This is a genomic window from Marinilabiliales bacterium (assembly GCA_007695015.1).
In the GTDB taxonomy this organism is placed as follows: domain Bacteria; phylum Bacteroidota; class Bacteroidia; order Bacteroidales; family PUMT01; genus PXAP01.
This window is the reverse complement of sequence record REEN01000072.1, coordinates 1-57,671: the sequence shown is the minus strand read 5'-3', so window position 1 is coordinate 57,671 and position 57,671 is coordinate 1. Positions and strand designations below refer to the sequence as shown.

At 46.8% G+C, this 57,671-nt stretch carries 39 protein-coding genes and 1 pseudogene (1 of these 40 running past the window's edge); 19 read left to right on the top strand and 21 right to left on the bottom strand.

The features are described from left to right. Window positions 1-205: the 5' end (the start) of a formate--tetrahydrofolate ligase gene (locus EA408_10820; GenBank protein TVR70697.1), read on the bottom strand. 1,466 nt of this gene lie to the left of the window's left edge; 205 of the gene's 1,671 nt are visible here — the first part of the coding sequence; its start codon is at window positions 203-205; its stop codon lies beyond the left edge, outside the window. Between the two features lie 55 nt (window positions 206-260). Next, window positions 261-1,316, bottom strand: coding sequence for a hypothetical protein (locus EA408_10815; protein ID TVR70696.1), 1,056 nt, complete (start codon window positions 1,314-1,316; stop codon window positions 261-263). A 195-nt stretch (window positions 1,317-1,511) separates the two neighbouring features. On the opposite strand from EA408_10815, the gene EA408_10810 reads away from it, so the two are divergent. The 7 genes from EA408_10810 (at window position 1,512) to EA408_10780 (ending at window position 10,806) form a co-directional block, all read left to right on the top strand. Continuing rightward, the gene (locus EA408_10810) at window positions 1,512-2,165 is read left to right on the top strand and encodes a PorT family protein (protein ID TVR70695.1); all 654 of its coding nucleotides are present in this window, start codon (window positions 1,512-1,514) and stop codon (window positions 2,163-2,165) included. Between the two features lie 42 nt (window positions 2,166-2,207). Continuing rightward, window positions 2,208-3,863 (top strand): NAD+ synthase, encoded by a 1,656-nt coding sequence (locus EA408_10805; protein TVR70694.1) that lies wholly within the window; start codon window positions 2,208-2,210, stop codon window positions 3,861-3,863. Between the two features lie 33 nt (window positions 3,864-3,896). Further along, on the top strand, window positions 3,897-5,816 hold the full coding sequence (locus EA408_10800; protein TVR70693.1) for a long-chain fatty acid--CoA ligase: 1,920 nt from the start codon (window positions 3,897-3,899) through the stop codon (window positions 5,814-5,816). Window positions 5,817-5,960: 144 nt separating this feature from the next. Then, window positions 5,961-6,812: a PASTA domain-containing protein gene (locus EA408_10795; protein TVR70692.1), complete on the top strand. Its 852-nt coding sequence runs from the start codon at window positions 5,961-5,963 to the stop codon at window positions 6,810-6,812. Then, complete coding sequence (locus EA408_10790) at window positions 6,787-8,637, top strand: T9SS C-terminal target domain-containing protein (GenBank protein ID TVR70691.1); 1,851 nt, start codon at window positions 6,787-6,789, stop codon at window positions 8,635-8,637. Before EA408_10795 ends, EA408_10790 begins: the two co-directional genes overlap by 26 nt. Window positions 8,638-8,642: 5 nt before the next feature. After that, a complete protein-coding gene (locus tag EA408_10785) occupies window positions 8,643-9,683 on the top strand; it encodes an RluA family pseudouridine synthase (protein TVR70690.1) in 1,041 nt (346 codons plus the stop codon). A gap of 130 nt (window positions 9,684-9,813) precedes the next feature. Further along, the gene (locus tag EA408_10780) at window positions 9,814-10,806 is read left to right on the top strand and encodes a D-alanine--D-alanine ligase (protein ID TVR70689.1); all 993 of its coding nucleotides are present in this window, start codon (window positions 9,814-9,816) and stop codon (window positions 10,804-10,806) included. Window positions 10,807-10,980: 174 nt separating this feature from the next. On the opposite strand, the gene EA408_10775 is transcribed toward EA408_10780, so the two are convergent. The 9 genes and pseudogenes from EA408_10775 to EA408_10735 form a co-directional block, all read right to left on the bottom strand. After that, on the bottom strand, window positions 10,981-13,530 hold the full coding sequence (locus EA408_10775; protein ID TVR70688.1) for a TonB-dependent receptor: 2,550 nt from the start codon (window positions 13,528-13,530) through the stop codon (window positions 10,981-10,983). Window positions 13,531-13,777: 247 nt separating this feature from the next. Continuing rightward, window positions 13,778-16,012, bottom strand: coding sequence for a TonB-dependent receptor (locus EA408_10770; protein ID TVR70687.1), 2,235 nt, complete (start codon window positions 16,010-16,012; stop codon window positions 13,778-13,780). Window positions 16,013-16,139: 127 nt separating this feature from the next. Then, window positions 16,140-16,487 carry a hypothetical protein gene (locus EA408_10765; protein TVR70686.1) on the bottom strand — a complete coding sequence of 116 codons (348 nt, stop codon included), beginning with the start codon at window positions 16,485-16,487 and terminating at the stop codon, window positions 16,140-16,142. Window positions 16,488-16,736: 249 nt separating this feature from the next. Beyond that, window positions 16,737-18,965: a TonB-dependent receptor gene (locus tag EA408_10760; GenBank protein TVR70685.1), complete on the bottom strand. Its 2,229-nt coding sequence runs from the start codon at window positions 18,963-18,965 to the stop codon at window positions 16,737-16,739. A gap of 159 nt (window positions 18,966-19,124) precedes the next feature. Continuing rightward, window positions 19,125-19,478 carry a hypothetical protein gene (locus EA408_10755; protein ID TVR70684.1) on the bottom strand — a complete coding sequence of 118 codons (354 nt, stop codon included), beginning with the start codon at window positions 19,476-19,478 and terminating at the stop codon, window positions 19,125-19,127. 289 nt (window positions 19,479-19,767) lie between these two features. Continuing rightward, a complete protein-coding gene (locus EA408_10750; protein ID TVR70683.1) occupies window positions 19,768-21,633 on the bottom strand; it encodes a hypothetical protein in 1,866 nt (621 codons plus the stop codon). Window positions 21,634-21,662: 29 nt separating this feature from the next. Then, window positions 21,663-22,586, bottom strand: a complete 924-nt coding sequence (nadA, locus tag EA408_10745; GenBank protein ID TVR70709.1) for a quinolinate synthase NadA — start codon at window positions 22,584-22,586, stop codon at window positions 21,663-21,665. A gap of 1,177 nt (window positions 22,587-23,763) precedes the next feature. Further along, a pseudogene (locus EA408_10740) lies at window positions 23,764-24,942 on the bottom strand (class A beta-lactamase-related serine hydrolase). Between the two features lie 62 nt (window positions 24,943-25,004). After that, window positions 25,005-27,437, bottom strand: a complete 2,433-nt coding sequence (locus EA408_10735) for an ABC transporter permease (GenBank protein TVR70682.1) — start codon at window positions 27,435-27,437, stop codon at window positions 25,005-25,007. A 357-nt stretch (window positions 27,438-27,794) separates the two neighbouring features. Between EA408_10735 and EA408_10730 the strand changes: the two genes are divergently transcribed. After that, a complete protein-coding gene (locus EA408_10730; protein ID TVR70681.1) occupies window positions 27,795-30,692 on the top strand; it encodes a hypothetical protein in 2,898 nt (965 codons plus the stop codon). Window positions 30,693-30,837: 145 nt separating this feature from the next. Here EA408_10730 and EA408_10725 read toward each other — a convergent pair whose 3' ends face one another. Next, on the bottom strand, window positions 30,838-31,035 hold the full coding sequence (locus EA408_10725) for a hypothetical protein (protein TVR70680.1): 198 nt from the start codon (window positions 31,033-31,035) through the stop codon (window positions 30,838-30,840). Between the two features lie 274 nt (window positions 31,036-31,309). On the opposite strand from EA408_10725, the gene EA408_10720 reads away from it, so the two are divergent. From EA408_10720 to EA408_10700, 5 genes are all read left to right on the top strand, one after another. Next, window positions 31,310-33,688 (top strand): TonB-dependent receptor, encoded by a 2,379-nt coding sequence (locus EA408_10720; GenBank protein ID TVR70679.1) that lies wholly within the window; start codon window positions 31,310-31,312, stop codon window positions 33,686-33,688. A 28-nt stretch (window positions 33,689-33,716) separates the two neighbouring features. Next, window positions 33,717-34,178 carry a hypothetical protein gene (locus EA408_10715; protein ID TVR70678.1) on the top strand — a complete coding sequence of 154 codons (462 nt, stop codon included), beginning with the start codon at window positions 33,717-33,719 and terminating at the stop codon, window positions 34,176-34,178. Continuing rightward, the gene (locus EA408_10710) at window positions 34,175-35,158 is read left to right on the top strand and encodes a CPBP family intramembrane metalloprotease (protein TVR70677.1); all 984 of its coding nucleotides are present in this window, start codon (window positions 34,175-34,177) and stop codon (window positions 35,156-35,158) included. The genes EA408_10715 and EA408_10710 overlap by 4 nt, the downstream gene beginning before the upstream one ends. A gap of 305 nt (window positions 35,159-35,463) precedes the next feature. After that, window positions 35,464-37,878, top strand: a complete 2,415-nt coding sequence (locus tag EA408_10705) for an ABC transporter permease (protein TVR70676.1) — start codon at window positions 35,464-35,466, stop codon at window positions 37,876-37,878. Between the two features lie 69 nt (window positions 37,879-37,947). Next, window positions 37,948-40,362: an ABC transporter permease gene (locus EA408_10700; protein TVR70675.1), complete on the top strand. Its 2,415-nt coding sequence runs from the start codon at window positions 37,948-37,950 to the stop codon at window positions 40,360-40,362. Between the two features lie 205 nt (window positions 40,363-40,567). On the opposite strand, the gene EA408_10695 is transcribed toward EA408_10700, so the two are convergent. The 7 genes from EA408_10695 to EA408_10665 form a co-directional block, all read right to left on the bottom strand. Beyond that, complete coding sequence (locus EA408_10695) at window positions 40,568-43,030, bottom strand: PAS domain S-box protein (GenBank protein ID TVR70674.1); 2,463 nt, start codon at window positions 43,028-43,030, stop codon at window positions 40,568-40,570. 19 nt (window positions 43,031-43,049) lie between these two features. Further along, window positions 43,050-43,796 (bottom strand): metallophosphatase family protein, encoded by a 747-nt coding sequence (locus EA408_10690; GenBank protein TVR70673.1) that lies wholly within the window; start codon window positions 43,794-43,796, stop codon window positions 43,050-43,052. A 15-nt stretch (window positions 43,797-43,811) separates the two neighbouring features. Further along, the gene (locus EA408_10685) at window positions 43,812-45,032 is read right to left on the bottom strand and encodes a hypothetical protein (GenBank protein TVR70672.1); all 1,221 of its coding nucleotides are present in this window, start codon (window positions 45,030-45,032) and stop codon (window positions 43,812-43,814) included. 81 nt (window positions 45,033-45,113) lie between these two features. Beyond that, complete coding sequence (locus EA408_10680) at window positions 45,114-45,869, bottom strand: hypothetical protein (protein ID TVR70671.1); 756 nt, start codon at window positions 45,867-45,869, stop codon at window positions 45,114-45,116. A gap of 5 nt (window positions 45,870-45,874) precedes the next feature. Continuing rightward, window positions 45,875-47,545, bottom strand: coding sequence for a cation acetate symporter (locus EA408_10675; protein TVR70670.1), 1,671 nt, complete (start codon window positions 47,543-47,545; stop codon window positions 45,875-45,877). A 35-nt stretch (window positions 47,546-47,580) separates the two neighbouring features. Further along, window positions 47,581-48,333 carry a DUF4212 domain-containing protein gene (locus EA408_10670; GenBank protein ID TVR70669.1) on the bottom strand — a complete coding sequence of 251 codons (753 nt, stop codon included), beginning with the start codon at window positions 48,331-48,333 and terminating at the stop codon, window positions 47,581-47,583. Window positions 48,334-48,727: 394 nt separating this feature from the next. Continuing rightward, window positions 48,728-49,561: an alpha/beta hydrolase gene (locus EA408_10665; protein ID TVR70668.1), complete on the bottom strand. Its 834-nt coding sequence runs from the start codon at window positions 49,559-49,561 to the stop codon at window positions 48,728-48,730. 163 nt (window positions 49,562-49,724) lie between these two features. Here EA408_10665 and EA408_10660 point away from each other — a divergent pair, with 163 nt between their 5' ends. From EA408_10660 to EA408_10640, 5 genes are all read left to right on the top strand, one after another. Continuing rightward, window positions 49,725-50,423: a methyltransferase domain-containing protein gene (locus EA408_10660; GenBank protein ID TVR70667.1), complete on the top strand. Its 699-nt coding sequence runs from the start codon at window positions 49,725-49,727 to the stop codon at window positions 50,421-50,423. 59 nt (window positions 50,424-50,482) lie between these two features. Beyond that, the gene (locus EA408_10655) at window positions 50,483-51,511 is read left to right on the top strand and encodes a hypothetical protein (GenBank protein TVR70666.1); all 1,029 of its coding nucleotides are present in this window, start codon (window positions 50,483-50,485) and stop codon (window positions 51,509-51,511) included. Window positions 51,512-51,690: 179 nt separating this feature from the next. Further along, a complete protein-coding gene (locus tag EA408_10650; GenBank protein ID TVR70665.1) occupies window positions 51,691-52,635 on the top strand; it encodes a hypothetical protein in 945 nt (314 codons plus the stop codon). Window positions 52,636-52,654: 19 nt separating this feature from the next. Next, window positions 52,655-53,749: an alpha/beta hydrolase gene (locus EA408_10645; protein ID TVR70664.1), complete on the top strand. Its 1,095-nt coding sequence runs from the start codon at window positions 52,655-52,657 to the stop codon at window positions 53,747-53,749. Window positions 53,750-53,771: 22 nt separating this feature from the next. Further along, window positions 53,772-54,782, top strand: coding sequence for a ChbG/HpnK family deacetylase (locus EA408_10640; GenBank protein ID TVR70663.1), 1,011 nt, complete (start codon window positions 53,772-53,774; stop codon window positions 54,780-54,782). Window positions 54,783-55,305: 523 nt separating this feature from the next. On the opposite strand, the gene EA408_10635 is transcribed toward EA408_10640, so the two are convergent. Together EA408_10635 and EA408_10630 are read right to left on the bottom strand one after the other, a co-directional pair. Then, window positions 55,306-55,959, bottom strand: coding sequence for a GNAT family N-acetyltransferase (locus tag EA408_10635; GenBank protein TVR70662.1), 654 nt, complete (start codon window positions 55,957-55,959; stop codon window positions 55,306-55,308). Between the two features lie 7 nt (window positions 55,960-55,966). Continuing rightward, window positions 55,967-56,515, bottom strand: coding sequence for a hypothetical protein (locus EA408_10630; GenBank protein TVR70661.1), 549 nt, complete (start codon window positions 56,513-56,515; stop codon window positions 55,967-55,969). A 330-nt stretch (window positions 56,516-56,845) separates the two neighbouring features. Here EA408_10630 and EA408_10625 point away from each other — a divergent pair. Continuing rightward, a partial coding sequence (locus EA408_10625) for a hypothetical protein (GenBank protein ID TVR70660.1) occupies window positions 56,846-57,671 on the top strand: 826 nt, incomplete at its 3' end.

Below are 57,671 nucleotides of genomic sequence, written 5' to 3'. Positions count from 1 at the left end.
CTTCACCGGCAGGAGTGGGCGATATTGCGCTTACCAGGATCAGGGTACTTTTATCAACCTTTTCCCTGTCGATATATTTAAGTGGTATCTTGGCCTTGTACTTTCCATAAAGCTCAAGATCATTTTCATCAATGCCCATTCCGGCAGCAATCTCAGAAATGTGCTTCATACTGATGCTTCGGGCTATTTCAATATCTGACCTCATAATGACTGTTTTTTTGTTAATACCGGTAACACCGGGCGATCATCACGGTAAGCCTTTAAGGCCGGTACCTTGCCTGGTTTAGTATTCTCTGGTAATCGGTATCTTCCATCAGCTCTGAAAGTGTTACATCCCGGTTGCGGCTCATGTAGGAGGAAACGATCTGCCAGCCAAGCCAGAGAGCTGCCCGGCCGGGAGATTCACTTGTAAACTCCCTTGTAAAGGGAGCAGGATTGACAAACCGGCTGATTGTCCTCACATCGGTAGAGAAGAGTAATTTGTTTTCAACCAGGTAGGTCCACATGAGATCTTCATTCCTCCTGCACCACTGAAGCTGCTGTTCGGTAAAACCTGTTTTCAGTGTATCATGCTGACCGGGAAGAACAGCATCAAGAAAGTAAAGCATCTTCCCGTGATGAATAATATGGCTGAGCAGGTTATCCTCACTTTCATCAAACTCAAATTCCATCATCGCCCATGCCATCATACAATCCGATGCGATCTTTCCGGGGTGCATGACCTGCCTCTGATACAACGGCAGCTGCAACTGTGAGTAAAAAACATGACCGGATCCGAGATATTTGTCCAGGCCTATGCCTATGATTCCTTCAGAGGTAATAACGGACTGGTTGAATCCCGAAATGTAGGTGTATATATCGGGAACCCGGTAGCCGGGGAAATAGTACATGAAGTAACTGAAAGCCAGTTCAAGCTCATCTTCAAGCCACGCGAGATCCGGAAATACCTCATCAACCCCTGTTTTGACCCGGTAAATGTCAAAATCTGTGAGGAACCTCCTGAGATGTCCGGGGAAAGCAGGTGATGCTGGATTGCCTATACGGATAATAAGATTGAAGTAAATATCGAAAAAATCTCCGTACCTGTCTTCTAAAACAGCAATCTGCTGTGGAATGCTGTCAATGTCCAATTCAAACAGGTCATTATCGAAGCGCATTATTCCAATCCCTGCCTCAATACCGCTTATATCGGGTGCCGGCACCCTGTCTGAACATGCCATCAGAAAACCTGATGTTACAAGCACCTGGAAAACAATAAAAAAGCACAGGCTGCGTGCCCCCCTGTTGGATTTATGTATGCCTCCTGTCGTATGCATTATTCTGCTTACAGATTTTGGCGATCCCGCCGTTTATAAAATATTATGGCTTACCAAACGATTTTTTTGGTTAATTTTGTCTGGTACCTGCTATAAAATAATAAATACTGATCAGACTGTAAAGATAAAATTTTGGTTTCTATTTGGCATCAACTGTTCAGGGTATAAGTCCGATAAACATTAAAATTAAACCATATGAGAGGCTTCGTCATTACATTAATCCTTCTCTGCATTGTATTAACCTCAACGGCACAGGGAGTTCGTTTTTCAATCTTTGCCGATCCCCAGATTGCATGGCTTGCCCCCGAAACGCGTAATGCCGAATTTGCAGGTATAAGGGGAGGCTTTGATACCGGGTTTGAGATGGATAACTTCTTCAGCAGTAATTATGCTTTCTCAACAGGCCTCTCAATCAACAGCACAGGAGGAAAATTGAAATTTGACGAACCTCTGGCCTTCCACTTTGAGGGTTCAACCGACACCATCCCCCCCGGCAGTGAGGTAATCTACAAGCTGCAGTACATCAATCTGCCCCTGGGCCTGAAGTTTACAACAAGGGAGATAGGCTATACCACGATATTTGCCAGGATCGGTATGGGCGGGCACTTCAATGTCAGGTCCAGGGCAGATATTGCCGCATCAGGCATCAATAATGAAAGTTTTGCCGATGGGATCAACATGTTCAACTTCTCATATCATTTCGCTGCCGGAATACACTATTCACTGGGTGGTGAGTCGGCTGTAGTCGCCGGGTTTGAATACCGGCACAGGTTTATTGATATCGCCTCGGACGACCAGTATAAGGCCCTCCTGAACTCGGTTTCACTGAGGATCGGATTGCTTTTCTGAATTTGACGTTAAAAATATCAGGACAATAAAATATACAAAGAAATGAAGATCGCCCTGGCACAGATAAACCCTCACGTAGGGAACATAAATGAAAACCTGACAAGGATCGTCTTCTGCATAAAAAAGGCACAGCAATTCCATGCTGATCTTGTAATATTCCCGGAAATGACCGTTTGCGGGTATCCCCCTCACGACATGCTTGATTACCTTGACTTTGTGGACAGGTGCCAGGATGCTGTTGGAAGGATCGCCAGAATATGCACCGACATTGCGGTAATTGTCGGCTCGCCTTCACATAATCCCGGCCGGGAAGGAAAAAGACTTTACAATTCAGCCTTTTTTCTTTATGAGGGAAAAATCAAAAGCATTCACCATAAGACCCTCCTCCCCGATTATGATGTATTTGATGAATACCGGTATTTCGAGCCCAACGACAAATTCAATATTGTCGAATACAAGGGAAGCAGGATAGCCATTACCATATGTGAGGATCTGTGGTATGACCAGAGCTTTGATAACGGCCAGAAGAATACAAGGTTGTACAAGGTGCAGCCAATGGAGAAACTGATAGGCCAGAAACCGGATTTTATAGTCAATATCTCAGCATCTCCATTTGCGTGGACGAAGATCAGGGATAAAAAGGAGATATTTACCAAAACATCAAAAAAATATAGCCTGCCCCTGTTCATGGTAAACCAGGTAGGTGCCAACACTGACCTGATATTTGAGGGTGGCTCTCTTGTAGTGAACCAGAATGGTGAACTGTTTGACAGGGTATCCTGGTTTGAGGAGGACTTTCAGATCTATGACCTGGATGAAGTCAGGAACACTCCCCCGCATGTGACAGATCATAAACAGACCGGGATCATGGAGATGCTGTTCCGTGCACTGGTACTGGGAATAAGGGATTATTTCAATAAAACAGGAAATTCACAAGCCCTGATAGGTCTGTCGGGGGGACTAGACTCGGCTGTTACAGCGGTGCTTACAGCCGAAGCACTAGGTTATGAAAATGTTCATGCCGTTTTTATGCCTTCACAATACACTGCGTCCGAATCATGGGAAGATGCCAGAAAACTGGCTGATAATATCAGTATTTCATACAGTGAAATTGACATTGAACCGCTTGCCAAAATGTACAGCAAGTCCCTTGAGCCATTGTTCGGCGATCTTTCCGAAGATGTTACCGAAGAAAATATCCAGGCCAGGATAAGAGGGACCCTGCTTATGGCAATATCCAACAAGCTCGGCTTCCTGATGCTGAACACATCAAACAAAAGTGAGGCATCCGTAGGCTATACCACCCTTTACGGCGACATGAACGGGGCGCTTTCCGTACTGGGTGACGTTTACAAAACCCGGGTCCGGGAACTGGCTGCATATATCAACAGAAATGAGGAAATCATCCCCGAAAGGGTTATTAAAAAAGCCCCTTCAGCCGAGCTCAGGCCGGATCAGAAAGATACCGACACCCTTCCCTCCTATGAAGTTCTTGACGAAATACTGTTCAGGTATATCGAACAACAAAAGAATGCCGGCCGGATAGCAAGTGAAGGGTTTGACAAAGAGCTGGTTGAAAAGGTTGTGCGAATGGTTAATATGTCAGAGTACAAACGATACCAGTCACCACCCGTTTTGAGGGTGAGCAGCAAGGCATTCGGCAACGGCCGCAGGATGCCAATAGTGGCAAAAATATAATTCTCAACAAACCAAACAGAAATAGACTCCAAAATTATGCAGACAATAATTGAACTGTTTGAAAACAGTGTCAACAAGTACGGAGATAATCCGCTTATGCTTGAAAAATATGGTGATAAATATGAAAGCACTTCCTACCGGGATATACGGCAGGCTGTTGCCGAGTTCTCTGCAGGGCTTATAAGTATGGGGATCAATAAGGGCGATCGCATTGCCCTGCTTTCAGAAGGCCGCAATGACTGGGTTATTTCAGAGCTTGCAGTGCTCTACGCTGGTGCAGTCAACATTCCACTATCAGTGAAACTTGGTGATGCTTCTGAAATAAAGTTCCGGCTCGAACATTCAGGCGCACGAATGATTATAGTTTCTGGCGGCCAGGCCCACAAGTTGCAGGATCTCAAAAGAGAGCTTGCCGTACTTGAAAAAATAGTGCTGCTGGATAAGCCTGATAAGATGGACGATAAAGACATTCTGTATTCTGATATCAGGGAGGCCGGGAAAAATGTTCTTGAAAATGAGCCCGGGAAATTCGAGGAGCGCTGGAAGTCAATAAAAAGTTATGATTATGCAAATATATGCTATACCTCCGGCACCACTGCCGACCCCAAAGGGATCATCCTTTCACACCGCAACTATACAGCGAATGTAGAACAGGCAAGAAGCCTGATGGAAGTTCCGGAATGGTACACCACGCTGCTCATACTGCCCTGGGATCATGCATTTGCCCATACTGCAGGGATATATACTTTGATATCAGCCGGTGCCAGTATGGCATCAATCCAGGTGGGCAAAACACCTATGGAGACACTCAAGAACATACCGCAGAATATCAGGGAGATAAGGCCCGTGTTCTTGCTTAGTGTCCCCGCACTGGCCAAGAATTTCAGGAAAAACATCGAAAGCGGGGTCAGGCAAAAAGGGAAAGTGGCTAAAAGGCTTTTTGACTGGGGGCTCAGCATTGCCTATAAATACAACGGTACAGGCTGGGACAAGGGCAAAGGGATCAGGTTCCTGCTCAGACCTCTTGTATCACTGTTCGACAAAATACTTTTTTCGAAGGTCCGCGAGAATTTCGGGGGCAGACTCAAGTTCTTCATTGGAGGCGGAGCTTTGCTTGACATTGAGCTTCAAAGGTTTTTCTATGCACTGGGGATGCCTATGTTTCAGGGTTACGGACTGACAGAAGCTTCGCCCATAATATCATCCAACTCAGAAAAAAAGCACAAGCTCGGATCATCAGGTTACCTTGTAACCGATATGGAATTAAAGATTTGTGACGATGAAAAGAACGAGCTGCCGACCGGCGAAAAGGGTGAAATAGTCATTAAAGGTGAAAACGTGATGAAGGGCTACTGGCAAAATGAGGAAGCAACCGCTTCAACAATAGTTGACGGATGGCTCTACACCGGTGATATGGGGTACATGGATGAAGACGGCTTTCTGTATGTGCTTGGCCGCTTCAAGAGCCTCCTAATATCCGATGACGGCGAAAAATACAGTCCGGAAGGTATTGAAGAAGCATTTGCAGGACAATCACAGTTCATTGACCAGTGCATGCTATACAACAACCAGAACCCCTACACTGTGGCTCTTATTGTACCAAACAGGGAAGCTCTGAAGAGGTGGCTCGGTCAGAAGAACCTCAAGCCTGAATCAAAGGAAGGGCAGATCGCCATGCTGAAATTGCTGGAACTGGAGCTGAACGAATACAGGATTGGGAGAAAATATGAAAAAATGTTTCCGCAGAGATGGCTTCCCGCCTCAATAGGGGTTCTGGATGAGGCGTTCACCGAGAGCAACCAGTTACTGAACAGTACCCTGAAGATAGTAAGAGGTAAGATAACCGAAAAATACAGTGAGAGAATTGACTATCTTTACACCGTAGAATCAAAAGACGTATGCAACCCGGTGAATATTGAAGCAATCAACAAACTCATGATGAACGTTCAGTGAGCTGCATTGATTCATGTTTCAAGCATTTATGAGGTATCAGATATGTCCGTGCCTGCAATAATCGGCATATAAATATAATAGTAATTGAAGCTTTCCGTTTCAATTCAGGTAGTATTTAAAATCGAACAGGTTACATCGCATTGAATGAATAATTTCGTCAGGTTCCTTATAAGCAGGATGTTCTGGAAACATCTTGCAATAATAGCCGGTATAACAACCTTTGTAATACTTACCATTTTCGTGGGATTGAAAATCTACACCAGGCATGGGAGGGCTTATGCCGTGCCTGACCTGAGGGGCCTGACAGTCACTGAGGCAGAAATGGTTACCGGAGCACGCAGGCTCAGGTACCAGGTGGCAGATTCGGTATTTATCAGTCACGAAGCAAGGGGCACGGTCATAGATCAGAACCCCCCGCCCAATTTCCGGGTAAAGGAGAACCGCACAATATTTCTTACCATAAATGCAATGAATCCTGAAAGGGTTGCTATGCCTGATGTAACAGGTGTTTCATTAAGACAGGCCAGGGCAATAATAGAGACCCAGGGACTTGAGGTAGGCAGACTTATCTATGTGCCGGACATAGCGATGAACAATGTACTGCGCCAGCAATATGAAGGCAACGATATTGAACCCGGAGAGTTGATCGTGCGTGGAGAGGCAATTGACCTGGTACTGGGTGAAGGCCTCAGCACAAGGACCACTTATGTGCCCGATGTACTCTATCTGGACAAGGAAGAGGCAAGGAACAGGATACTTGCAGCCTCGCTGAACCTGGGTGCAGCATTGTATGACACCACCGTAAAAAATGAAGAGGATTCTATCAACGCATTTGTCTGGCGTCAGCGACCTGAATATTCTGAAGGTTTGCAGATCAGGCTGGGATCAATAATTGACCTCTGGATGTCGGTCGACTCAACTCTTCTGCCTGTTCCTGACACACTCGAAATTCTCATGGACGACTTACCTTATGATGAAGATAGTATTATATGGTAGTATAATCCTGCTCTTGTTCCTGACAGGTGCCACAGGCCGGTCCCAGGAAGTTCTTGGCGGACTACAGGTCAATAATGCTGTCAGGGAGCAGCACCTTAAGCATCCCGTGCTTAAATCGTCTGCAGGCCTGATTGAACTGCCCTTCTTTGATGACTTTTCAGGCTCTGAAGTATATCCCGACCATACCAAATGGGCTGACAGATACGTATATATTAATGCAAATTACCCGGTAAACCCTGTATCTCTGAATGTTGCAACTCTTGATGCAATAGATGAAACCGGTGCGCTTTATGAGCATGCAACGATATGGCCATTCCTGGCCGACAGGCTGACCTCAAATCCGATAAACCTCAGCTATATGCCGGCTGACAGTATCTACCTGAGTTTTTTCTACCAGCCCCAGGGAAGAGGTGATGTACCGCAGCCCAATGATTCGCTCAGGGTGGAATTCTGGTCACCCTCAACTGAGAGCTGGAGCATAGTATGGTCCGTTCCCGGTGACAGCCTGCATGAATTCAGGCTAGCAATGATCCCTGTTACAGATACCATCTACCTCATGGAGGGATTCCGGTTCCGGTTCAGCAATATTGCCAGTATAGCCGATAACAGGACCAATCCGGGATCTATGGGTAATGCCGACCACTGGCACATAGATTATGTTGTTCTGGACAGGAACAGATCCTTCACCGACACTGTTTTCAGAGATGTTGCATTTACAGAACCCATAAGGTCTGCCCTGAACAATTACGAAGCCATGCCATGGGAACAGTTCCGTGCAGGAAGGATAGTTGAAATGGGTTCGGTGCTCCCGGTATCCTACCGTAACAACGATATAATAACAAGAAGTGTGCAACGACATTTTTCGATCTATGACGTTTATGAAAACCGATTGGCCCACAACTTCTCAGGCGGATCAACTGTTATAGGCCCCGGGGAGCTGCACAATTTCGAAGCTGACCTTACATGGTCGTTCACGTCGGCAAGTGCGGACTCTGCGCGCTTCAGGATCAGGGCCTGGCTTACAGTGGACGGACTTGAACCGGATAACAATGATACGGTTATCTATTACCAGGATTTCGGCAACTACTTTGCCCTGGATGATGGATCTGCAGAGAATGGATACGGGCTCTCGGGAGGAGGCGCGGAGAATGCCCGGATTGCATGCAGGTTCAGGGCCTACAGGGCCGATACATTACGGGCTGTTAAAATATATTTTAACCAGTCGCTCAACGATGCATCAAGGCATAATTTCAAACTTGCCGTATGGGACGATGACAGCGGGCGTCCGGGCAACCTGGTATATTCCCAGGAAGGTTTCAGGCCTGAGTATGGGGATGGAGTGAACAGCTTTCATACATACCGGCTGGATGAGGCAATACCTGTATCCCAGGTCTTCTATGTCGGCATAATACAAACCAGCAGCAACTTTCTCAATATAGGATTTGACGTGAACCGCAATAACCGAAGCAGGAATTACTACAATATTCATGGAGAGTGGAAGAACTCCTCATTCGAAGGGTCGCTGATGATACGCCCCGTGCTGGGCATGCCACAAAGGCCTGCAAATGTAGCAGATCCTGTTATTAATGAGATCATGAGGATATATCCCAATCCCGCCAGTGATGTGATCTTTTTTGACCTGGAACCAGGCATTGACCGGCGTGCTGCAACCATCAGCCTTATAAATACTCTGGGGCAGACCGTATACCGGGTGCCCGGTACGGAAAATAGCATGGATGTATCAATGTTCCCGGCAGGTATCTATTTCATCCGTGCCGAAACCGGAAATGACCACATTGAAACAAGGAAGATACTCATTAAATAGTCCCTATGACCAATCAGCCCGGAGAAGATATCAATGATGCAGCCGATCTGTATGAACATTTCAGGTTTGAGGCTGATCCGGGTCAGAAGCTTCTCAGAATTGACAAGTTCCTTGTTAACCGGATTGAGAATGTTTCCAGGAGCCTCATACAGAATGCCGCCACAGCAGGTAACATACTGGTAAACGATTCCCCCGTAAAATCAAATTACCGGGTACGGCCCGGTGATATCATAACAATAGTCATGGCTCACCCCCCCAGGGAAGTTGAGCTTTTACCTGAAGATATCCCGGTGAATGTGATCTATGAAGATGACCACCTTGTTGTGGTGAACAAGGCCCCCGGTATGGTCGTACACCCCGGGCACGGAAACTATACAGGCACGCTTATTAATGCGCTTGCCTGGAGGTTCAGGGAAATGCCTCTTTTCGAATCGGGAGAGTTACGGCCCGGACTGGTACACCGGATAGACAAGAACACCAGCGGACTTTTGGTGGTGGCAAAAACTGAATTAGCCATGAACCGGCTTGCAAGGCAGTTTTTCGAAAGAAAGACCAGGAGGGAGTACGACGCCATAGTGTGGGGAAGGCCCGAGCCGGCAGAAGGCAGTATAGAAGGCCATATAGGCAGGCATTCCAAAGACAGGATGAGAATGGATGTCTTTCCCGATGGCAGCCAGGGGAAGTATGCCCTCACCCATTACCGGCTGGTCGAGGACCTTGGCTACATCAGTCATGTTGAATGCAGGCTGGAAACCGGCAGGACACACCAGATAAGGGTGCACCTGGAGCACATAGGTCACCCCCTTTTCAATGACGAAAGATATGGCGGCGACCAGATACTGCGTGGCACCACCTTTACAAAATACAAACAGTTCGTTCAAAACTGTTTCAAGGTTTTACCCCGGCATGCACTGCATGCCAGAACGCTTGGATTTAAGCACCCTGCAACGGACAGGGAACTTTGGTTTGAAACAGAGTTGCCTGATGACATACAGCAGCTAATTGACAAATGGAAGAGGTACACCGGAAGCAGGGATGAGATATGAGCCGGGTGTTGCTGGTGCTTTATATCACCGGCCCGGTTGAACCGGGCAGCATCCGGGAAACATGGACCGGGTGCCTTAGTGATCCTGTTTTTTTTATATTTGCCATTGAATCCACCAACTGAGTTTCGCAATGAAGAAAAACATAGCCATAGTTGCCGGAGGCGACTCATCCGAATATGTCGTATCGGTAGAAAGCGCATCCAACATCATAAAATCGCTCGATAAAACCCGTTACAACCCTTTTCTCATAACCATGAAGGGTGACAGGTGGATAGCCGGCACCATTGAGGAGCCGGGACCCGTGGTTGATAAAAACGACTTCTCGGTAATGCTGGACGGTAAAAAGACAAAGTTTGACTGTGTTTTCATGGCGATACACGGGACTCCGGGCGAAGACGGCAAGCTGCAGGCCTATTTCGACCTTATCGGGATGCCCTGCACCACCTGTGGCGTACTCGCCTCTGCCCTCACATTCAACAAATACATATGCAAGGGTTTCCTTAACAATTTCGGCATCGTATCACCAAAGGCGATGCTTGTGAGGAAAGGATACAGGTTTGACCCGGGAAAAATAGCTGCGGAGATCGGACTGCCCTGTTTTGTCAAACCCAACAACGGGGGGTCCAGCTTCGGGGTCACCAGGGTCACCAAAGCATCCCGGTTAAAAGATGCCATCCTTAAAGCTTTCAATGAAGACAACGAGGTCATCATAGAGGAGTTCATTGAAGGCACAGAACTGACTGGCGGGGTGTTCAAGAGCAGTGACAGGGAGATACTGTTTCCCCTGACTGAAATTGTAAGCAAGAATGAATTTTTTGATTTTGATGCCAAATATAACAGGGAGGCTGATGAGATAACCCCGGCAAGGATAGATGAAAAATACACAAGGGAGTGCCAGCAGATATCCTCCATGATCTATGATATCCTTGACTGCCGTGGAATTGTAAGGATTGACTACATACTCAGTGAAGACAAATTATATTTTCTTGAAGTCAACACTGTACCGGGAATGACCGATACCAGCATTATTCCCCAGCAGGCAGAGGCGATCGGACTGGAAACAAAGGAGCTTTTTACACTGGCAATTGAAGACGCTATTGAGTATGCAAAAACCGGGCGTTAATACCCGCCCGGTTTTTTATCAGCGCTACCTGTCAGGTATAACCCTTCCAGGCAAAAGTCTGTCAGGAGTTAACAGACGGCTTTTTTCAGCACACACTCATTACTAACAGAATACCGGCAACACATTGCCGCGAAGGACGCGGAATTAAAGATAGCCTGCCGGGCCAGCAACCTTTCAGAAGCTCAATGACATTCCTGCGTTAAACATCCTCGGCAGCCCTACCCTTATACCCTGCGGCCTTCTTGATGCTATATATCTTTCATTAAGCAGGTTCTTTATGGTAAGGTTAAAATTCAGTCCGCCAGGAAGGTCATACCACGCCGATAAATTCATTACGAAAAATGACGGTATCTGCCCGATACGGCCGTTGGCAGTTGCCTGGAGGTAATTGTAATCAGGATCAGCACCGGCCCTTTCAATCCAGTCGCCAACACAACCGGTATTGAGCACGTCGGTATACTGGCTCCCCGTGAACTGTCCCCCTACCCTTACGCCAAAACCGGTTTGGCTCGTGTACTGCAGGTATCCTGAAGCATTTACCGCCGGTGAATAAGGGGTCCTGTTACCTTTCACATTTACCATGACAGTATTATTCAGCGGTCCGTTTGCAATCCGCTCCACCACAAATCTGTCGTCAGAGAATACCGAACGGGTAAATGTTGCATTTACAGCTGCCGTAAGATCGCCCGGCAGACCGGTCAATTGTGAAACATTAAGGATGACATCGCCCTCAGCCCCCCTGTGGCTGGTCCGGCCTGCATTGATATACCCGGCTCCCCGGCCTCCCGAAGATTCTGACACCGGTATAACCTGGTTTGAGAAATCCATTAGAAATAGTGTAGCCTCAAACCTGACCACATTTTCAAAACCTGTCCGTGCCCCAGCTTCAATGTTCCAGCTCTTTTCAGCATCCAGCAGCATATCTTCGCCCGAACTGCTTATGGCATCCTTGATCCTTGGCGGAGCAAATCCCCTGTGTATACCGGCAAAAACCCCGTTCTGCCGATTGAAATTGTAGTTTATTCCGGCACCTGGAATCAGCTCAGCAACAAAGGTATTGTTCACAATGGCCACATCTTCAAAACTGGCCCTGAGGATATCCCTCTCGTAGTTCAGCATCTCGGTGCGTATTCCGGCCGTGACCGAAACCCTGTCACTGAGAAAGGCTTTGTTCTGTACCCAGGTGCTGAATGCATGTCCCGTACGTATCTCATCATCCCTGAGGTTGCCCGAAACCGCTGTTGCACTTGTGCCGTTGACCCTTTGTTCATATGCCCTCTCGTAATGCAGACGCGCACCTGCATCAAGGATGCTTCTCAACCCCTTCAGGGAGTAATTAAATCTTGTCCTGTTCTCAATCCCTGCAACCTCAAACTGCCTGTTCCTGTTACCTGTGCTGTTCCTTAAAAATATCATGCCGCCGGGAAGGGTATTGTCACCCCACACCTCTCCGGTTAGACCGGAAGAACCACCATCATATGTGAAATCCTGCCTGCGCCAGTTCCGTGTTGTGGTATAGCCGTAGGCGGTTGTGTTGAACTGCAGATCGTCACTTAGTGAGAACCTGTGGCTCAGGCTCATTGAATATCTCCTTACTTCGAGGTTGTCGTGCGGAGCAAGCCGCACATGATCATTGCCGCCAGTTTCAAACATGGCCTGTGTAAGTCCAACATAAGTCGAATTGGAAACCTCATCATAAACACCAATTTTAAGGGTTGCGGCAGACCTTGGCGAGGAGCTGAATCTAAGCTTGCCATTGATATCGTTCAGCACAAATTGAGTGGGTCCCAGGTTTTCGGCCTGCCTTCTGAGATAGTTTACCTGGAATCCGGTATTACCGTATGTATTACCATAACCGGCCAATCCGCTGTAATAACCACCCTGTCCGCCGCTTATTCGTGCATAACCTGTGCTCTCAGCCGGAGGATCGGCTGTGATATAGTTTATCACACCACCGATAGTTTGCGGACCGTATAAAATAGACCCGCTCCCCTTCAGAACCTCTATGCCGCTCATCCTGTCAATGGACGGAGTATAATACATCTCTGGTTCCCCGTAAGGTCCAAGTGCAACAGGTATCCCGTCCTCAAGCATCAGTACGTTCCGGCTTTTGTCAGGGTCTAATCCCCGTACCCCTATATTTGCACGCAACCCGGCTCCCTCCTCCTCAACAACATGCAGGCCGGTTACCGTTCTCAGCACCTCATTCCCGGTCAGGGGTGCAATAGCTTTCAGATCATTGTTGGCAACCGTGCCTGCTGATCCGGGAAGATGCTGAAGCAACCCGATGCGGCTGCCCGAAACAACAACCTGCTCCATAAGCAGAACATCCTGCTCAATTTCAAATACAAGTTCGGATGTTTCGTTTTCGCCGACTTCAACAACCTTCTCTGCGCCTCTGTAACCGATCCCCTGAACCCGGACCGTATGTTTGCCCGGCGGCAGGTTCACAAGCATGAAATATCCGTCTGCATCGGTAGAAGTGCCGTACGATGTTCCTTTAAGATAAACTGTTACAAAAGGGGCGCCCTCATCTCCGGCCATAACCCTCCCATAAAGATGCGAGCTGTATTCCTCTTCGCCTTTTCTGATATCCAATATGCTGGTCATCCCTTCAGCATAAAACCCGGGGCTTTGTTCCGGATTAACCGGCGGCAGAACTGTGCCCGTCATTACAACCGGCATAACAGCCAGTAAAAAACTTTTTAATTTTAATATCCTCATTTCGATTATGATTTAATTACAGGCACAAAAATATATTCCTTATCCAGGTACAACAATACCTTATTTTAGTGATTCTGACCGGAGATATAGCCGGATATAGTAGGCGGGTGTTAGTTCAGAACATTTGACACCCTTTGAACGGGGACCAGAATAAGGATAACACAGATAGGCAACAACCGGTTTGTTGTGCATGTGTATACCACAAACCGGTAAGCCTTTCGCAATAAGACCCGGTATTACGATTAAATCAGAAGAACCAGCGGTAAGCCAGGTTGAAGTTCCTCCCGGGCATGGGAAAGTTTCTCTCCTCTATCCTGGTAAGATGATCCCTGTAGCTTACATTGAGAAGGTTTTCAACCCTGAGAATTATAACATGCTGTCCTCCTCCGTTAAGCCTGTAGCCAACATTCATCCCCAACAGCACGTAACCTTCGGTAGCCTCCTCATCGGGAGCCACAGAGTTTTGCGCCGATACGGCACGCACCCGTGAGCCGATCCATCCGCTGCCAAAGTCATATTCAGCCGTTCCCGAGAACCTGAAAGGAGGCATGAACGGCAGATAATGATTTTCGCTGCCTGTACGCCTACCATTAACGTAGTCAATACTCATAACAGTTCTCAGTCCGCCAGTCACATTCCACGATACCGAAGCCTCACCTCCATACAGCCGTGCCCGGTCTCCCTGGTACTCAACAACCGGCAGTCCCGATCCTTCATCTGTTTCACCTGTCGGTTGCATGATTATGAAGTTGGAGAAATAATTCCAGAAGCCTGCCACCTCAGCACTTATCACACCATTGCCCCACCGCGCGAACAGGTCAGTTCCGTACCCGATCTCATCGTCAAGGTTAATGCTACCGATCTCGTACAGTCCGGCACAAAGATGAGGGCCATGGGCGAACAGCTCCTCCAGCATGGGATAACGGTGCGACCTTGCAAGCTGGCCGCCGATCTCAACAGTTTCGGCAGGCCGGTAGTTCATTCCCGCCGACCCTGAATAGACAAATGCATCCCTGCTTTCACTCATATCGGAAAAATCATTGGGAAGGGCGGTCGCCCTGAGGAAGTCCAGACGCCCTCCAAACTGCAGACGTATACGGGTCGTAACTGGCACCTCCTGGAAAGTAAAAAATCCGATATTATATCTCTCTTCGTTGGGTGTGAATGCATCATCGCCGCTCACATCCATCTGCCTTCCGGAAAGACTGAGACCGAATGCTCCCCTGTCGAATATCCCGACAGGCCGGTGCTGAAGCGTCAGTGTAGAACTTACATTCAGCTTGTCAAACTCAATTTCAATGTCTTCTTCAATATATCCATCCTCGATCTCAATCTCAATCTCCTGTTGTACGAACCTTGAGCCGTGGATCCTGAGCTGGGCCCTGTCAAAGAAATCACTTACCCTGAAATGCAGCCGCCCCTGCATAAGCTGCTGCCTGATGCGCACCTCCACACTCTCGAAAGGATCGTCAAGTTCTTCGGGAATACCATATGTATTCCTGCCCATGCCGAAGTTGACCCCCCCGTTAGTATTGCCGTTGTTAAAGCCAAAACCAAGGGAACCGTCATAGTTATTCATGTAGGTGCTGGGGATAACCCCTTCGGGCGACCTTACATCGCCCGACTTACGGTAGCCGAAACGGCCGCTGGCGGCCCAGTTCTCTGCGCCCCATGTATACCGTCCAAATCCGGCTCCCATATTGTTGTTGGAAGCTCCCTGCGCCGAAACAACTCCCGATCCTCCCTGATCCCATCCATCAGGAATATCGGCCGTCATCAGGTTTATCACTCCCCCGATAGCACTCGACCCGTACAGAAGGCTTGCAGGTCCGCGCACAACTTCAACCCTGTTAGCTGACAGTGGGTCAAGGGATATGGCATGCCCTGCAGAGGTTTCTGAAACATCGCCCATACGCTCACCATTCTGAAGTATCAGAATGCGGTCACCATCAAGTCCACGAATCACCGGCCGGCTTGGCGTCGGCCCCATAGACCTCATGGCGATGCCCGGCTCGCCGTCAAGCATCTCACCGAATGATGTTTCGGCACGCTTCTGCAGCTCCTCTCCAAGATATACATTATCAGGCTGGTACCTGAAACCACGTGCAGTAGGTGAAGATGTGACCACTATCTCCTCAAGGTCAATACCACGGTATTCGACCTCAATATCGAGTTCGATCTCCTCTCCCTCGTCCAGACTGAAATATATTCTTGCCACTTCAAAACCCATACCCTTCACCACAAGGGTATTATCCCCACCGGGAACGTTTGATATCTTAAAATTACCTGTGGCATCACTGAAAGCACCTATCCTGGTTCCTTCAACCACGATATTTATAAAAGGTACAATATCACCCTCACCCTTTGTAGTTACTTTACCGCGTACAACACCGTCACCCGAAGGAAAGCCATCAAAGTGCGGAAAGCATAATAAAACATTGAAAATAAAAAGCAATATTGCTGATATTGAAATTGTTCTCATCCTGAATTAATGTAAATTGTTGGTTGGTTAACAGGTATCACTTATCCGTACCTGATCCTCCTGCAGAAATATGTTGGTGTGCAATTTGACTGCCGGTAAGAAAAGAGATCCGGCAATCTGTTTCCGGTTAGGAATTCAGGGGAGGGGCCCTGAGTGGGCAGCATCGGAGTAGTCCGAATGACTGTGGTACAAATACATATCCGGATTTAAGGTCAGAAGCATATCCTGCGATAAAACCTGAGGTATATGCACATCCATCATCAGTAACCGTAGAATCACATAAAAGGGTGAACAGTAAAAGTTCAAGGTCACTGTGCTCATGATTCTTACCTTCACTGCAGCACGAACTGAAGGGATGGGAATGTTCTATGATCATGCCATTGGGCAACTGGTGCTGATGGCGGTTCACCGTGTTGTTGAACAACACGAAACCTAGCGGCAGGATCATCAGCAGTGTAAGCCCTTTTTTGATCATTATCTTGAAAAAGAATTACATTTTTTCTTGTACCGGCAAAAGTAATTCAGGAATTTCACCCTGCCAATACCTAAAAGAGGGTAATTATATTAATTTAACAATAAAAAGAGCAATCCCTCGTGGAAATTGCTCTTCAAAAAAAGCTTATTTATTGCAATTCTAAACTACCGTGCTGAATCAAAACATCAGGCTCCGGAGATCAATAAAACCGGATAAAAGGCTATCCCGGATTTTGTAACCGTGGCAATCTCAGAAGAAGAGCCTGTACGCCAGTGTGAAGTTTCTTCCCGGCATGGGAAAATTCCTTTCGGCAACGCGCGACAGGTGATCACGGTACCTCTGATCCAGTATGTTGTCAACCCTGAGTATAATTACATGCCGTCCGGGACCGGTCAGTCGGTATCCCGCGGTAAAACCAAGCAGAGTATAACCATCAGTCTCCTCTTCCTCAGGGGCAACCCTGCCCTGGCTTGCAGCCGATACCAGTCTGCCGCCTATCCATCCCTGCCCGAAATCATACTCCAAATCTGCCATAAACCTGAATGGCGGGATAAACGGCAGGTATTCCGTCCCGTTTGCAAAGCGGCGCCCGTCAACATAATCGGCTCCGACTCCCAGTTGCACATTATCATGAAGCCGAACAGAACCGGAAAGTTCGAATCCCATGAGCCTTGCCTCATCGCCATTATATCGAAAAACCGGGAACCCCGATGCAGGATCGACATCACCCGTAGGCTCGAAAATAATGTAGTTCATGAAGTGGTTGACAAATCCTGCCAGCTCAATGTCAAAAATGCCATCATCCCACCTGATGAACAGGTCGGCTCCCTGTCCCACCTCATCCTTGATATTGCTGTTTCCAATCTCGTAAACACCGGCGCCAAGATGGGGACCGTCGGCATACAGCTCCTCAACTGAGGGGTTCCTGTGCGAACGTGCAAACTGTCCGCCAATCTCCAGTTCATCAAGAGGCCTGTGATTGAATCCTATCGAACCGCTGTAATTGACTGCATTTCTCCTTGCGCTGATATCGGGGAAAAATTCATTCGAAAGAGCTCCTGTATGCTGGTAATCAATTCTCAGCCCTGCCTGCAGTCTCATTTTTGACGAAAGGGGTATCTCCTGGAAGGTGAAAACACCAAGATTAAAGCGCATCTCTCCCGGGGTATAGGCCTCATCACCACCCACATCCATCCTGTGGCCGTGCAGATTAACCCCGACAGCGCCCCTGTCGAAAAATTCGAAAGGTTTATGCTGCATTGTAAGGGTGGAGCTGAAAGCATATTTCTCATATTCCAGTTCAACATCCTCATCAACAACCCCGTCCTCCCACTCATACTCAATCTCCTGCTGGAACATGCGGCTGGCATTGAACCTGATCTGGCCCCTGTCCATAAAGCCGTCATTCACAAAGCCCATACGGCCCTGGAGAGCCTGCCGCTGCATCCTTATTTCAACCCCCTCATCAGGGTCGTCAATATTCTCAGGTATCTCATAGGTCTGGTTTGCCATTGAAAGGCTCAAGCCTCCCGCACGCCCCCCCCGGTCAAACCCTAAACCAAGGGACCCGTCGTAATTGTTCATCGAGGTGCCCGGTAAAACGCCATCGGGTGTCCTAATGTCTGACGACTGCCTGTGGGCAATTCTTCCGGTAAAGGCAAAGTCGTCGTTACCCCAGGTATACCTTCCAAAGCCGGCGCCCATCCTGTTCATGGTGGCCCCTTGCAGTGAAACCACTCCCGACGATCCGGGATCCCACCTGTCGGGTATATCGGTGGTCATAAGGTTGATGACCCCGCCAAGCGCGCTCGATCCGTACAGCAGGCTTGCCGGTCCGCGCACCACCTCTACCCTGCTAGCCACAAGCGGGTCAAGTGCAATGGAGTGATCGGCCGATGTTTCAGAAATATCACCCATTCTCTCGCCGTTTTCAAGCAACAGAATTCTGTCGCCGTCCATACCCCTTATAACAGGACGGGCAGGCGACGACCCGAGCGATCTCATGGCAATGCCGGGTGAGTGATTAAGCATTTCACCGAAAGAGACTTCGGTACGCTTCTGCAGCATTTCACCAGTATAGGCCATGTCAGGCTGGTATCTGAAGCCGCTGGCAGTGGGCGAAGCGGTTACAATGATCTCCTCCAGATCAATTCCCCTGTAGTATACCTCTACATCCACTTCAAGTGTCTGGTTGGCCCTGATCTCAAATTCAACCGAGGCAGGCTCATAACCCATGCCCCTGACAACCAGGGTGTGTCTACCTTCAGGCAGATTAGTGAGTATGTAGTGACCGGAGGCATCAGTTATGGTACCGATCCTCGTTCCCTCAATTAAAACGTTTATAAAGGGTATGTGCTCCCCATCCCCGGCGCTTACAACATGTCCGAATACGTTGGCATCGGTATGGTCATCTTCTGTGGCGCCAAGACTGACAAGTGATACAGCAAATGCTGTGAATACAATCAATATTGTTCTCATATATAATTTTCAATTGTTGGTTGGACATTGTTAAACGGAGCCGGTTAATTTCCGACGGCGACCGGGATCCTCATGCACAGTTTTTCCGTATTGCGGCTGACAGCCAAACCCGGCAAGCCCGGGCAGGATCATATCAGAACCCCGGCAGGAGAGGTGTGTTTAAAGACGGGGAGGACCACGAAGCAGGGGAAGGTTATAATACCCGCTGTATACCCTTTCCGGCAGTTTATTGAGAGTGGTGTGTGTCAGCAGCTGCCGGTAGACCATCAGTGTCAGCACCACCATCAGAATAATCAGGGTCCCGTGATAAACCAGGTCAAGGATCAGGTATTCAAAGTCGCTATGGTGATGCTTCTCAAAAGGGTTGCCTGGCGAAGAAGCAGATTTATTGTAGGGATGGGCATGCTCGACTACAATTCCGTTGGGAAGCTGATGGTAGTGCCAGTTAACAGCGTTGTTCCAGAACAGTGCCATCGTTGTAGCTATAAGAAGAAATGAGAGCAGCCCCTTCATAATATTTCAATTCGTTGGCGTTTGATTATCTGCCACTTAATAATATAATCCTATTCCATTATTATAACCCGGTGTCTGCGGCGAAATTACTAAACACTGTTTATAAGCCGCTGCCCGGGACCGGAATATTTAATCCATTTTTACTGAGCAATAAACAATGCATACACACTTTGGTTCAATATACGTAAACCATTTTATTAACGCCCGGCAAAGCAATGTATTGCCTTGCAAGTCCTGAACCCCCTGTCCGGTGAACCGGTGTCTTATGTTCAACACGGCAATGCATTGCCTATCTCAGCACCCTTGCCACGGGGTAGAGATTCGCGCCCCTCTCTGTCGCCTGGCCGGCAACCATGTCGTACAGAAACTGCAAACGGGCCGCGTGATCAGCCGCAAAATCCGGATCGCCCGCTTCCCTCTCCTCCAGCGCTTCACGCAACGCCCGGTCACTTTGCAACAGTCCATGGGCATGATCCTCAAAACTCCATATCCAGAAAAACTCGCCCGGCTCCAGGGCTGAAGTAAAGAATCCCCACCGCAGGAAAGAGGCCGGAGCCGACGGCTCAAGCATGTGTACGATGTAGTTGTTGGCATCCTGGTTGACCCTTATATATGCATCTCCCCGGTAGAACTGCCTGGGAGTCAGCTCCCTCCTCTTGCCGGTAACCGTTACCAGGTGCCGGCCCTGGTTCGGACGGCTGCCTGTCTCAAATTCATCAATGTACAGTGTCTCGACGTTAATTACGGTATCCCTGTCAAAAAACCGGATATCAACCCCGTTTATGTACAGTCGTTCAATAACCCCGCCCCAGGCCTGCGGCACGATATATGCCTCAGGTGCAGTGATTGTCACGGCAGGTGAAAAATAGTTATAAAATGGTATCGTATCTGTCCATTTCCTGTCATGATCATAGATTGTAACCCTCCTTCCCGAAAGGGGCGCGGCAGCCTCACCGGTCTCGTATCCCCAGAACAGTATCCGGTCATACCTTTGGCGGTCCACCCGCCAGTCGACCACATACTCGGTTTTACCCCGGGTATATAAGGCAGCATCCCTTCTCAGGCCAATGATCTCACCTGAGTTGCCGGAGGTGAATTCAACCAGGAACCTGATAAACTCATATGTCGCTTTTACCCTTTCGGGGAAGGGTTTGTAAACGAGCGTCTCGGTCATGAACGCGAAACAGTTGAACAGCGAGGCATACCCCGTAGAGTAGAAGGGATGGTCATTGAACCCTGTAATTCCTTTGCGTATATCGCTCCTGTCAACCAGCTGCAGGTATGGCACCATCCCGTAGGGCGTCTCACTGTTCATACGCCGGTAGAGCTCAGGCACCATCTTTTCATTGAAGAACTCCCCCATCCCGGCCGGCAGCTTCTGGTGCATCGTGGCAATAAGGGTCATGACACTCTGGTGGTCAGCACCGTTGGTTGTGTGGGTGTCGACAAACACATCGGGATCGAGATAATGGAAAATCCGGGCGAAAGACCTAGCGTTTTCAGAATCCATCTTTGCAAAATCCCTGTTCAGGTCGAGGTTCCTGGCATTGCGCCTTGCCCCCTTGTATTCGGGCCCGTCCTGGTTCATCCTGTGGTAGCGGCTCCTGTTCAGAGAACCGCCGATGTTGTATACAGGAATAATAGCGATTACAGTATTGCCAAGCACCCTGTCCATCCCGTCACGGCCTGCAAGCACATTGGCCGCATATTCAAGGCTTGCATCGATCCCTGCAGGCTCACCGGCATGAATACCGTTGTTCACCAGCACTATTGCGCGACCCTTGCGCCTGACCGACACGGGGTCAAAATCGCCGTCGGCCGATATCATGAACAGGTGCAGCGGGCGGCCAACATCAGTACTCCCCATCTCAAAAAGGGCAGCCTGCCTGTAATACCCGGCAAGCTCTTCATATGCCTCAATAACCTCATGGTATTCCAGGCCCTGGTTCTCCTCATACCTCAGTTCGATAGCCGGGGCCTCAGCGCTGCCGCACCCGCCTGTGATCATTGCGGCAACAGCAAGGGCGATAAAAAACTGACGGGGACTAACAATGCGGCCCCCGGTGAATTCCCGTAAGGCAGAAGCCAGGCGCCCCGTAAAAGATGAAACGGGCCTGCTCCATAGTCCACAGGGCCAGTATTTAAATCTTACCATATCAATAAGGTTATTTGATTAACAGGCGATCAACCTGAAATTTCGAGCATCCTCCTGATAGGTATGACAGCTTTTTCACGAATCACGGGGTCGACATCGACCTCAAACTTCTCCTCGTTAAGGCTGTCGTATATCTTTTCAATGGTATGCAGCTTCATGTATTTACAGTCGCTGCAACCGCATGTTGAATCTATCGGAGGTGCCGGTATAAACAGCTTCTGTGGATTCTGCTTCTGCATCTGGTGAAGGATGCCCGATTCGGTAGCCACAATATACGTGGATGCATTATCGCTCCCCGTAAACTTGAGCAGTGCAGAGGTGGACCCAATGAAATCGGAGACTATCTGTATGGGTTTCCGGCACTCAGGGTGAGATATCAGCTTTGCCTCAGGATACTGCTCCCTGAGCTCCAGGATACGCTCAAGCGAAAACTCCTCGTGAACGTGGCACGCTCCGTCCCACACCACCATATTCCTGCCGGTAATGCTGTTGATATAATTTCCAAGGTTGCGGTCGGGTGCAAAGATGATCTTCCGGTCCTTTGGCAGGCTTTCAATAACCTTAACGGCATTGGTCGATGTACAGCAGATATCGGTCATTGCCTTTATTTCGGCTGTGGTGTTGACATATGAAACCACTATATGGTCAGGGTGCTTTTCGCGGAATTTACGGAACTCGTTCGGGGGACAGGAATCAGCCAGCGAGCAACCGGCCTCGGGGTCAGGTATAAGTACTTTTTTCCCGGGCGAGAGGATCTTGGCCGTTTCAGCCATGAAATTAACACCTGCAAACACGATAATATCAGCATCTGTATCGGCCGATTTACGAGACAGATCCAGGCTGTCACCCACAAAGTCGGCTATGTCCTGAATTTCCCCTACCTGGTAATAATGCGCCAGGATCACAGCATTCTTTTCCCGGCGCAGCCTGTTTATCTCGCTTACATGGTCCATCTCAACAAGAGGTTTTGGCCACAAAATTAACAAAAACCTTAAAAGAATAAGGTGACCCTGGCATGGCCACTGAATGTCTGCAGCAATACCCGGAAATTAATTTGCACCTGCAGGGAGTGAAGAGCAAGAGAACCACCTGGTTTCATAAACCAAATGAATTGTAAAACCAGAAAAACCAGGTCATGCCGGCGGCAGACAAAGTATAGAGGCTGTAATGGATCAACCCCGCCTTTTTCAACCACCTGTTTTTCCAGGCCATTACACACCAGACAATGACCGCTATTGAAAGCGGCGCCAGTATCCAGGGCAGTATTGCCACCAGATATGTGAACGGCGAAGTGATGCCCGCGGCTGACAGTGGCAGCAGGTAAACAGGATCGGGGCGGCCGGAATTGGCCAGGGAAACCAGCATCAGCAAAAACAGCGACGCATGGATCAGGATAAACCGCCTCGCCCAAATTCCTCCCGGCCGGGATCCGGACTGGGATCCGGACTGTGATCCGGACTTGGATCCGGACTGGGATCCGGACTGGGATCCGGACTTGGATCCGGACTTGGATCCGGACTGGCCATCGTCATGGGTCAGGCTGACCGGCCCGGCATCCTGGACTAATGATGCGGTTAGTGCCTTACGGCGGAAAAGAGAGTCAATGCCCCTCACGGTAAAATATACAAGCGTGCCCAGGGACATCAGTATTGCAAAAACGATCAGCACAATAGTAAAACCTGCTGTTGTATGGAACGGCATACGGATATAGGTAACCGGCCCGTCAGTTGCCAACATTAGTCGCCCGAAGGGATCGGTGGTCAGGACAATATACTGCATTGGTCCGAGAGGATAGGCCGTCGGACCATCAAGGTTTGTGTATATCCCTCTCTCCGTCTCAATGAACCTGTAATCCGATCCAAGAAAATTTACTGTCAGCTCCCGCTCTCCTTCCGGCCTCACCCTCATGACCATCGACAGGAGGTTGACCAGCTTGTCGCCGCCCGTCTCTATCCTGCGGCTCTGCTGGTATTCGCCTCCCAGTTCACTGTTTGGCAGGGCCAGGGGCGCAGACGGGAAAGTGCCGGGTACAGCATCCCTGTCGTCGATCAGGTGCGCCCTGCTTTCAGGCGGGAAAAACCTGCCCATGAAATTGCCGAAGAGCCCAGGGTGGCCCGAAAAATCACCACCACTGTAAACCATGAAAATGCCTGCACCGGTACCCGGTAACATGTAGAACCCTGCATCATACAACATTGAGCTCCCGGTGTGATATACCACCCTGTGGCCGTTCCTCGTATATTCCATGAACCCGTGGGCCATCCCGCCAAGCAGGGTGTGGTGGGTAAACAGGAGGGAATGCATCTGCCTGACACTCTCCTCACCCATGATGGCGCCTCCACCTGTGAGATGGGCAATCATGAACCTGGCCATATCCTCAGCGGTTGTGCTGAGGCCTCCGGCAGGCGAGGGCATATACTCGAAGCCACCCCCAGTGAACCTGCCGTCAACCAGGCGATATGGCTTCACAAGCCTGTCAGCCAGCCGGTCAGGCAACGGCTGGCTGAAACTGCTGTTCTCCATGCCGAGCGGAGCAAAAATATGCTTCTCGATATATTCCCCGAAAGGGATACCGCTTACACGTTCAACTATATATCCAGCCAGGGCCGTGCCCCAGTTCGAATAGGCCATCACGGTGCCAGGTGGGTATATCCGTGCGGGAATTCGGGTTACCAGGTACTCCCTGAGCGGCATGAAATCCTCCTCCTGCAGCAGGAAAAGCCCCTCAAGCACATCCTCAAACCCTGCTGTGTGTGATAACAAATGCCTCATGGTGACCGGCAGTGGCTGCTGACGCCTGCCCATGCCATATATCAGGCCGGGCAGCTCAAAATCCAGATATTCGTTAACATCGCGGTCAAGATCGATCAGCCCCTGCTCAGCAAGCTGCATCACCGCGGTCCACGTGAAAATCTTTGCAACCGAGCCGGTGCGGAAAAGGCTGGCATGTGGATCTGCCTGGATGCTCTGCTCAATATCGGCATAACCATAACCTTCAAGAAAAACAATATTGCCATCCTTTACCACTGCAATAGCAGCATTGGGCAGGTTACTGGTTTCAACCATATACCTCATCCCACTGTCAAGAAACTCAACCCACCGGTCAGTTTCATCGCTGACCAGTTCGATGCTTTCCAGACCATCCCTGCCAAAGAGGGCATTTCGCCGGTCAGTTTCAACATGTCCGGCAGCCTGGCCTGCTATGATGGGACCCAGTAACAGAAATGCAGCAAGAAAACATTTAACAATAACGAAACCGGATTTTCGCATAATTACTTGCCTGCCAACCACCCTGCTTAGATTATCCATGATTTAATCATTTTTAGATCGTCCCAACCGGGGCTTCCTGATCATGCAAAACTTTAACTGCATTATTCATATTTCAGTGTTTCGACCGGGTTCACCCGGCCGGCTTTCCAGGTTTGCAGCACCACGGTTATCATTGCAGTTGCAAATCCGATAAGCACCGCCGCGGCAAATACCCAGAATTCCATATCGCGCCTGTAAGGGAAATTATTCAGCCATTCCCTGAGTATAAACCATGCCAGGGGAATGCCTGTCAGGCAGGAAACCAGGACTAGCTTACTGAACTCTTTGGTTACCAATGCAACAACCTGCGTTACGCCAGCCCCCATTGCCTTCCTGATGCCGATCTCCTTCACTCTCTGCTCAACCGAGAAAGCCGACAATCCCAGGAGTCCAAGGCAGGCAACAAAAATAGACAAAATGGTGAACATCAGAAGGATCATCTGCAGGCGCCTTTCGGTAAGGTGCAGCCTGTCAAACCGTTGTGAAACAAAATCACTCACGTAAACCTGTGAGGGGAAATGGCGGTTCCAAACCTCCCCTATCAGTTGATTTGCCCTCGCCATATCTGCCTGGTCAACCCTCACGGTAATGCTGTTATGCCCGGCAGTCGATGAGCTGATCACCATCGGCTGGATCATCTCTGTCAATGGCTGGTAGTGGAAATCCTCAACCACCCCAACTACCGGCCCCCAGTAACTGGTCTCACCCCCGCGGCCCGTTCTCAGGCCAACCTCCTGTCCGAGAGCATCAACCGGGGTGTCAAATCCGAACATCCTGCGTGCAGCATCATTGATAATGTAATACACCAGGGTATCAGATACCATTTCAGGAGTAAAATTTGACCCGGCCAGCAGCCTCATTCCGAACACCGGTATATACCGGTCATCGGCGCGGTTTACAACCGGAAACCAGGTCTCGGGGTCATCCCTCAAAGCATGGGGGTTATCCATGTACCTCATGTCGGTGGGGATGACCATCGACCTGGTAACATTATCCACCTCAGGAACAGACAGCAGATCTTCCTTTAACACATCCCATGAATTGAAGTTTGCCCGGTTCTCAACCGGAATATTTATCAGCCCGTACCGGTTGTACCCCAGGTCTTTGCTGTTAATGTACTGCAACTGCCTGTAAACAGTCAGGGAACAGATTATCAATCCGATAGAAACCGCAAACTGCCCCACAACCAGTGCCCTCCTGAAAAGCTGGCTCCCTTCTGTGCCCTTTTTCCCTTTAAGAACATCAACCGGCTTATAGGATGAGAGGAAAAACGCCGGGTATGCACCCGCAAAAAAGGCAGTTGCCAGCCAGGCCGATACAATAATTACCGGGTTCCATCCCCTGAACAGCGTGGCTATGGATACGGATTTCCCCGTAAAATCATTGAACCATGGCAGTGCCAGCTCAATAATAATCATTGCAATAACCAGGGATATCAGGCTGAACAGAACCGATTCGCCCAGGAACTGCCGCACCAGTTGAGTGCGGGAGGCCCCTGACACCTTCCTTACCCCAACCTCCCTGGCGCGTCTCGATGCCCTGGCTGTTGAAAGGTTCATGAAGTTGATGCCGGCAATTACCAGCAGAAGCATCGAAACCAGGCTGAATACGCGCACAGATGTGCGGCTCCCGGGAGATTCCATCTCCCATACCCTACTGGCGTTCAGGTGTATGTCAGTAAGGGGCATAAGCTCCAGCCTGAGGAAATCGCGCGGGTCGTCAAAATCTATGAACCCCCTGAATTCGGGTGCGAAATAATCGTCAACCAGCTCCTGGATGGTTTGTTCAAACAGACCGACTTCGGTTCCGGGAGCAAGCAGCAGGTAGGTATAAATGCTGCTTGCCATCCAGCTTGTCATCATCTGCTCATGCCTGAGGCTGTAAAGTGAAGCAAACGAAGCAATCAGGTCAGCCTGAAGATGAGAATTATGCGGGAAATCCTCAAAAACGGCCGTAACCCTGAAAGGCTGAATATTACCTCCATAGCTTATATTTAGCACACTTCCCTCTCCGGGCCGTCCGCCAAAATATTTCATGGCATAACTCTCAGATATCGCTATAGTATAGGGTTCTTTCAGGCAGTCATCCTTATTGCCCTCTAAAAGCCTGAAAGAAAAAACATTAAAGAACGAGCTGTCGGCATATACTATCCTTTCATTGTAATACTGCCGGTTTTCATCCTCAACCATTACATTGTCACGGCCTATGCGCACAAATGCCTTAACCTGCGGATAATACTCCCCCATTTTCGGTCCGACCGGCGGTGCGGTAATAGGTACATGGATACGCTCATCCTCCATCTGCATATCCCTCTCAACCCTGTATATCCTGTCGGAATTTTCATGGAATGCGTCATAACCAAGTTCATCGTAAACCCAGAGGTATATAATAATTGATGCAGCCAGTCCAATTGAAAGGCCGATGATATTTATTGCCGAGAACAGGGTGTTCTTCTTCAGCACCCTGAGTGCAATCAGCAGGTAGCTCCTGATCATAATGCAACTATTTTTCTGTCAAAATTATGTATTTTAAAACCTTTGTGGCTAATATCATCCAATAAAGTGCCAAACCTCACTAATAGCTGCATATCAGCGTATTATTATTTATCCACGTGTGACTGGATGAACGGTGGCGGACAAGGAATGTTCATTATCGCACAAAATCCGCTGAAGCACCTGCCGGAATACCCGGCCAAACATTATTATGCACCAAAAAGGCCCATTTATCCTGTAAAGACAGGCTACAAGCCTGTCAGGTACTTCAAATTGGGTTTGGGCCATGACCGGCTGGTCTGATTATTAAATTTTTCTTATCTTACCATGCAAATTTTCCTTTTAAACCCCAACAAGTAAATGAGCCTACTCAAACAATCAACAAAGCTTGTTTTCAGGGCAATTATTACCGCCCTGTTTTTTGCGGGAATTATTCTCACAGGAACATCCTGCAAAACTGAAATATCCGATCAGTATATTGACATTGACGAACGTGCCCCCTGGTACTGGCACTACAATGGAAAGACGACCCTTCTTTTGGGAGGCAGTTGGCAGGACAACCTTTTCAACCATCCCGGGGGGCTTGAGGAGCATCTCGATCTGATCGCATCGGTGGGAGGCAATTACCTGCGGAACACCATGAGCCACAGGAACGAGGGCAATGTGTTTGCTTACGAAAGAGATGAACGCGGACTGTTTGACCTTGACCGTTTCAATGAGGAATACTGGAACCGTTTTGAAAACTTTCTGAAAATGGCCCGCGAACGTGATATGATAGTACAGGTAGAGGTATGGGATCCATGGGACATGTACGAAGATCACCAGTCATTCGGGGGATGGTCGCATCACCCTTTCAACCCGGCGAACAACATAAACTACACCCCTGAAGAATCGGGACTGCCAACAGCCGTTAATTACCCCCCGGTGGGACATCCTACAGAGCATCCCTTTTTCAGGACCATCCCTGAACTTGATGATAATGCCCTGGTGCTCGGCTACCAGGAAACCTATTTTGACAAGCTGCTTTCCATCTCGCTCCGTTACCCGAACATACTTTACTGCATACACAATGAAACCGGCGAACTGGTTGAATTTGGCGATTACTGGGCCGGTTACTTAAGGAGTGCTGCTGAAAAGGCAGGCGTACCCGTTCATGTTACAGATATGAGGCGAAGTGAAAATGTGCGCAGCGAAGACCACGCGCACATCTACGACAATCCGCAGACATATTCCTTTGTCGACATCTCGCAGAACAACGCCTGGTCGGGACTTGGGCAGGGACATTATGACAATATCATGTACGTACGTGAACGCCTTGCAGCACACCCCAGACCCATCAACAACAACAAAAATTATGGGGCCGCCAGGCATGGTGAAGAGGAATCGGTTGCACGCATGGGCCGCATAATATTTGCCGGCGGGGCGGGCGCCAGGTTTCACAGGCCACATCCCATTGAAGATCCGGCAATGATGTATGAGAAGAGTGACTTCGGACTGGGGATGAGTCCCCGTGCCCAAAAAATCATAAAATCCCTCCGCATGGCAACAGATGAGCTGGATATAGCCCTCACCGCCCCGATGAATGAGCTGTTGTCTGACCGGGAGGAAAATGAAGCATACCTGCTCGCCGAACCGGGACGGCAGTATGCGCTTTATTTCCCTGAAGGCGGCTCTGTAGAGCTTGACATGTCGCATGCAAGCGGACAATGGACATGCCGGTGGATAAATCTCGACCAGGCAGAATGGAGCGGGAGCACGCATGTCAGGGGAGGCAGAAAGATGAGGCTTGCCACACCTGGTGAAGGGCACTGGATTGCAGTTCTGCTGCCGGTACCTGTTGACGAGGCCCGCGAAGCCCTCAGGATAAAACCCTGGAGTGAGGACCAGCGTTACTGGCAATACAAGGGAGAGCCTGTTCTTCTGCTGGGAGGCACTGACCAGGACAACCCTTTCAACCATCCCAATATCGGTGAACGGGGACTTGAGGCGCATCTCGACCTGCTGGTCTCCGTGGGCGGCAATTACATCCGCAACACCATGTCGAGCCGAGACCGGGTGGACCCGGACAGCGATCTTTATAATGACAACAATATATATCCCTTTTACAGGGATGAGGCTACCGGAATGTATGACCTTGACCGGTGGAACGAGACCTACTGGCAACAGTTCAGCAACCTCCTTGATATGACAGCAGAACGCGACATAATTGTCCAGATAGAGATATGGGACCGGTGGGATTACGGACAGGTATGGGGAGGGGCCTACTCGGCCGAGGCCTGGTCTGCCCATCCCTTCAACCCGAAAAACAATATCAACTATACGGCAGAAGAGACCAACCTGCACGAGGAGGAGTACAACCATCACCTTTTTACCAGGGATTACAACATCTTCCGCACCATACCGGAGCTGGACAATTCACCGGTGGTGCTTGCCTACCAGGAGGCCCTGGTTGACAGAATACTTTCGGTAACATTCGACTATGACCATATTCTTTACTGTATCAGCAACGAAAGCACGGCATCTGAGGAGTGGAGCCGGTACTGGGCAAATTTCCTGCATGAGAGAGCATCCCAAAACGGTGTCAATATCGAGGTTACCGAGATGTGGGATGCACATGACCTTACCGACCCAATGCACAGGCGTACTTTCGACCACCCTGATCTTTACTACTTTGTGGATGTATCACAAAACAATATCCGTAACGGACAGGTTCACTGGGATAATATGCAGTCAGCCAGGCAAATTGTTGCCGACCCTCCCCGGCCTGTCAACAATAACAAGATCTATAGCGGTTATCGGCTTGGAGGTGGCACGGCAGAAGGTACCAATAAATTCTGGCGTAACATCCTTGGCGGTATTGCATCCTCAAGATTTCACCGTCCCGGACCCGAGCCAGCCTTCTTCGGTATCGGACTTAGTGAACTGGCGCAGACACAGATAAGAAGCGCGCGCATGTTCCAGGAGGTCTTCGATGTGTTCAGGGCCGAACCCGATGTCTACAGCAGCCTGCTATCAGACCGCCGCGAAAATGAAGCATATCTTGCATTTATTCCGGGCGAACAGTATGCCGTCTATTTTACCGGCGGTGGAGCTGTTTACCTGGACATGTCAGATGCTCCGGGCAATTTCACCCTTCAATGGCTGGATATTGACAGCAGCCGGTGGACCGGTACAACTGAACTCGGGGGCGGGGAACGAGTCAGGCTTTCGGCTCCCGGCGAGGGTCACTGGATGGCAGTGCTGACAGCTAATATTTAAGCCGGCAGATACATAGCTCCGGATTGAGATGTATTGGCCGGCGGTCAATGCAAATAATTACCGGGCCGCCAAATCCCTGCTAAAACTTACCTGAAGATCAGATCAGGCGTCCGGATTATGTCCGTTTCCGGACATGAATTACTGCTTACGTACACTTCACGAATACCCCTGCAACCATCAATGTGCTTTTTTTTAGCATTTTATAAACTGTGGCCCGTGGTTTGATAATATACGGCTGAACAGCATCCAGGAGTGATCCAAAGCCATTCATCCGGAAAAAAAAGCTGTTCATCAGGATAAATTTCGCTGATAAAGTAAGAAGAAGCAATTTTGTTACAAACATATAAAACTATCAACCATGGAAACTAAAAACAATAGCAAAGCCAGCGAAAAACAAATTAAGGCAAATACTGACATGTATGTGAAAGTTCAGGACATTAAAACGCACATGCTTTTATACATCTTCATTGCGCTGGAATGGATAACAGGGCCGCTGAAAGAGAGGGAGGAAAACTACACAACAGGAATAGGGCTTTCATAGCATCACCGGTCCAAATTGGCAAAAACCGGCAAAAATTCAGTAACAATAACAACAACCAGGGAATATCAAAAACCAAATGAAGAATTCGATCATCAACAAGGCCTTTCTAACCGGCCTGATCATTACCACACTGTTTTTTTCCGCGAAAGCGTATTCACAGGAGATGACCCAGACCTTCCGGGGAAGGGTGCTGGATGCTTATACTGAATTGCCCCTGCCCGGAGCAACAGTCGTGATACTGGGCAGCGATCCGCTAAGAGGCACGGCCACCAACGGGAACGGCGAATTCAGGATTGACGGACTCCCGCTGGGGCGCATCAATATCCAGGTAAGCATGGTAGGCTATCAGCCGGCCGGCCTTAACAACCTGCTGCTCCGGTCGGGAAGGGAGCTGGTGATGGATATTACTCTCGAAGAACAGGTTTACACGATGGACGACGTGACGATCCGTCCCGATATCAGGAAAGATCAGGCAATAAACGAGATGGCCGTGGTAAGCGCCCGTTCATTTACCATCGACGAGACCGAGCGCTTTGCCGGCAGCCTGGGCGACCCGTCACGTATGGCAGCCAATTATGCCGGGGTTACCTCTGTATCCGACCAGCGCAATGATATTGTCATAAGGGGAAATTCGCCACTCGGACTGCTATGGAGGCTTGAAGGTATTGAAATACCAAACCCGAACCATTTCGGTTCGATAGGCACTACCGGCGGGCCCATAAGCATGCTGAATATAAACCACCTTACGAACTCCGATTTTTACACCGGTGCATTCCCGGCCGAGTATGGAAATGCCCTGGCCGGCGCCTTCGATATCAGGATGCGCAACGGGAACAACCAGAAACATGAATTCATGGGACAGGTGGGCTTCAACGGGTTCGAGCTTGGCGCCGAGGGGCCGTTTTCACAGAACAGCCAGGCATCCTACATGGCAAACTTCCGCTACAGCACCATGGAGGTGCTGCATGCCGCAGGGATGGACTTCGGCACCGGAACGGCGATACCACAATACAAGGATCTATCCTTCAAGGTAAACGTTCCGCTTGAACGGGGACGCATATCGGTATTCGGACTTGGCGGCGACAACAGCATTGCAATGCTGGCAAGCCAGGACGATGACTCACAGTTCGGCTTTTCCGGGCTTGACCTGCACAACAGCAACCGTATGGGTGTGCTTGGGGTCAGCCATGTACATTACCTTAACGACGATGCCCGCTTTACAAATACAATTGCTGTATCGGGAATAGAGAGCACTGCCGATATCTTTGATCTTAGCTTTGACCCCGATAACCAGAAAATCAAGGAATCCCTGGGCGAGATGAAGTACACCTTTTCGTCAAAATATTCGCATCGTTTCAACTCCCGCAATTACCTGAATACCGGGTTTGTATACGATTTCTACGATGTAAGCTATACAGGCATGCAGCTTGACCCTTCCGGGGAAAAGTACGTGCACTACCTGAATAATTCCGGGACCATGGGTTTTGCCAGGCTGTTCACCGAGTGGCAGCACCGCTTCTCAGATGAGCTGTCGGTCTCAACCGGATTACATACTTCAAGACTTTTCATGAACAACAGCTATGCTGTAGAGCCGAGACTCGGACTGAAATGGGAATTCATCAAGGGACAGTCGCTGAACCTTGGTGCAGGAATGCACAGCCAGACACAGATGAAAGCGGTATATTTCAGCCAGCGACTTACCGACACCCTGAACATGGTGTACGAAAAGACAAACCGCGATCTGGATTTCTCACGCAGCATACACCTGGTGGCAGGATATGACAGGCTGCTGGGCGATGAGCACAGGATGAAGCTGGAGGTCTATTACCAGAGGCTCTACAACATACCCGTAGCATGGCGCAGGCCGGAGTTTTCACTTATGAACCAGGGCGGAGGCTTCGGTTTCCAACTGTTTGACAATATGGAAAACTCTGGTACAGGAGAAAACAAAGGCATTGAACTTACGCTTGAAAAGTTCCTCAACAAGGGATTCTATTACCTGGTTACAGCATCAGTCTTTGATTCAGGATACCGCGGATATGACGGTGTATGGCGCAATTCAGCATTCAACAACAATTTTGTTTTCAATGCCCTTGCCGGCTATGAATGGAGGGTTGGAAGGAACTCCCTCCTGTCGGTTGACCTGAAAACGGTCTATGCCGGAGGCCACCGCAAGCTCCCGATAGATGAAGAGCAGTCCCTCGCCGACAATGCCCTTCGCTACATATGGAGTGAATCATATAATGAAAGGTTTCCCGATTATTTCAGGCTCAACGGCCGGATAACATTCCGTCTGAACCGGCAGAGCTTCGACCATGAGTGGGGACTTGACCTGCAGAACATAACCAACAGGCAGAATGTTTTCGTCCAGAACTGGGACAACAACAAAAAGGAAGCCGTCACTCACTACCAGATGGGCTTCATGCCGATGATGACATACAGGATATATTTCTGATCAATAATGAACCTTTAAAAATGATGAAATGGAGTATGCAAAATTCACACTGTTGTTTTTCGTGATCCATACGATAGCATATTATATCGCGGGAGTAATTAATTATCAGTTTTCAAAAAAGTTATACGGTGGAAGGGACCAGCTTTACAAGTCGTTTCTCAGAAACATGTCCGATTCCTCAGAAGCCCTGAATGTCAATAAAAAAATAATACCAGTACAACTGGTGAGGGCCATATTTATGTCGGTAGTGCTATACCCTGTCCTCGGTGTGCTGGGAGATCTCTCCTTCGGCTTGAAATTCCTGTTTTTCGGGGGATTGATGTTTGTGTATGCAGATTTCTGCAGTGCAATTCCGTTTTCCAACACACTTGAAGGTTTGATATACATGAAGCCCGAATTCGTTAAAAGAAAAGTGTTCTGGACTATCCAGATGGAGGCTGTTATCTACAGTGTGTTGTTTGGCCTGGCTGCAGGCTGGTTGCTCGTATGAGAATACTACCGGCAGCTTTACCAGCTTTAGGGAAAATTATAAGACGTTTTCAGCAAAAATCGCGCAAAATGCAACCAATTAATAAAACGACCCTCTTTCTGCTACTTACATTTGGTATCAGCTTTACCGTTGCCGGAATTTTCTACCTGCTGGGCGGACAATTAAGCAGTACGGGAGGATTGATCCTTGCAACATCCTACATGTTTATTCCCATGATATCAGTCCTCGTTGTCGAGAAAATCATTTACCGGGAAGATATACGGAAGAAGCTGTTCATTTCATTCAATGTAAATAAATGGTTCCTTGTTGCCTGGCTCATTGCCCCGGTAATAGTATTTGGCTCTGTAGCTATAAGCCTGTTATACCCTGGTGTGTCCTACTCTCCCGGAATGGAAGGGATGTTTGACAGGTACAAGGAGATGCTGACCCCCGAAGAACTTGAGCAGATGCGGATATCAATCGAGATCATGCCTTTTCACCCTGTATGGATGACCCTTGTTTCAGGGCTGATAGCCGGATTAACGATCAATGCGGTTGCAGGTTTTGGAGAGGAACTCGGGTGGCGCGGTTTCCTTGTCCGCCAATTCAGGGATATGAGCTTCATGAAAGCATCGCTGCTGACAGGCATTGCCTGGGGCTTCTGGCATGCACCCCTCATCCTGATGGGGCATAATTACCCTCAGTACCCGGTGGCAGGGGTATTTATGATGGTTTTGTTCTGCGTATTGCTAAGCCCGCTGTTTCTTTATATAACGATCAAGTCAGGGTCGGTTATAGCTGCATCAGTCATGCACGGCACATTGAACGGAACAGCCGGAATATCATTAATGCTTCTGAAAGGGGGGAATGACCTTACAACGGGTGTTACCGGACTGGCAGGGGCCCTTTCAATAATAATTGTTACAGGAGTATTGTTTATTTATGACAATAATATCAGCCGGGAAAAAATAATGGCCAACAAAATATCGGAAAATATTTAGTGCTGCGGTTTTCTCATATTATATTTTACTGCACATCTGTCATCAATCACCGAGTAGATGGATGACTTTTTATTGCTCCTCTGCCGGATGCAAAGTCCGGATTAATCCCAAATGATCAAATATTGTACGTTTCCGCACATCAACTGTACTGAAAACGGGCAGTAACCGGACATGAAGACAATTCAAATTTAATGCCAACTGTCTAACATCCTGCCCTTTATTGCCATCGGCCTGTTTTTTGATAAATAATAGAAAGTTTGTCCTGAAACAAATATGATATTAACCTGACTTAATCCAATCAATTCATGTTCAAAAATCATATAGTAATTGCATTCCGAAACTTAATAAGACAAAAAGGGTTTTCACTGATAAACCTTGCGGGTTTAACCATAGGAATTGCAAGCTGCCTTCTTATAATTCTTTTTGTATCAAGTGAACTGAGCTATGACAGGCACCATGAAAAGTCCGGCCGGATTTACAGGGCAGGTATAGAGGCTCTTTTCGGCGACAGCCATGTATTTTCTGCAGTTACATCCGGTGCAATGAAGGATGCGCTTGATTATGAATTCAGCGAGGTCGAAGAGGCCTGCCGGCTTTACCACATCACAAGGCCGGTCATAAGGGTTGATGAGAGTAGTTTTGTGGAGGACAACTTCTTTTACGCTGACTCAAATTTCTTCAACCTCTTTACGGTTCCCCTCATCGAAGGAGATCCTGCCACGGCCCTTTCAAGGCCAAACACCGTAATCCTGTCGCAGGAGACAGCACAAAGGCTGTTCGGTAACGACAATCCTATGGGAAAGACATTAATGGTCAATGAGGATGCACTGCTCGAAGTAACTGGAATTTCAGAAAATATGCCACACAATTCCCATTTCAGGTATGATTTCCTTGCATCTATTGAAACTGTTAAGCCCTGGATGGAGCAATACTGGATACGATGGACAAGCAACAATCTTTACACATACATGTTACTGGCAGAAACTGCGAACAGGAACACTTTCACAGAGCGACTTCAGGAACTTGTGTACAAATATGTCGGGCCGGAGGTTGAAATGGCAATGGGTATTGATATTGAGGCCTTTGAGACAGAGGGCGGGGTGTACAGGTTTTTTATTGAGAATATTGAAGATATTCACCTTTATTCAAAATCTGACAACCAGTTAAATGAAGGAGGAAGCATAACAACCATATATTTCTTCTCAATCATTGCCATTTTTATCCTGATAATCGCCTGCATAAATTTTATGAACCTTTCAACCGCACGTTTTTCGGCAAGGGCAAAAGAGATCGGAGTAAGAAAAACACTGGGCAGCAGTAAAGGAAACCTGGTCAGACAATTTCTGGTTGAATCGTTACTGGTCAGCTTAATCGCCATGATACTGGCGGTTACACTTCTGGAGCTGTCACTTCCCTTTTTCAATAAATTGACCTACAAGTCATTTGAATTAAACTATCTTTCGGATTGGTACATTATACCCGGACTGTTACTGTTCAGCCTGGTAACAGGAATAGTAGCCGGCAGTTACCCGGCATTTTTCCTCTCATCCTTCAAGCCTGTCAGTGTCCTTAAAGGGGAGACCGGAGCCGGTGACCGGAGCAGCGGTCTCAGGAAGGTCCTTGTAGTTGCACAATTTGCAATCACGATTTCACTCTTTGTTGCAACGTTCATAGTATCCGGACAGCTCAGGTTCATCCATTTCAAGGACCCGGGTTATGCAAAAGAGGGACTGCTCATCCTTAAACGTACCCATATACTGAACGACCGTCAGACAGCCTTCAGGGATGAGTTGCTACGCCACGAAAACATTCTCAACGCAAGCTATTGCTCCTCTTTGCCCGGGTATGATTTTTCCGGCACCTCAACTCACAAATATGGAGACTCCCCTGAAAATATCGCCCAGACCCTTGTTATATGGGCTGATGAGCATTATCTGGAGACTGTGGGTATGAAACTGGAGGAAGGACGGTTCTTCTCTCCAAATTACAGTACAGACAGGGATGCTGTCATAATAAACAAGCAACTGGCAAGGGTCATGAACCTGGAACAGCCAACCTCAGAAGCTCTGGTTTTCCCGCACAGGGACCTGGTAAGTCCAATAATCGGAGTTCTTGAAGATGCCAACTTCGAATCCCTGCACCGGAACATAAGGCCTATGATTATATGGGAACTTGACAGTCCCGCCTGGCTTATGGCAATCCGCCTTGATGGTAATCAAATAGCTTCTGCCCTGGCACATATTGAATCCATATGGTCAGAGTTTGCCGGCGATGCCCCGTTTGTATATTCTTTCCTCGAAGATGACCTCATGCAGCTATATACCCAGGATATCCGCACAAGAAGCATTTTCGAAATATTCGCAATACTGGCTGTCTTTATAGCAGCCCTGGGCTTGCTGGGCATGGCATCATTCAATACTGAAAAAAGAACAAAAGAGATTGGTATACGGAAAGCTATGGGTGCATTACCATCTTCGATAATAATGCTGATGTCAAAGGAGATAAACTGGCTTATACTGATTTCAACACTGATAGCATGGCCTGCAGCCTGGTTTCTGATGAACAGGTGGCTTGACAATTTTGCATACAGGATTGAACCGGGAATACTGACCTTTCTTGCAGCAACGGTAATAACATACATTATCGCATTGCTCACGGTAGGCCTCCAGTCATGGCGCGCAGCAAACCTCAATCCGGTTGACGTACTGCGGGATGAGTAAGAAGCATACAAGGAGAATTTTCGGAATATTACAGTCATTAAGAATATAAAATACTTATAATTATCATCGATGCTGAAGAACCAGATCCTAATGGCGATCCGCACCCTCAGACGGCAAAAAGCTTACTCATTCATAAGCATTGCGGGGTTGACCATAGGCATAGCGAGTTGCATTCTGATACTGCTATTCGTGACAAGTGAACTGAGTTATGACCGGTATCATGAAAAATCAGACCGCACCTACAGGATAGGAATTGAATCTGCCCATGGCGGCAGCCACTTCTTCTCAGCCTACACGTCAGGGGCAATGAAGGAGGCACTCGACCGGGAGTTTGCCGAGATCGAAGAGTCCTGCAGGATATTCCCTGTATCCAGGGCAATTATAAAGGCAGGCGACAGGAACTTCATCGAAGAGAATTTTTTCTATGCAGATCCCAACTTTTATAATGTATTCTCAGTGCCATTGATCGAAGGTGACCCTGCCACCGCTCTTTCGAGGCCAAACACCATCGTCATTTCCGAGGAAACTGCCCTCAGGCTTTTTGGCCCGGAAAACCCTGTGGGCAAGACTATCCTGATGAATGAGAGAGACCTTTTTGAGGTCACGGGTGTTTCTGAGAATATGCCCCATAATTCTCATTTCAGGTACAATTACCTGGCCTCCATTGAAACTGTAATGCCAGAACATGAGGTATACTTCCAGCGCTGGCTGTACAATTATATATACAACTATATAGTGCTTGCCAAAGGTACCGGCATAGAAGAATTCAACGAAAAACTGCAGGATCTTGTATACAGGTATGTAAGTCCCGAATCTGAACTGTCAGTAGGCAGGGGCATTGAGGCATTTGAAAAGGAAGGAGGGTTTTACAGGTTCAGGACGGAGAATATTGAAAGTATACATCTTCATTCAGATGCTGACCATCAGGTAAACGAAGGGGGCAGCATGACCGCCGTCTATTTCTTTTCAATAATAGCTGCCTTTATCCTGATCATTGCATGCATCAACTTTATGAACCTTGCTACGGCGCGTTTTTCTGGCCGGGCAAAAGAGATAGGGGTCAGAAAAACACTGGGCGGCAGCCGGGGCACCCTGGTACGGCAGTTCCTTGTTGAATCTGTAATTGTGAGCATAATATCAATGGTGATGGCTATTACACTGCTTGAGCTGTCACTTCCCTTTTTCAACAATATAACATACAAGTCGTTCGAACTAAACTATTTCGCCGACTGGTACATTATACCGGGCCTGGTCGTGTTCAGCCTGCTCACCGGCATACTTGCAGGAAGCTACCCGGCATTTTTCCTTTCATCTTTCAAGCCTGTCAAGGTCCTCAAGGGTGATACCGGCACAGGCAACCGGAGCAGCTCACTCAGAAAAATCCTTGTTGTGGCACAGTTTGCAATAACTATTGCACTGTTTATTGCAACATTCATTGTATCAGGACAGCTCAGGTTTATCCACTCCACCGATAAGGGGTACGAGAAGGAAGGACTGCTGATCCTGGAACGCACCCAGATCCTGGGTGATCAGCAGGAAGCCTTCAGGGATGAGCTGCTGAAACATGAAGGAATCATCAACGTAAGTTACTGCAATACCCTTCCGGGCTATCCTGCCGGGGGTACCGCCATCTACCGGCATGGAAAACCTCTCGAAGAGTTAACCCAGGTAATGGTTGTAACTGCCGACGAGCATTACCTGGAGACAATGGGTATGAGGATGGCAGAAGGCCGGTTTTTTTCGGCAGGTTACGGATCTGACAGGGATGCTGTAATTATAAACAAACCTCTCGCAACGATACTTGGATTTGACGGATCTCCCGATGGCAAAATTGTCTTTCCTCATGATGATCTTATTAGCCCGGTAATCGGGATCCTTGATGATGTCAATTTTGAATCACTGCACCGCAATATCAGGCCCATGGTTGTAAGACTGCCAGGGAGACCTGCCTGGTTAACGGCAATAAGGGTTGACCTCAACAATACACCTTCTGCAATAAGGCATATTGAACAGCACTGGACTGGTTTTGCCGGAGATGCCCCGTTTATATATTCTTTTCTTGAAGACGATCTGATGCAGCTCTATACGCAGGAGATCCGCGCAAGGAAAATATTCAAAATTTTTGCACTGCTGGCTGTCCTGATTGCTGCCCTGGGCTTGCTGGGCATGGCATCATTCAATACCGAAAAGAGAACCAAAGAGATAGGGGTGCGGAAAGCTATGGGAGCATCTCCCTCATCAATCATGCTGCTGCTGTCGAGGGAAATAAACATTCTTGTGCTTACAGCTGCCATAATATCCTGGCCTGCAGCCTGGCTTTTGATGGATCGGTGGCTTGAAAATTTTGCATACAGGATTGAACCGGGAATACCGGCCTTCCTGTCAGCAACGGCAATAACATACATTATCGCATTGCTCACAGTCGGAATCCAATCGTGGCGCGCAGCAAACCTCAATCCGGTTGACGTACTCAGAAACGAATAATAATTTACCCACAGTATATCAGAATTTCTGATATACAAATTACATACCTATAAAACTTAATAGCGGGATATCGGAAACGCTTTACTCATCACAACCAGCATTATATCCGGAGGTATGATAATTTTGGGTAATAGCTGTGTACCTGTCAGCCCCTGGCGAATTTTCCAATCAACTGACCGGGTAACATGTTAGGGATATTGAGATACTACATCGTTCTTCCTTCAAAATCAAAACTCAGCTGGGTATATATTTCTGCAATTTCAGCCAAAGCTGCTTTTAATGTTGCTTTTTCGATATTTGTTAATTCATCAATCCGGAGAGAATTATCAGGGTTTTCATTGGAGAGGATCATGGCTGTCTGTAGACGAAACCTGAGAAACATCAAGTATTCATAAGCCTTTACAATCTCCTCAATGAACGATTTGTTTATATTCTCCCTGTCAATAATGCTATTAAGCCTGGAAACAGTGTTTGTCTCATTAACATTATTTTTCAATGCATAAACACGGGCAAAGCCAACAACAGGCAACATTGCTTTTTTCAAATCTATGGTCTTATGTTTTTCGGAATATGTTACCCCCTTTAAACGACTCACAGATTTAGCGAGGTGGGCAAAAAAAACTGCCTCTGAATCAATAATTTTTATTATCTCATTTTTTAATTCATCTACAAGCGATTTATCACCATAAACAAAACGCAGGTCAAAAAATATTGAAATATCAAGAATGCTTTCAGGATCACTATTCTCAACCCATTCTTTGAAATATTCTTTCCATTTGGATAAAGGTTGGCACCATCTGGGATTACTTGCCATCACTTCACCTATGCAATACTCGTAACCGATATCATTCAACCAGCTGGTTATCTTCCCGGATAGTTGCAGAAAATACTCATTCACCTCTTGAGAATATTTTCCATGGTAAATAATAGCATTATCCTGATCAGTTTTCAGGGTCTGCTCTTCCCTTCCTTCGCTGCCTAATGATATAAATGCAAATTTAACAGGGGGCGGACCTGTTTTTTCAATAGCGAGTTCAACTACCCGTTTTGAAATGGCATCAGAAAAGGCTGCTGAAATCTGGGCAATATTCCGGGAATGAGAATCGGTACTGATCAACAGTGTCAGAATACCGGGCAATTTATCGTACAGGGATTGAAGCTGGCTGACCAACTCTGCCCTTTCTATCTTTTTAACCAGTAAGAATGGTGCATTTTGCTGAGCTGCCAGAAGATCTTTTTTAGATATGAACCCGGTTGTTTTCGATTGATCATTTTTTACTGCCAGGTAATCTTCATTTTCCTTATCCAATAACAGCAATGCCTCAAAAAGCAAAATATTTTCGTTCACATAGATAACCGGGGATTTCATCACGCTGAAAATAATTGTGTCATGATCTTTTTTCCCGGATATTACTTCCGTTATAAAAGCGTTATGATCCAACAAACCAACAATCTCTGTTCTGTTTCTTGTTACAAAAAGCAATTCCGTTTGCTTTCTGATCATCATATCAGCAGCCTCACGGATAGTGAGGTCCATATCAATATACTCCGGTTGGCGAAGAAAAAGTTTTACAGGTGAATTCATAAGTAACAGCGATGTCCTCAACTCCTCCTCAAGCATCTGTTCGGATTTATGCCTGATCAATTGCCTTGTTACCTCTTTTATGATAAAGATAAAGCCGCGTTTATTATTAATTTCAACATTGGATATTGTGAGTACGACCCCTATCTCTTTACCACCAGCGGCAATAAGTGTGGCTTCTACATTTCTGCTTTCATCAAGTGTTTGCGTAATATCTTCGATGGACTCATTTTGAAGGGTGAACAATTCATCCATTCTCTTATTCAGGAGCTCATCTCCGGTATATCCTGTCTGGCTCAGAATTGGCTGGTTAAAATAGATCAACCTGCCCTCCAGCCACATCATGGCACTTTCGGTAGAAGCCTCCACCAGCATCTTATACTTTAACCGTGATTGTTTAAGTTTTTCTTCGGCATCGATACGCCTGCGCTCAATGATCAGACTCTGCCGTGTTATATAGAATATTATTATTGCAATCAAAAGTACAAACAGAATTGTTATACGAACAATCCTCCCCCTGATCACTTTTATCTCCTCCTTTACATCCTCAAGGTAGATACCTGTACCCACTATCCAGTTCCAGGGTTCAAATCCTTTCACGTATGAAAGCTTGGGAACAATCCGTGTACTGTCATCCTTCCATTGCCACCAGTAATCTATGTATCCGTCGCCGCTATCCTTAACTTTCTTTACTGCTTCAGTAAATAACATGGTCCCGTGCGGATCGGTATAGTCGGAAATATTCCTGCCATTCAAGTCAGTACGGTAAGGATGCATGATCATTTCAGGGATCATGTTGGTGATCCAGAAATAATCCAATCCATCATCACCATAACGAATGAATTTTATCCGGTTAATGGCCATCTCTTTGGCCTGTTCTTCAGTCAGATTACCTCTGTATGTCTCCTTATGATATTCATCAATAATACTCAATGCAGAATTGGTCAACTCTCTTATCATCTCTTTCTTGCGATCCATAAACCCTTCCTCGACCATTGGAATGAAAACCACCGATAATGAGATAGCAAAAAGCACGATAACCAATATGGCTGGTACTATTATTTTTACAAAGAAGACTCCTCTCATCAGTATTTAATATGGTTATCTATCTTAACCTGACAACCTTTATTTCAAAACTTTCAGTATCAAAAACAGCCACCCCATTTTTATTCTGCCCAAAAGCAATTGATGGTAAGCCGATGAATGATTCTATTCTCATCAGTCTCTTTTTCTTAAACCCGTATTCCCGGAAACCCATCATATTTATAACTTCAAATCCTTCCCTGTGCATATGTCCGGCAAATGACAATATACAATTATTTTGCCGCATAAACCAAAAATGATCCCTGTACTCATAGATCTCATCAATCCTTTTTCTAAGTGAGCCTGAAATATCAGGATAAACAAAATGTGTAACCAGTATGCTGTAATCATCAATTTTCAGGATATCGTACTCGGGCAAAGATCTCAGATATTGAATGTTCTCTTCCGTCAAACCGGGATTGACCTCATGCTCATAAAACCATATTTTCCCTTTCATTAAATTCATCCGGTCACTGATTTCCATCCTGTACCAGTTTTCAGGATATTCAATACCGGCATGGAACATGGGAATTCTGCCTGCAGAAAAAAGATCGTGATTGCCGGGTACCACTATTGTGCAATTCTCCCTTACCAGGTCAATACAGGCATTGGCATCTTTTGTTTCCCCGAAAGGATAATAGGGGTTACTGAACCCGATAATATCACCGAGACAGATTATCTGGTCACAATGCTCCCTGTATAAAACATCCAAACCTTTTTTCAGTGAGACAACATCTTCATGAATATCAGATAAAAAACCCAGCTTCATGAAAAGAAATTATAGTTATAAAAACAGGTAAACCCCAAGTAACAGGCGGAAATTGCTAACCTCCTCTATGTTTACCGGAATTCCTCTCCTGTTTTCTGAAATATTTACCGTTCCGAAATTTGCACCGGTATATTCACATTCAACTGCAATACGTGCTTTTCCCGAATTAAAAACGATCCTTGGTGCAACCCGGTAGAGTGACTTAATGTCTGTGCCAAATCCTGTTATACCGGTGCCTTCAACAAGATTATCTGTAGCGCCAAGGTTTTCAGACAAGCCAAGGAAAACACCAAATTGGACTGTCTGTCCGTTGGAATGCATATCCAGCCAGTATGAGCTGGTCCGTACAGGAGCATATTCAACTGCTCCTCTCAAAGGATCGGTCACACGGCTGATCCCGTAACCGCCAATCATAAGCAGGTCATTCACATTTTGTCCCAGAAGATATTGTGCTTTAACTGTGAACAGCCTTAATCCTGCCCTTGCAAAACCCATGTAGGTTATGCCCGCCACATAAGCATCTGTTTTGTAACCTTGCGCAGTAACCAGTTCAGGCACAATTTTCTTGTATGCAGTACCGCCTCCGATGGTAAACTGAGTCCCTGCTCCAGGATCAGTATGGGTATAGTGTATCTGCGCATGCAAATCAGGCATGGAAGAATTGCGTAAATATGCAGAAGAGGTTCCCGCAGGGCCGATGTTGGCAAAATCCCTCTGAGAAAGAGCGGCTGCAACAATTTTCACATTCCCCAGTGTCTGTGTGAGACGAATCTGCGGATTCCTTGAAAAAGGCTGAAAGGGGCAGCCGGTGTTGAATGAAACAACATCGGGAAAAGATGAGCTTACAAACAGGGGATTCCAGAACTGCCCGAACAATAACTCAGAATTCTCCCGGTCAAATTTGACATAAGCATGTCTCAATCTGAATCCGTTAATATCAGCATTTGAATGCCCAAAAAAAGCACCTTCAATATGACCTGAAGTCTTAACCCCAAAAAAATCAGGCGCTGATATCGATGCATTTAACCGGGTCTGAATCGACAGAAAGTTAAAACTTGATGCTTCATTAATATCCTTATTCTCGGCGTCTAACGAAGGCCTTGCCGGCCACAACAGGAAATGGCCCTCCCTTGCAGCAACTGTCTGGCGGGAGTCATAAAAGAAATCGTTTTTTATAAACCCTCCTATTTTAATACCGAAATCACTATTATCCGTTTCCCGGGCACTAATTGACAAAGGCACTATGAATATGATCAGGATTAAAAATATTTTTGTTCTCATAGTATTAAAATCATATTTGAAGATAAGTAAGTTAGCCTATTTTCTTTCCGGGGGAAAAAGTTTTCTAAATATACTTTGTCTCTCAGGTGGTTTTCCAAACAGAATATTGATATTGTTTTGGGCTGCATGGTTTTCACTCCACAACTCCAGGGCTTTGTTATAATATTCGTATGCCTGTTCCACGTTATTTTCGTGCCGTCTGATGATGCCTAAATTTGTATAACTTACCGACAATCTTCTTGGAGTCTCAATCCGGGCAGACATAATCTCCTTTACCCTGTTCCGGATTATTGCATCCAGATTTTCATTATTATTTAGTAATAAATCTGACGCAAACTCTTTCTCAACAAAAACTTTTATCTCCTCTTCAGTCTGGTTGCCATGAAAATCCATCCAATTCGTATAATACTCTATACTCATTAATAAGTGCTGTTCGGCAAGAGCAAAATAATGCTGCCTGATCTCTTCCCTGACCGGATCTGAAAGTGCTTTTGTAAGAAATACAGATGCCCGGTTATTCTCTACGACTCCCATCTCATATGAATTCCTGTAATGCGGTATTGAGGAATAGATATTTTCAATGCTGTCCAGTAAAGCAAGGATCCCTTCATGATCATTATCTGAAGCATACATGTTGTACCTGCCGTACAATACCTGAGCCTGCCTGACACGTGGGTCAACAGACTTGTTAATATTGCCATAGTATATCGATGCAATGACGATACCAACAGCAGCAAGGATAACCATAATCCCTATGATTATTCTTGTCCCTTTATTTATCGATATATACATTCAAACTATGAGTGCACCTTTTCAATTAAGAATTTTCTGATCTCAATGGGTGTCTCTTTGGTCATTCTGGAAACAATAATATTGGCGGTAATTGCTAACGGAGCACCTATCCAGGCGAAGTACCAGGCACCAAGATAATAGGTGATAAAATCATTAAATGGTAATATCCATCCGGCCCTGGCACCTATCAGGTAGGTCAGGGATATAAGAGTAACAATGCTGCCAACGATTAATCCGGCCTTGGCGCCTGCCCGGTTGGAACCACTCCACCATATCCCCAGCAGGAACAAAGGGAATATTGTACAGCCTGCCATTGAAAAAGCAATGGCAACCAGTTGAGCGATCAATGCCAGATCAAGAACTGCAATAGCAGTGATAATAATTGCCATCAGCAAAGTACCCAAACGGGCAACTGTCATCTGGGTTCTGGGTTTGGCTTCGGGATTAATCACCTTTACATAGAGGTCGTGAGCAAATGCAGAAGACCCGGCTACCAGTAAACCGGAAGTTGTTGAAAAAGCTGCAGAGACTCCCCCTGCCGCCAGAAGTCCCACAATCAATGGATTAACATTACCCAATTGTGCTGTATAAACTACAATGGCATCTGCAGCCAGTTTTCCTACTTCTGGATTTGAAGACAATATTGTGCCGAAGGCCGAATATACCGGAGCACTCCAGTAAAGCAAACAAATAAAAAACAATCCCCATACAACTGACCACCTCGCGTCACGGGCCCTGGGAACAACGTAGAACCGCTGTATTACATGTGGCAAACCCGCAGTTCCAATCATAAGTGAAAAAGCTATAGCCATCCATTGAAAAAAAGTTTGCCCGGTAGAAGGATCCCATGGCATGGCATATTCCGGGCTTGGCACTATGGCAAAATGGTGTCCCAGGGTATTTGCCATTCCTGCTTTATCAACTATTTTAACTCCTTCAACAATATCCTGAACTACAGAGCCATAACCTATCTGAGGGATTAACCAGAAATAATCAAATTTCGCGGTAAGAATAAACAATGGGACCATAAATGAAGTGATGATGATCACGTATTGAATCTGCATGTTTTTCGTAACACCAAGCATACCCGATATAAGCGTATAAGCAAGCACTACAGAACCGCCAATGATAACCGCAGGCAGATAATCAATTCCCATCACCCACTTGAACATCAGCCCGATCCCACCAAATTGTCCGACTGCATAGGCAATTGAAATAATGATGGTAATACCTGCGCCAATGGTCCGCAATGTTTGTGAATAATACCTGTCCCCAATAAAGTCAGCCGCCGTGTATTTTCCATATCTTCTGATCTGGCCTGCCATGAGTATAAGCAAAAGCACATACCCGCCGGTCCAGCCAACTACATAGGACAAACCGTGATAACCGGTACCATACATCAGCGCGGCCATGCCAAGGAAAGAGGCGGCACTCATCCAGTTGGAAGCAATTGCCATACCTGAACCCACGCGGGAAATTCCACGGCCGGCAGCGTAATAGTCGGTAGTATCTTTGGCACGGAATAAAATGCCTACAAGCACAAACAGAGTTAAAATAAAGATGAGAATAATAGCCGGCCCGACTTTAAAACTGCCTTCAAGTTCTGTTGCATCGCTTGCTGCATGGGTTACCAGGGGTATCAATGTGAAGAGAAGGAGAATGTATATCCGTTTCATATTCTGATTTTTCCGGGGTTAAGTAAATTCAATGATTAGTCAATCTGTTCAAGAAAGTTAAGCTTAGCGTGCAGTTTATCGGTCCTGTAACAATATAACCAGCACAATCCTACAAAAAAGACCAGCAGAAAAACAGCTGTATAGAAATAGTGAAAAGGGAACCCCAGAAAAATGGTGTCGGTGAGGACAGAACGGTTATGTGTCAGATACAGGCTCATGATACCAGGTATCTTCAATCTGTTTTCTTCTGCCATATTTCCCATATCATCATCAAGTGCCAATGGCAGAAGTTGTGCAAGCAATGTGCCTTCACCAATACCTAATGCAGGTGCAGCCCTGGATATGATCGATCCTTTTGTTTCCAGGTATCTTGCATCTCTTAATGAGGTTATCTCCTCCCTTAACCTGTTCAGAAGCTGCACTTCTTGCTGCAGATCAGCCAGTTCATCATCAGGCAATAATCTGGACAATGTCCAGCTTATGCCATCTTTTAAAGCATCATACTCATCGGGTCCAAGTGTTAACTTGCCGGTAACCTGTACCATCGACTGGCCTGCAACCTGGTAATCATAGCTCACGGCATTTCCCGATTCTATCTTTTCCCAGGCAGGAATAAACTCAACCAGTGCTTCTTCCGGTACCGGTTTCGAAAGTATCTTCAATAAAATCTGAAACCCGAAAATTGCAACTGCCCAAATAATGAATAACTGAATGATAAGATTCCTGTTACTGCGGGCTTGCGGAGTGGTAGGATTGAAAAAGCTTATCCTGTATTCTTCTGTTTCCAAAGTATTAATTATTAAAGTGAAAAAACTTTATGGCAAGATAAAAAAATAATTTCTTATACAACTATATTCAACTCCTGCACAGGCAAAATTTCATAAAAAATATTCCTGTTCTATGCATTCTTCTTAAGGCATTGAATATATATGAGTTGATCAGGGAGTAACAGACCCCGGAATACCGGTTGCAGGTTATCTTAAAAACCGGCGCTTCCCCGAAAGGGAACATCCCCTCATTAAAAGATAGCCTGTCGGCCGAAGCTGTGCCCAGGCAGGAGCCCGGTTAAGGTTTCCATTTGAACATCACAGCAGTTGTTGCAGTTTGGATTACAGTAATTACTGCCCGGGAAGGATTACACTAACATAAAAGTGCCCGACGAAGAGCTGCCCTCTTCTGTTGTTAACCAATACTTTTTCCCAGCCATCCGGCAATAAAGGAAAAGACATCATCCTTTTCAGGCTCATTGTGTAATTCGTGGTAGAAGCCATCCCAAAGCCTGAGGGTTACATTATCGCCGGAATTAGCACTGAAGCTTTTACTGCCTTCAGGGGAGGTTATGGCATCTGCGGTTCCATGCATCAAAAGAACCGGCATGGTAATGCGCCCGGCCATCGAAAGAGCCTTTTCGCCTCCACGGGAGGCAGACAGAAACAGTCCGGCAGAGATCCGGTCATGTACAAGGGGATCAGATTTGTATTGTTCAGCCACGTTTTTGTCGCGCGACAAATATCCGGTATCAAGTCCATTTGGTTGTAAAATTGACGGAACCAGCGAGCCAGCCAGGCTGGCCAGTATCATTTTATATCCGGGCACAGGCATTGACAACTTAAGCCAGGGGCTGGTAATGATCAGGCCGGCCAGGTTACTCTGCCTCTCAATAACATAATTGACTGCAAGATTGCCTCCCAGGCTGTGGCCATAAAGCACTACGGGAATCCCGGGGAATATTGTGGCAACTTTTTCAAGGAACAATCCGATATCACTGAGGGCAATATCCATCGAAGGAATATTCCCCCTCCTGCCTTCTGATTGCCCGTGCCCCCGAAGATCAAAAGCAGCAAAAGCAATCTTTGCCCTGCAAAATTTTTCAGCCCAGTGGAGGTACCTGCCCGAATGTTCTCCCAGTCCGTGCACAAGCGCGATTGCCATCTCCGGATCGCCGGAAGGCGACCAGCTCTGAAAGAACATATTTTTGCCGTCAGCAGTCATAAAACTGTCATGTATGTTGTCCATGCTGATATACTATTCGTTTTACAAAACTAAAATCAAGGTAAATATATGACTATCCCGGTAATTACTGAGCTAATCTTTTTTACTTTGCAGGGAAACTATGTCGGCTCATATATAAAATTAAGTATTACAGGTCAGCTCAAAAATGGCAAAAACAACTCTACAGATGTTCATGGAAGATAAGAACAAAAATTTGCGAATGATTGAAGGAATATATTCCTTCATAAACGAAGCAGAGCTTACAGGCGATAATCTTAAATACAACCGTCTTTATAATAAGATAGCCTGGTCATACAACCTGTCACAAAGATTATACTTCTGGTTTAAGTTTGGCGGCGAACGAAAATTCAGGGACCCGTTTCTGAGCGAATTGACTGTAAAGGATAACGATAAGGTACTTGAAGTATCAACCGGCACAGGAGACAATTTCAGGTTTTTAAACAAAAATGCAGTGTATTACGGGGTGGATATATCGCTGGGAATGTTAAGGCAGGCGAAGAAGCATGTCAAAAGATGGAATATAGATGCCAGGCTGGTCCACTGTGAAGGTGAAGAGCTGCCTTTCAAGGATGATTTTTTTGATGTAGTCTTTCACTGCGGAGGAATTAACTACTTCAATGACAAGCAAAAGGCGATACATGAAATGATCAGGGTTGCAAAACCCGGCACCAAACTCCTTATAGTTGATGAAACCGACAAACTTGTTCGCCAAAGTTATCAAAAAAACCCGCTGATAAAAAAAGAATTCAAAGATGCTGATAAAGCGCGGGTTCCTGTTGACCTGGTGCCTGCCGAGATGACAGAGATATCTTCGGAGATCATTTGCAAAGGGCTCATGTACAAGATCACTTTCATCAAGCCGTGATTATTTCTTTTAAATTATCCTGAAATGAGTTAAATTTATCATAATTACAGGATCTGTTTATGGAAAAGCTTATTATTCCGGCCATTATTTCTTTTATCATGGTCCTGACCTGCGGCTGCAGTGACAATGATAATGACAAAACCCTCCTGTTCAAACATGACAGTCCCCGTCCTCAATGCAGGTATAGTCCCGACCCCGGCCGTGTCCCGTACTACAGTGAACCGGTCGTTGTTGCGACGGACTGGGGTGAGCCGGTCAGGCTTGCCAGCCCTCTTACCGACCAGTGCCCCAATGATGCTGTTGAGATAAGCCGGGACGGGAAAACCATCTATTTCTTCTGGTCACCCACAGTAGAGGGCACCAATGAAGAGTTGCTCCATATTCATACAGGCACATATTACGCCAAAAGGGTTGGAGATGATCCCGGTCTGTTCACCAACCCGCGTTTTTTTGACCTGCAGAAGGGAGCTGAAGGTGGTTCTGTTGATGGCAGGCTGAGTTTTACCCCTGACGGGGCTTATGTCTACTTCCATTCGACACGGGCTGATAACCTGGGTTATCAGCATTCGCCACCGACAGATGACTATCTCGACATATATGTTGCTCCGATCATCGACGGCGAACCGGGCCCTGCCGTGAACCCTGGTGAACCGGTAAACTCCATTTACCTTGATGGTGAACATGCCCTGAGCCCCGATGGTTTGCAGTTGTTCCTTACCTCCACACGGCCCGGTGGACTCGGAGGCACTGACATCTGGGTGTCAACAAAAGAAACGGATGGGTGGTCAGTACCGGAAAACACCGGAGCCCCTGTGAATTCGTCCGACTGGGACGGACAACCGGGATTCGCGGCCGGTGATCCGAACACCATGTACTTTGTCTCCAGGCGTGACGGTCCTTCAAGCATTTACCGCTCAACCTTCATTGGAGAAAACTGGAGCGAACCTGAAATGGTTATCACCGGCTATGTTGGAGAACCTTCGCTTGTGGCAGACGGCAGCATAATGTATTTCGTTCATGTACTGGTAGACGACGAAGGGGTATTCGGTTCCGATATATGGTATGTAAGGCGTGCAGAGCATAAGTAAAAGATCTTTGGAGATGTCCGGTTTCGAACAAGCATGTTTGCTGGCGGACAGTATTGTGATTTCCATTATACCCCTTAGCCCTTGTTAAACTGTTTGTTAAGCTCAATGGCCTGTTATTTGATAATTTACAAGACCAAAAAACAGTTCCCCTCCGTAATTTCGGAAGTACAGTAGATGCCATGAACAAACACATTCTTATTGACAATTTAACCGCAAATATCGGTGCACTGGTCTCGGGCAGCAAGAAGTTTTTTACTGAAAGCACCGACAGCTTGTCTTTCGAAGAACTTATCAGGTCAACTGAATTAACTGTTCCTGCGATTAATTCTGAAGGGACTTATGAAATCCGGGCAACAAGGAGGATTGCCGGGGAGCTTGATCCTGCTTTCAGGGTTGAGAAATGGCTTGGGATTGATCATCCGTCAATCATTTATCATCATGGAAACAATGAAAGACCCTTCGATTACCGTAAAAGAGCGAAAAATTCTTTTATGGACATCTTTGTAAAGGCCCGGGATAGGTTCGATGCGAACCTGATTGCGGTAAGAGCTCCTTTTCATAATGGCAGCCTTAAACAGTACCAGCAAAAAATGTTGCATCTGGTAAATTTCATGGCGATGATCTCAGCTTCTGTGAAACTGAATGAATCCATAATAGAAAAGCTGAGGGAGATAAGTAATGCTCCGGTTATCACATGCGGCATAAGCCTTGGGGGATGGGTCACCAATCTCCACAGAAGTTATTATAATTCATCTACTGTATATGTACCTCTGCTGGCCGGAACATTTCTGGGCGAACTGTTTTTAAAAAGCAAATACAGGAAGCTTGCCTCAGATAGCGTTTTTCAGCAACCTGATAAGATAAGGCAGTTATTGAATTTCCATGAAGATTTCAGTAAAGTTAGGACAAGGAATGTCATTCCCCTGCTGGCAACCTACGACCGGTATATAGAGTATGATGTCCAGAAGAACAGCTATGAAGGGCATCCTGTCAGAACAATTGAAAACGGACATGTTACCGGAGCATTGAATACTGTTGCATTAAGAGATCACATTCTGGAGGCTTTGCAAAATTCAAAAAAAACACTTGAAGATAACTTTAACTCATCCCCGGGAAGGGAATAACTAAATTAAATTAACAACAATGAGAAAAAGAATAATCAGAGTAAGCCTCTACATTATTGGAGGAATTTCAGCAACAGTTCTGGGACTTTTTGTTGCACTATGGATTATCAGTCCCGGAAAACCCGAACCTCTGACCGGCCCTGACGGAAACCCGCTGGAGGGCAGCATTTCTGTTATTGAGAAGATCTCCCTGGGTGGACTTGATCAGTATCTCATTATCAGGGGTGCAGATTCAACAAAACCGGTAATGCTTTTCCTGCATGGCGGACCTGGAAGTCCGGAAGCTGCCTTCATGAAACATTTTAATCCTGGTATAGAAAAAGACTTCGTTATGGTGTACTGGGAACAACGCGGGGCGGGCAAGTCCTGGTCAAGGGATATTCCGGTTGAAAGCATGAATATGCGGCAGTTTATCTCAGATACCAGGGAACTCAGTGAATACCTGTCAGAAAGATTCAAACAGGACAGGATATATATTATGGGCCATTCATGGGGATCCTTACTGGGTATCCTGGCAGCCCGGGAACATCCTGAGCTCTATCGGGCCTATTTTGGGATCGGACAGGTAGCGGATCAGTTCATTGGAGAGCAAATCTCATTTGAATGGGCAAAAGAGGAGGCCCGTAACCATAATGATAAGAAAGCTGCTGAAACACTTGCTGGATTAAGTTTTCCAGATTTGAATGCCAGCGGCAAAGAGTGGATTGATTATATGACAGAACAAAGGATATACGTGAACAAATTCGGCGGCGGGACCACCCGGGATATAACCGGAATGTGGCCATTGATCAGAATTGTGTTCAAAACAAGAGATTACACAATTGGCGACAAACTGAATTTCATGAATGGCAGCATGTTTTCACTGGAGCATATGTGGAATGAAGTGATCCAAACAAATCTTTTTAACGAGATCGACAGCATGCAGGTACCTGTCTATATTTTCCACGGAAAGTATGATTTTACAACCCCGTATTCTGTTGCAAAAGATTTCTATGATCAGCTGAAAGCGCCGGAAAAAGGATTCTTCACCTTTGAGAACTCCGCTCACAGTCCTGTTTTTGAAGAGGTTGAGAAGTTCAATTCAATTGTAAGGGAGATCACACAGAAGTATTGAATTATCTTAGGGAATTTTGCTTATGACACGCATATACATGGTCTGTTTGATTATGGTTTTGATGACATCTGGTTGCAACTCTTTGCGAAAATCAACTATTACCGACATATCAGAGCCTCGTTACCTGATAGTAACGGCCGACGATCTTTGCATGACCGAAGGAATCACTAATGGTATTGTTGAGGCATACAGGAATGGCATAGTAACCACGACCTCTGCATTGATGAATTATCCGGGAGCTCGTGAGACCATTATCAGGGTACATCAGGAAAACCCCGAACTCCCCATCGGGATACACCTTAATATTACCACCGGGAAACCGGTCCTCCCTCCTGAACAAATCCCAAGCCTTGTCGACAAGGATGGCTATTTCTATCATTCTCACAAAATAATCAGGCATCTTAACAATATCTCAATCGAAGAATTGAGGGCAGAAGTCAACGCCCAGGTTGAGCAGTTCCTCACAACAGGAGTGCCGCTCGATCATATTAATTCGGAGAACCATATGCTGGCACTCTACACCCCGTTTCATAAGGTAGTAAGGGAAACGGCCATAGAACAAGGCATTCCTGTCCGCAACCCTGTTCCTGAAAGTGTTCATGGAAATATCAGGGTTAGAAAAGGAGGAGGTTCCTCAAAAGCTCTTGCTGCCATGATGGGTTATGCCATACGCCACCCTTTCAAGTCCTTCAGGATGATGAAGCTGGTAGGCCCGAATGCTTTCAGGGAGGAGGAGATGCTTGCAAAACAGGAGGGCATTCCGGTAACAGATTGGTTTGTAGACTCTTTTTACGGAAATGCTGATATTGAAACTTTTATTTCAATACTCGAACAAATTCCACCAGGTATCTCAGAATTAATGTCACATCCCGGATTCGCCTGTATAGAAGAAAGCCCTCCGGGTATGGACAGCAGCTATATCAATGAAAGGGAACTGGAGCTGGAAGTCCTGACGAGCACTGAAGTCAGGGCAAAACTTCATGAACTTAATATACGGCTAATTGATTTCTCATATTTAACAAATGTAAGATAGATGAAAACAAATAGAAGAGAATTTGTCAGGAAAGCCGGCCTTGCCACGGTATGTGCATGAACTGGATTTCAATCGACACCTGTTCAGTGTAATAAATTGGGATTCAAGATTAATTGAGATACTGGGAAGCAGGGGCCTAGGAAAGACAACGCTTATGCTTCAAAAGGCAAAATTGTTAAATGCAGTGGAACCAAATCAGCCCAACGAATAAAAGATTTGAAAAATGCCTGGCTGGTATTGGATGATATAGAAAATGGCGTGTTTAACAGGCTCCCCATCTGGCTGTTTGGATTTTTATATTAGAGTGGGTTAACTTACAACCCATTAAAGGAAGGGATACTCTCAATTTCTGAACTTGCAGGTGATCCTGACAAAATGATAACTGATGAAATAAGAAACCTTATTGAAAAACATAATCTCTATTTGAAACAGAAACTATTGTAGTCAGTTTTAATAATGTCTGTGCCAGTCAACAGAAAAGATTTGGGTTTTCTAAATTTGATAAACCTCGGCTACATCCTCTTCAACAGGCAGCAGTTTCTGCAACCGGATTTCTTATCATACAGTATTGCTCTATAGGGGTTTCACCGGACTTTATTGTTTTGACCAAATCAAAACCAAAATGCTCATAAAGTCCCACATTATCATAGTTGTGAGTTTCCAGCACAACCGGTATCTTTTCTTTATCAGCATAATCAAGGACCGGCGTAACCAGCCTTCTGAATGCTCCCTTCCCTCTCATGCTCTCATCAATAGCTACAATCTTGATCCTGAAAAATCGTCCGCTTACAAACTCCTCCTGCCAGCTGAAACTTACTACATTGCCGGCCCTCTTGTAGTTGGATATGATCTTCCTGATATCCCGCATCCCGAGTACCAGGAATGTCCGGAGGTAAATCATGCTAACCAGCCTTAGGTTGTTCCATCTGTTTTCATCGAGGCTGTCCTGCCCGATAAGAAATGCACCAGGGTTACCGTCCAGCAGCCTGAGCTGCCCGCTCCTGAGTGCATGAGCGGTATGAATAACCGAATGAGCCGCGAGAAGCTCATCCTTTCTGCTTAAGCCTTCAAGTATGACTTCATGCATAGGATCGTCAGTAAAACTGGAAGCCATAACTTCAGCTACAGTTCTTATAGTCGTTTTATAAATTCTTTCCATCATTACCTCCTCAATCATATGCCGATTATCTGTTTACTATCTCTTTCCTGTAGACGATTTTTTTGCCCAGAATATCGTAGATCTCCATCACCCAGCCATCTTCATCAAATCCTTTCTCCCGTACGAACCTGTTCATGGCGGGGTAAACTTTCATTATGCCCATAATGACCGACAGTTTCCCCCGGTAAGGGAACTCCGTAACTAAATAATCCTTCCCGGGGAGGGTCTTTATGTTGTATTTGCCTTCCAGCTTTTTAAGTGTTTCCGGGTCAGGATCTTCGAGAATACTGCCAACCTCAGACCGGAGCATGCTCTTCTCAACCTTTTGGGGATTGTCGTAGTATATCCCGAACCCCCTGAATGTTTCAATTCCCTCCTCATTAAGCAACGAGTAATACATCTTGTCAATCGGACCTGCACTTTTGCTGTAATCGCCGGTCTGCTCCACATATACAAGGGTCTCTCCGCCCTGTTTGGCTATATTGAAGTCAACCTTTCTCAAACCACCGTAATAGATGAAAAGGGCTGCCACAATTACCACAACCAGCCCCAGGATGATCAATGCTATTTTCATTTTATTCAAATTTTAAATTAATGTTTAGAAGAAATCACATCAACTACCAATCCAAAAAAATGCCAAACCAATCAGATCTCAGGATTTCAATGCTTTAGCTCTGCAATAAAATAATAGCTACCCTTTTATTGGCCTAAATCACACCCTGTTCTGTCCGCTCCCGTACACTAATGTTTCAGAAACGAACATAAAAGTATTGCTGCGAATCTGCCGATATCTTTCCAGGCAACTGCATACCAGCCACATACCTTTTTTGGCACAATTTTATAATAATGTAGTGACAAAATACTCACGGCAATATATTTTAATAATCCATAAAACTTCAATAAAATGAACAAGATTGAAAGACCTCAGCTCCTGCCCTACCTGGGAAGATTTACGCTTCTGTTCCTGTTAACATACTATGTTATTGGTCTGCCGTTCCTGGCAATCCAGTCGGCGCTGCCTGAATCCGGCAGGGTCGCGCTCGATTTCTATGAAACGTTCCGCCCCGTTGGGTTCATGGCTGTCGTCGGACAGATACTGCGGGGCCTTGCCTTTGCACTGGTTTTTTATCCGTTTTACAATATCCTGTTTGAAAGCGCACGGGGCCGGCTGATCCTGTTCGGAGCCTTGTGGGGTGTTGCACTCTTCGGCTCGGTCGAACCACAGCCCGGTTCAATCGAGGGGATCATCTACACCACCATCTCATTCACAGAACACCTGTACGCGCTGACAGCCATAGCACTGCAAATGCTTTTGTTTGTCTGGCTTTTCTCTAAATGGGAAACGCTTTCGCGGAAGAGAACGGGTACGGTTCTCCCCGGCAGCCGGGAGATCCTGAAAGATTCCGGGAGCCTGAAAGATCAGGAAAACCTGGAAGTTCAGGCGAACATGAAAAACTATAAGAGCCCGGGAAGCCTGAAAACACCGGAGAGCTCTCTACCCGTTAATCTGCCGGAAAAGCTCAGGGGGTATACCACAAGGTTTGTGGTTGTCCACCTGGTTACCTATTGGGTCATTGGCCCCTTGTTTTACCAGATCGCAGGATATGCAGATGCTCTGCAGGAAATGGAGATATTTGAAATGTGGCGGGACCTTGAAAGTATTCCCGTTGTGCTGCTCGTCTTTTTCGGGCAGATATTCAGGGGTGCGATTCTCGGACTGCTGCTTGCTC

Bases quoted from the DNA above. Each gene is read 5' to 3' on its own strand.
- EA408_10675 (TVR70670.1), bottom strand. From the start codon at position 47,545: ATGAAACGGATATACATTCTCCTTCTCTTCACATTGATACCCCTGGTA.
- EA408_10755 (TVR70684.1), bottom strand. From the start codon at position 19,478: ATGAAGGGGCTGCTCTCATTTCTTCTTATAGCTACAACGATGGCACTG.
- EA408_10650 (TVR70665.1), top strand. From the start codon at position 51,691: ATGAACAAACACATTCTTATTGACAATTTAACCGCAAATATCGGTGCA.
- EA408_10705 (TVR70676.1), top strand. From the start codon at position 35,464: ATGTTCAAAAATCATATAGTAATTGCATTCCGAAACTTAATAAGACAA.
- EA408_10660 (TVR70667.1), top strand. From the start codon at position 49,725: ATGTTCATGGAAGATAAGAACAAAAATTTGCGAATGATTGAAGGAATA.
- nadA (TVR70709.1), bottom strand. From the start codon at position 22,586: ATGGACCATGTAAGCGAGATAAACAGGCTGCGCCGGGAAAAGAATGCT.
- EA408_10645 (TVR70664.1), top strand. From the start codon at position 52,655: ATGAGAAAAAGAATAATCAGAGTAAGCCTCTACATTATTGGAGGAATT.
- EA408_10810 (TVR70695.1), top strand. From the start codon at position 1,512: ATGAGAGGCTTCGTCATTACATTAATCCTTCTCTGCATTGTATTAACC.
- EA408_10665 (TVR70668.1), bottom strand. From the start codon at position 49,561: ATGGACAACATACATGACAGTTTTATGACTGCTGACGGCAAAAATATG.
- EA408_10725 (TVR70680.1), bottom strand. From the start codon at position 31,035: ATGTTTGTAACAAAATTGCTTCTTCTTACTTTATCAGCGAAATTTATC.
- EA408_10765 (TVR70686.1), bottom strand. From the start codon at position 16,487: ATGATCAAAAAAGGGCTTACACTGCTGATGATCCTGCCGCTAGGTTTC.
- EA408_10655 (TVR70666.1), top strand. From the start codon at position 50,483: ATGGAAAAGCTTATTATTCCGGCCATTATTTCTTTTATCATGGTCCTG.
- EA408_10635 (TVR70662.1), bottom strand. From the start codon at position 55,959: ATGATTGAGGAGGTAATGATGGAAAGAATTTATAAAACGACTATAAGA.
- EA408_10730 (TVR70681.1), top strand. From the start codon at position 27,795: ATGAGCCTACTCAAACAATCAACAAAGCTTGTTTTCAGGGCAATTATT.
- EA408_10640 (TVR70663.1), top strand. From the start codon at position 53,772: ATGACACGCATATACATGGTCTGTTTGATTATGGTTTTGATGACATCT.
- EA408_10795 (TVR70692.1), top strand. From the start codon at position 5,961: ATGAATAATTTCGTCAGGTTCCTTATAAGCAGGATGTTCTGGAAACAT.
- EA408_10770 (TVR70687.1), bottom strand. From the start codon at position 16,012: ATGAGAACAATTTCAATATCAGCAATATTGCTTTTTATTTTCAATGTT.
- EA408_10780 (TVR70689.1), top strand. From the start codon at position 9,814: ATGAAGAAAAACATAGCCATAGTTGCCGGAGGCGACTCATCCGAATAT.
- EA408_10695 (TVR70674.1), bottom strand. From the start codon at position 43,030: ATGAGAGGAGTCTTCTTTGTAAAAATAATAGTACCAGCCATATTGGTT.
- EA408_10790 (TVR70691.1), top strand. From the start codon at position 6,787: ATGATGAAGATAGTATTATATGGTAGTATAATCCTGCTCTTGTTCCTG.
- EA408_10815 (TVR70696.1), bottom strand. From the start codon at position 1,316: ATGCATACGACAGGAGGCATACATAAATCCAACAGGGGGGCACGCAGC.
- EA408_10785 (TVR70690.1), top strand. From the start codon at position 8,643: ATGACCAATCAGCCCGGAGAAGATATCAATGATGCAGCCGATCTGTAT.
- EA408_10680 (TVR70671.1), bottom strand. From the start codon at position 45,869: ATGTATATATCGATAAATAAAGGGACAAGAATAATCATAGGGATTATG.
- EA408_10690 (TVR70673.1), bottom strand. From the start codon at position 43,796: ATGAAGCTGGGTTTTTTATCTGATATTCATGAAGATGTTGTCTCACTG.
- EA408_10715 (TVR70678.1), top strand. From the start codon at position 33,717: ATGGAGTATGCAAAATTCACACTGTTGTTTTTCGTGATCCATACGATA.
- EA408_10760 (TVR70685.1), bottom strand. From the start codon at position 18,965: ATGAGAACAATATTGATTGTATTCACAGCATTTGCTGTATCACTTGTC.
- EA408_10630 (TVR70661.1), bottom strand. From the start codon at position 56,515: ATGAAAATAGCATTGATCATCCTGGGGCTGGTTGTGGTAATTGTGGCA.
- EA408_10805 (TVR70694.1), top strand. From the start codon at position 2,208: ATGAAGATCGCCCTGGCACAGATAAACCCTCACGTAGGGAACATAAAT.
- EA408_10775 (TVR70688.1), bottom strand. From the start codon at position 13,530: ATGAGGATATTAAAATTAAAAAGTTTTTTACTGGCTGTTATGCCGGTT.
- EA408_10735 (TVR70682.1), bottom strand. From the start codon at position 27,437: ATGATCAGGAGCTACCTGCTGATTGCACTCAGGGTGCTGAAGAAGAAC.
- EA408_10700 (TVR70675.1), top strand. From the start codon at position 37,948: ATGCTGAAGAACCAGATCCTAATGGCGATCCGCACCCTCAGACGGCAA.
- EA408_10720 (TVR70679.1), top strand. From the start codon at position 31,310: ATGAAGAATTCGATCATCAACAAGGCCTTTCTAACCGGCCTGATCATT.
- EA408_10750 (TVR70683.1), bottom strand. From the start codon at position 21,633: ATGGTAAGATTTAAATACTGGCCCTGTGGACTATGGAGCAGGCCCGTT.
- EA408_10710 (TVR70677.1), top strand. From the start codon at position 34,175: ATGAGAATACTACCGGCAGCTTTACCAGCTTTAGGGAAAATTATAAGA.